This window comes from Bacillus salacetis (assembly GCF_003581585.1).
Lineage (GTDB): Bacteria > Bacillota > Bacilli > Bacillales > Bacillaceae_B > Rossellomorea > Rossellomorea salacetis.
Map to the genome: position 1 here is coordinate 1 of NZ_QXIR01000025.1, position 57,671 is coordinate 57,671.

Annotated in this window: 50 protein-coding genes and 3 pseudogenes; 39 read left to right on the forward strand and 14 right to left on the reverse strand. The window is 41.5% G+C overall.

Annotated features, from left to right (window positions below):
- Positions 1–265 precede the first annotated feature (265 nt).
- From istA (D3H55_RS16285) to D3H55_RS16315, 7 genes and pseudogenes are all read left to right on the forward strand, one after another.
- On the forward strand, positions 266–1,798 hold the full coding sequence (gene istA / locus D3H55_RS16285) for an IS21 family transposase (RefSeq protein WP_119548384.1): 1,533 nt from the start codon (positions 266–268) through the stop codon (positions 1,796–1,798).
- Positions 1,795–2,568, forward strand: a pseudogene (gene istB, locus D3H55_RS16290) (IS21-like element helper ATPase IstB). The gene istA (D3H55_RS16285) and the pseudogene istB (D3H55_RS16290) overlap by 4 nt, the downstream one beginning before the upstream one ends.
- Before the next feature lie 146 nt (positions 2,569–2,714).
- Positions 2,715–3,614 (forward strand): DEAD/DEAH box helicase, encoded by a 900-nt coding sequence (locus tag D3H55_RS16295; RefSeq protein ID WP_240628617.1) that lies wholly within the window; start codon positions 2,715–2,717, stop codon positions 3,612–3,614.
- A 170-nt stretch (positions 3,615–3,784) separates the two neighbouring features.
- A complete protein-coding gene (gene istA, locus D3H55_RS16300) occupies positions 3,785–5,332 on the forward strand; it encodes an IS21 family transposase (protein ID WP_119548386.1) in 1,548 nt (515 codons plus the stop codon).
- The gene (gene istB / locus D3H55_RS16305; protein WP_119548387.1) at positions 5,329–6,084 is read left to right on the forward strand and encodes an IS21-like element helper ATPase IstB; all 756 of its coding nucleotides are present in this window, start codon (positions 5,329–5,331) and stop codon (positions 6,082–6,084) included. Before istA (D3H55_RS16300) ends, istB (D3H55_RS16305) begins: the two co-directional genes overlap by 4 nt.
- Positions 6,081–6,281 (forward strand): hypothetical protein, encoded by a 201-nt coding sequence (locus D3H55_RS16310; protein ID WP_119548388.1) that lies wholly within the window; start codon positions 6,081–6,083, stop codon positions 6,279–6,281. Before istB (D3H55_RS16305) ends, D3H55_RS16310 begins: the two co-directional genes overlap by 4 nt.
- A gap of 162 nt (positions 6,282–6,443) precedes the next feature.
- Positions 6,444–8,252 carry a DUF3427 domain-containing protein gene (locus tag D3H55_RS16315; protein WP_119548389.1) on the forward strand — a complete coding sequence of 603 codons (1,809 nt, stop codon included), beginning with the start codon at positions 6,444–6,446 and terminating at the stop codon, positions 8,250–8,252.
- Positions 8,253–8,270: 18 nt separating this feature from the next.
- On the opposite strand, the gene D3H55_RS16320 is transcribed toward D3H55_RS16315, so the two are convergent.
- Positions 8,271–8,666 (reverse strand): (deoxy)nucleoside triphosphate pyrophosphohydrolase, encoded by a 396-nt coding sequence (locus D3H55_RS16320; RefSeq protein ID WP_119548390.1) that lies wholly within the window; start codon positions 8,664–8,666, stop codon positions 8,271–8,273.
- A gap of 280 nt (positions 8,667–8,946) precedes the next feature.
- Positions 8,947–9,627: a GIY-YIG nuclease family protein gene (locus D3H55_RS16325; protein ID WP_119548391.1), complete on the reverse strand. Its 681-nt coding sequence runs from the start codon at positions 9,625–9,627 to the stop codon at positions 8,947–8,949.
- 137 nt (positions 9,628–9,764) lie between these two features.
- Between D3H55_RS16325 and D3H55_RS16330 the strand changes: the two genes are divergently transcribed.
- The 10 genes and pseudogenes from D3H55_RS16330 (at position 9,765) to D3H55_RS16385 (ending at position 23,588) form a co-directional block, all read left to right on the forward strand.
- The gene (locus D3H55_RS16330; protein WP_136035728.1) at positions 9,765–11,987 is read left to right on the forward strand and encodes an McrB family protein; all 2,223 of its coding nucleotides are present in this window, start codon (positions 9,765–9,767) and stop codon (positions 11,985–11,987) included.
- A 169-nt stretch (positions 11,988–12,156) separates the two neighbouring features.
- The gene (locus tag D3H55_RS16335) at positions 12,157–13,434 is read left to right on the forward strand and encodes a DUF2357 domain-containing protein (protein WP_168413134.1); all 1,278 of its coding nucleotides are present in this window, start codon (positions 12,157–12,159) and stop codon (positions 13,432–13,434) included.
- Between the two features lie 1,229 nt (positions 13,435–14,663).
- Positions 14,664–14,825, forward strand: a complete 162-nt coding sequence (locus tag D3H55_RS25390) for a GNAT family N-acetyltransferase (protein WP_338067957.1) — start codon at positions 14,664–14,666, stop codon at positions 14,823–14,825.
- A gap of 308 nt (positions 14,826–15,133) precedes the next feature.
- A complete protein-coding gene (locus D3H55_RS16355; protein WP_119548396.1) occupies positions 15,134–16,138 on the forward strand; it encodes an alpha/beta hydrolase family protein in 1,005 nt (334 codons plus the stop codon).
- Between the two features lie 217 nt (positions 16,139–16,355).
- Positions 16,356–16,871 carry a phosphoribosylanthranilate isomerase gene (locus tag D3H55_RS16360; RefSeq protein ID WP_119548397.1) on the forward strand — a complete coding sequence of 172 codons (516 nt, stop codon included), beginning with the start codon at positions 16,356–16,358 and terminating at the stop codon, positions 16,869–16,871.
- 424 nt (positions 16,872–17,295) lie between these two features.
- Positions 17,296–17,901, forward strand: coding sequence for a TetR/AcrR family transcriptional regulator (locus D3H55_RS16365; protein WP_119548398.1), 606 nt, complete (start codon positions 17,296–17,298; stop codon positions 17,899–17,901).
- Positions 17,902–17,931: 30 nt separating this feature from the next.
- The gene (locus tag D3H55_RS16370; protein WP_119548399.1) at positions 17,932–20,232 is read left to right on the forward strand and encodes an MMPL family transporter; all 2,301 of its coding nucleotides are present in this window, start codon (positions 17,932–17,934) and stop codon (positions 20,230–20,232) included.
- A 700-nt stretch (positions 20,233–20,932) separates the two neighbouring features.
- Positions 20,933–21,924 (forward strand): annotated as a pseudogene (locus D3H55_RS16375) (NAD(P)H-dependent flavin oxidoreductase).
- Between the two features lie 293 nt (positions 21,925–22,217).
- Positions 22,218–22,661, forward strand: coding sequence for a GNAT family N-acetyltransferase (locus tag D3H55_RS16380; protein WP_119548400.1), 444 nt, complete (start codon positions 22,218–22,220; stop codon positions 22,659–22,661).
- Between the two features lie 120 nt (positions 22,662–22,781).
- On the forward strand, positions 22,782–23,588 hold the full coding sequence (locus D3H55_RS16385; RefSeq protein WP_119548401.1) for an aldo/keto reductase: 807 nt from the start codon (positions 22,782–22,784) through the stop codon (positions 23,586–23,588).
- 418 nt (positions 23,589–24,006) lie between these two features.
- Here D3H55_RS16385 and D3H55_RS16390 read toward each other — a convergent pair whose 3' ends face one another.
- Positions 24,007–25,128 carry a hypothetical protein gene (locus tag D3H55_RS16390; protein WP_119548402.1) on the reverse strand — a complete coding sequence of 374 codons (1,122 nt, stop codon included), beginning with the start codon at positions 25,126–25,128 and terminating at the stop codon, positions 24,007–24,009.
- 484 nt (positions 25,129–25,612) lie between these two features.
- Here D3H55_RS16390 and D3H55_RS23855 point away from each other — a divergent pair, with 484 nt between their 5' ends.
- On the forward strand, positions 25,613–25,999 hold the full coding sequence (locus tag D3H55_RS23855) for a hypothetical protein (protein ID WP_136035731.1): 387 nt from the start codon (positions 25,613–25,615) through the stop codon (positions 25,997–25,999).
- Between the two features lie 235 nt (positions 26,000–26,234).
- Here the strand turns inward: D3H55_RS23855 and D3H55_RS16395 are convergent, their stop codons facing one another.
- The 3 genes from D3H55_RS16395 to D3H55_RS16405 all read right to left on the reverse strand — a co-directional run bounded on the left by D3H55_RS16395 (position 26,235) and on the right by D3H55_RS16405 (position 27,577).
- Positions 26,235–26,504, reverse strand: a complete 270-nt coding sequence (locus D3H55_RS16395; RefSeq protein WP_119548403.1) for a helix-turn-helix domain-containing protein — start codon at positions 26,502–26,504, stop codon at positions 26,235–26,237.
- Between the two features lie 100 nt (positions 26,505–26,604).
- Entirely contained in the window at positions 26,605–27,087 is a 483-nt protein-coding gene (locus tag D3H55_RS16400; RefSeq protein WP_119548440.1) for a competence protein ComK, read from the reverse strand.
- 217 nt (positions 27,088–27,304) lie between these two features.
- Positions 27,305–27,577: a helix-turn-helix domain-containing protein gene (locus D3H55_RS16405; RefSeq protein WP_119548404.1), complete on the reverse strand. Its 273-nt coding sequence runs from the start codon at positions 27,575–27,577 to the stop codon at positions 27,305–27,307.
- Positions 27,578–27,896: 319 nt separating this feature from the next.
- Between D3H55_RS16405 and D3H55_RS16410 the strand changes: the two genes are divergently transcribed.
- From D3H55_RS16410 to D3H55_RS16435, 5 genes are all read left to right on the forward strand, one after another.
- On the forward strand, positions 27,897–28,937 hold the full coding sequence (locus tag D3H55_RS16410; protein ID WP_119548405.1) for a zinc-binding dehydrogenase: 1,041 nt from the start codon (positions 27,897–27,899) through the stop codon (positions 28,935–28,937).
- A gap of 261 nt (positions 28,938–29,198) precedes the next feature.
- A complete protein-coding gene (locus tag D3H55_RS16420) occupies positions 29,199–29,699 on the forward strand; it encodes a small multi-drug export protein (protein WP_119548407.1) in 501 nt (166 codons plus the stop codon).
- Positions 29,700–29,734: 35 nt separating this feature from the next.
- The gene (locus tag D3H55_RS16425) at positions 29,735–30,472 is read left to right on the forward strand and encodes a hypothetical protein (RefSeq protein ID WP_168413135.1); all 738 of its coding nucleotides are present in this window, start codon (positions 29,735–29,737) and stop codon (positions 30,470–30,472) included.
- Positions 30,473–30,489: 17 nt separating this feature from the next.
- On the forward strand, positions 30,490–30,882 hold the full coding sequence (locus D3H55_RS16430; protein WP_119548409.1) for a GntR family transcriptional regulator: 393 nt from the start codon (positions 30,490–30,492) through the stop codon (positions 30,880–30,882).
- Between the two features lie 15 nt (positions 30,883–30,897).
- On the forward strand, positions 30,898–31,770 hold the full coding sequence (locus tag D3H55_RS16435) for an ABC transporter ATP-binding protein (protein ID WP_168413136.1): 873 nt from the start codon (positions 30,898–30,900) through the stop codon (positions 31,768–31,770).
- Between the two features lie 381 nt (positions 31,771–32,151).
- Here D3H55_RS16435 and D3H55_RS16445 read toward each other — a convergent pair whose 3' ends face one another.
- Positions 32,152–32,634: a sigma-70 family RNA polymerase sigma factor gene (locus tag D3H55_RS16445; RefSeq protein ID WP_240628610.1), complete on the reverse strand. Its 483-nt coding sequence runs from the start codon at positions 32,632–32,634 to the stop codon at positions 32,152–32,154.
- A 1,490-nt stretch (positions 32,635–34,124) separates the two neighbouring features.
- On the opposite strand from D3H55_RS16445, the gene D3H55_RS25500 reads away from it, so the two are divergent.
- The 3 genes from D3H55_RS25500 (at position 34,125) to D3H55_RS16460 (ending at position 35,774) form a co-directional block, all read left to right on the forward strand.
- Positions 34,125–34,199, forward strand: a complete 75-nt coding sequence (locus D3H55_RS25500) for an SEC-C metal-binding domain-containing protein (RefSeq protein WP_420808763.1) — start codon at positions 34,125–34,127, stop codon at positions 34,197–34,199.
- Between the two features lie 160 nt (positions 34,200–34,359).
- Entirely contained in the window at positions 34,360–35,223 is an 864-nt protein-coding gene (locus D3H55_RS16455; protein ID WP_119548414.1) for an STAS domain-containing protein, read from the forward strand.
- A gap of 251 nt (positions 35,224–35,474) precedes the next feature.
- Entirely contained in the window at positions 35,475–35,774 is a 300-nt protein-coding gene (locus D3H55_RS16460; protein ID WP_119548415.1) for a hypothetical protein, read from the forward strand.
- A 546-nt stretch (positions 35,775–36,320) separates the two neighbouring features.
- Here D3H55_RS16460 and D3H55_RS16465 read toward each other — a convergent pair.
- The 3 genes from D3H55_RS16465 to D3H55_RS16475 all read right to left on the reverse strand — a co-directional run bounded on the left by D3H55_RS16465 (position 36,321) and on the right by D3H55_RS16475 (position 39,262).
- The gene (locus D3H55_RS16465) at positions 36,321–37,103 is read right to left on the reverse strand and encodes a nucleotidyltransferase domain-containing protein (protein ID WP_119548441.1); all 783 of its coding nucleotides are present in this window, start codon (positions 37,101–37,103) and stop codon (positions 36,321–36,323) included.
- Positions 37,104–37,403: 300 nt separating this feature from the next.
- Positions 37,404–38,285 (reverse strand): DUF6612 family protein, encoded by an 882-nt coding sequence (locus D3H55_RS16470; protein ID WP_119548416.1) that lies wholly within the window; start codon positions 38,283–38,285, stop codon positions 37,404–37,406.
- Between the two features lie 107 nt (positions 38,286–38,392).
- Positions 38,393–39,262: a DMT family transporter gene (locus D3H55_RS16475; RefSeq protein ID WP_119548417.1), complete on the reverse strand. Its 870-nt coding sequence runs from the start codon at positions 39,260–39,262 to the stop codon at positions 38,393–38,395.
- A 622-nt stretch (positions 39,263–39,884) separates the two neighbouring features.
- Between D3H55_RS16475 and D3H55_RS16480 the strand changes: the two genes are divergently transcribed.
- The 9 genes and pseudogenes from D3H55_RS16480 to D3H55_RS16520 all read left to right on the forward strand — a co-directional run bounded on the left by D3H55_RS16480 (position 39,885) and on the right by D3H55_RS16520 (position 51,057).
- Positions 39,885–40,754: a DNA helicase gene (locus tag D3H55_RS16480; RefSeq protein ID WP_119548418.1), complete on the forward strand. Its 870-nt coding sequence runs from the start codon at positions 39,885–39,887 to the stop codon at positions 40,752–40,754.
- Complete coding sequence (locus tag D3H55_RS25280) at positions 40,708–41,385, forward strand: DnaB-like helicase N-terminal domain-containing protein (protein WP_276310247.1); 678 nt, start codon at positions 40,708–40,710, stop codon at positions 41,383–41,385. Before D3H55_RS16480 ends, D3H55_RS25280 begins: the two co-directional genes overlap by 47 nt.
- A gap of 35 nt (positions 41,386–41,420) precedes the next feature.
- Complete coding sequence (locus tag D3H55_RS25285; RefSeq protein WP_276310248.1) at positions 41,421–42,047, forward strand: DnaB-like helicase C-terminal domain-containing protein; 627 nt, start codon at positions 41,421–41,423, stop codon at positions 42,045–42,047.
- Between the two features lie 541 nt (positions 42,048–42,588).
- Positions 42,589–43,665: pseudogene (locus D3H55_RS25290) on the forward strand (collagen-like domain-containing protein); the annotation flags it as partial.
- A gap of 661 nt (positions 43,666–44,326) precedes the next feature.
- Positions 44,327–44,725, forward strand: coding sequence for a hypothetical protein (locus D3H55_RS25540; RefSeq protein ID WP_119548420.1), 399 nt, complete (start codon positions 44,327–44,329; stop codon positions 44,723–44,725).
- Between the two features lie 270 nt (positions 44,726–44,995).
- Complete coding sequence (locus D3H55_RS25295) at positions 44,996–46,495, forward strand: collagen-like domain-containing protein (protein ID WP_276310249.1); 1,500 nt, start codon at positions 44,996–44,998, stop codon at positions 46,493–46,495.
- 1,745 nt (positions 46,496–48,240) lie between these two features.
- Positions 48,241–48,612 carry a VOC family protein gene (locus tag D3H55_RS16510; RefSeq protein ID WP_119548421.1) on the forward strand — a complete coding sequence of 124 codons (372 nt, stop codon included), beginning with the start codon at positions 48,241–48,243 and terminating at the stop codon, positions 48,610–48,612.
- 168 nt (positions 48,613–48,780) lie between these two features.
- Positions 48,781–50,190, forward strand: a complete 1,410-nt coding sequence (locus D3H55_RS16515) for a hypothetical protein (RefSeq protein ID WP_119548422.1) — start codon at positions 48,781–48,783, stop codon at positions 50,188–50,190.
- A 48-nt stretch (positions 50,191–50,238) separates the two neighbouring features.
- Positions 50,239–51,057: a GNAT family N-acetyltransferase gene (locus D3H55_RS16520; protein WP_119548423.1), complete on the forward strand. Its 819-nt coding sequence runs from the start codon at positions 50,239–50,241 to the stop codon at positions 51,055–51,057.
- Positions 51,058–51,153: 96 nt separating this feature from the next.
- On the opposite strand, the gene D3H55_RS16525 is transcribed toward D3H55_RS16520, so the two are convergent.
- A complete protein-coding gene (locus D3H55_RS16525) occupies positions 51,154–51,372 on the reverse strand; it encodes a superinfection immunity protein (protein WP_240628612.1) in 219 nt (72 codons plus the stop codon).
- 513 nt (positions 51,373–51,885) lie between these two features.
- Between D3H55_RS16525 and aspD the strand changes: the two genes are divergently transcribed.
- Entirely contained in the window at positions 51,886–53,499 is a 1,614-nt protein-coding gene (gene aspD, locus D3H55_RS16530; protein WP_119548425.1) for an aspartate 4-decarboxylase, read from the forward strand.
- Positions 53,500–53,601: 102 nt separating this feature from the next.
- On the opposite strand, the gene D3H55_RS16535 is transcribed toward aspD, so the two are convergent.
- Both D3H55_RS16535 and D3H55_RS16540 read right to left on the reverse strand, forming a co-directional pair.
- Positions 53,602–54,078, reverse strand: coding sequence for a hypothetical protein (locus tag D3H55_RS16535; protein ID WP_119548426.1), 477 nt, complete (start codon positions 54,076–54,078; stop codon positions 53,602–53,604).
- 51 nt (positions 54,079–54,129) lie between these two features.
- A complete protein-coding gene (locus D3H55_RS16540; protein ID WP_136035734.1) occupies positions 54,130–54,486 on the reverse strand; it encodes a hypothetical protein in 357 nt (118 codons plus the stop codon).
- A gap of 290 nt (positions 54,487–54,776) precedes the next feature.
- Between D3H55_RS16540 and D3H55_RS16545 the strand changes: the two genes are divergently transcribed.
- Both D3H55_RS16545 and D3H55_RS16550 read left to right on the forward strand, forming a co-directional pair.
- Positions 54,777–55,271: a YehS family protein gene (locus tag D3H55_RS16545; protein WP_205685502.1), complete on the forward strand. Its 495-nt coding sequence runs from the start codon at positions 54,777–54,779 to the stop codon at positions 55,269–55,271.
- 3 nt (positions 55,272–55,274) lie between these two features.
- Positions 55,275–55,982, forward strand: a complete 708-nt coding sequence (locus D3H55_RS16550; protein WP_119548428.1) for a M48 family metallopeptidase — start codon at positions 55,275–55,277, stop codon at positions 55,980–55,982.
- 84 nt (positions 55,983–56,066) lie between these two features.
- Here the strand turns inward: D3H55_RS16550 and D3H55_RS16555 are convergent, their stop codons facing one another.
- On the reverse strand, positions 56,067–56,360 hold the full coding sequence (locus tag D3H55_RS16555) for a hypothetical protein (protein WP_119548429.1): 294 nt from the start codon (positions 56,358–56,360) through the stop codon (positions 56,067–56,069).
- Positions 56,361–56,538: 178 nt separating this feature from the next.
- Here D3H55_RS16555 and D3H55_RS16560 point away from each other — a divergent pair, with 178 nt between their 5' ends.
- Positions 56,539–57,417 carry an SDR family oxidoreductase gene (locus D3H55_RS16560; protein ID WP_240628613.1) on the forward strand — a complete coding sequence of 293 codons (879 nt, stop codon included), beginning with the start codon at positions 56,539–56,541 and terminating at the stop codon, positions 57,415–57,417.
- The last annotated feature ends 254 nt before the right edge of the window (positions 57,418–57,671 follow it).

The following is a 57,671-nucleotide window of genomic DNA, read 5'->3' on the forward strand; positions in this document are numbered from 1 at the left end:
CTTAAACAAAAGAGCACCTTTTATTTTTATCTGTTAAGATAAAGTTAATTATTTAAGAACAAACACTTGTAAGTCAGGAGATCAACATGGAAATTGAAAAGAAATTAATCACTTGTAAACGATAAACTAGAATCAACAGTTTTCCGCAAATAAAGATAAACAGATTCCAACAAATAAGAATCAACAGTTTATCTTAATTGATCCACTTTTTATATACTTTAAGTAGTCTATAGAAAGTGAGGAATAAATAGGAGTGGAAAGATTGATGATTTACAACGATGTTCATAGGCTTCGCAGCGAGGGTTTTACAAATAGTGCGATAGCTAGAAAATTAAAGATTTCCAGGAATAGAGTAATTGAATATGGAAAGATGTCACCAGAAGAGTTTTATTCGTTTGCGATCTCATTACAAAGCAGAAGCAAAAAGCTAGATCCCTTTCGGGAGAAAATCATTGGATGGTTAAAGGAACACCCTGACTTATCAGGAGCTCAAGTATTGGATTGGTTGGGGGAGAAATTAGACGTTAGTTCTGTTTCAGAAGGAACTGTGAGGAATTATGTCAATGAGTTACGTGAAGCATATCATATCCCCAAAATGGTACCTGAGAGAAGCTATAGTACCGTACCCGATCTTCCGATGGGTCAACAGTTACAAGTGGATTTTGGTCAAGTGAAGGTCCCTACAACGAATGGAACATTTAAACGGCTTTACTTTATTGGATTCGTTTTGGCCCACTCAAGATACAAATATGTAGAATGGCTAGACCAACCGTTTCGAGCATCAGATCTCATTAGAATGCATGAAAATGCCTTTCGATTTTATGGGGGCATGTCTATTGAAATCGTCTACGACCAAGATCGATTACTCGCTGTTAGTGAGAACGCTGGCGATCTTATCATGACACTAGAATTCACTAAATATCAACAGACAAGAAAGTTTAAAGTCTACCTATGCAGAAAATCTGATCCAGAATCCAAAGGCAAAATCGAACAGGTCGTGAAATACGTTAAGAATAATTTTGCGAAGAACCGAACTTTTGATAATCTACTAGATTGGCAGGAATCTAGTATGAGTTGGTTAAGGAGAACAGGGAATTACAAAGTACATCATAATACGAAAAAGAGACCCGTCGAGGTGTTCGCCCTGGAAAAGCCACACCTACAACCGGTCTCCGGTACTTACATTTTTGAAAATATCTTAGATACAAGTATAACAAGAACGATTAACAAAGACAACGTTATCCGGTTTGATGGGAACAGGTACAGCGTACCTCGCGGTACCTACCGAAAAGGTGCTCCCAATATAGCATATGTAGAGACAGATACTGAGTACCTATACATACGACTTCATCAAACTGGGCAACCACTAGCAAAGCATAAAATTGCAGAAGGAAGTGGCGCTGTTATTTCAGAGCCTTCCCATCGGGAACGTGAACAACCTAAACGGGATCTATTAATACAGCAAATCAAAGAAATGTTAATCGATAAACAAGCTGCAAGTTGGCTAATTGAAATTCTATCTAATCAATATCCACGCCATCTGGTAGACCAGCTTAAAGTTGTACAATCTGTCATTTTGAAACATCCATCTTTCGTTGATGAGGCACTTAGTGAAATGAGACGCTTGCGGCTGACTAGTGCAAATGATCTCAGGGATATTGCCATCACATTAGAACTCCAGGGACGAAATAAATATAGAGAAACTGGAACCCTGAATGAGAAATATAAGACATTAATTGCCCCCGAACGAAGAGAAGATATTTATTTAAGTGTCCTTCAGGGAGGAGCAAAACAATGAGCCAACCTTACGAATCACTTCAGGAAAAATGTCGAACCTTACGTCTGGCTGAGACAGCCAAAGAATTACCCTCTCTTCTAAGGGAAGCTGAAGCAAAAGGATGGACTTATCATGAATTTATCCATGAGTTTCTTAGCCACGAAATGCGTTGTAGAGAAAGAAAAAACAGTGAAAGATTAATGAAGTAGGCTGAGTTTCCAGAAACTTTAACATTTGAAAACTTTCGACTTGAGGAACAGACAGCGATTGGAGAAAAGCAGCTGAATATTTTAAAACAATTATCATGGGTCGATGAATGTTTCACCTTAATTATGATGGGACCAACGGGTGTCGGAAAGACCCATCTATCAACTGCCTTGGGTATTCACGCTATTGAGCGTGGATACCAGGTTTCTTTTATATCAATGGATCGTTTAATTTATGTATTGAAATCAAGAGAGTACATCAGTAAGTCTAAAACAAGGTACAACCGTATTATCAAATCTGATTTGATTATCATCGATGATGTCATGTATATGGCTTATGAACCACAGGATGCCCATTTATTCTTCCAATTTATATATGAGATGTATGACAAAGCCGCATTTATCCTTACATCTAATAAAGGGCCTGGAGAATGGGGAAAGTTCCTTGGGGATACGACACTTACGACAGCCATACTGGACCGTCTCCTTCATCGGAGCGAAATTTTGACTTTCAGCGAAGAACAAGACAGTATCAGAATGAAATACAGAAAAGCATTATTTAATAACCAGAGTGTTGAATCTTAATTAATGAAAACTGTTTATTCTTATTTACTAAAAACCGTTGATTTCTACTTGACGGTTACATCACTAATTCAAACAATGGAAATCTTTTAAATGAACTCATACAATCAATCAAAGATTGTAAAAGATTTTATTTCAGTGTAGCCTTTATTAATTTCAGTGGTTTACAGTTACTGCTAGAGTCGTTAAAAGCTGCTGAAGAAAATGGCACAAAAGGTCAGATTCTGACCTCTACATATTTAAATTTCACTGATCCTAAAGCAATGGACAAGATTAAGCAATTTGAGAATATTGATCTTAAAGTATTTGTTACGGACAAAGAGATCGGCTTCCATACAAAAGTATATGTGTTTGAATATGAAGAAAGCTTTAAGGTTATCATCGGCTCTTCTAATATCACTCAAAGTGCACTTAAGAGTAATATTGAATGGAATGTGGAAATTGTCACGAAAGAAAATGGTGCATTTATTAGAAATGTACTAAAAGAATATCAGCAATTATGGGATCGAAGTCAAAATGCTGATGAAGAGTTTATTAATCAGTATGAAGAGTTCCTGAGTAAAATAAAGCAAAATCAAAAGTCTCAGCAATTGATTTTTGAGAAAGCAGAATATATTGTTCCGAATAGAATGCAAAGAAGAGCTATGGAAAATCTTGAGAGATTAAGGACCTATGGAGAAAACAAAGCGCTAGTTATATCAGCTACTGGTACTGGAAAAACTTATATGTCCGCCTTTGATGTGAAAAATTTTCAGCCGAAAAAATTACTGTTTCTTGTTCATAGGGAAGAGATCCTAAAAAAAGCAAAGGATACTTTTGAATCACTTATCGCCAATACGGATAAAACCTTTGGTTTGTTTACAGGTAACCACAAAAAAATCAGTGCAGATTATCTTTTTTCAACAATTCAAACCATGTCTAGGTGTTACGAAGAGTTTAAACGAGATGAGTTTGATTACATTATTTATGATGAAGCACACCATGCAACGAGTCCATCCTATCAAAAAGTGATGGATTACTTTACACCTGAATTCACTCTTGGTATGTGATTATTGCAGTTAAAATGAGCCACTTATGCGGAGTTTTGAGCCAGTCATTGCGGAGAAAAGAGCCAGTCATTGCGGGCTATGGTGCCACTATGAATAGAATAAAGAAAAGCCTCCTGTATAATAACCTTGCATGCTAGCAAGCATGACATTATTATACAGGAGGCTTTTTTATGGTTAATTACCGTAAGATTCTGGAGCTTTATTTTGAAGAAGTTAGTCAAAGAACGATTAGTTCTAGCACTGGGCATTCAAGGAATACAGTTTCAGATGTTGTTCAACGTGCCAAAAAACTTGGTGTAGAAAGCTTGAATGACACCATGACCAATCCATGGCTAGAAGCGTTTCTCTTCCCAGAGAAACAGGCTGTTGAGAAAGGGTACTTCCCGATTGATTGGGAAAGAGTGCATAAGGAACTACAAAAGAAGAACGTAACCCTGTCACTATTGCATCACGAGTATTCAACAGAGGCACGTGAAGGTGGAAAGATCCCCTATGCCTATCGTACTTTTTGTGAGAACTATGGAAAATATGCGAAAAAATATAAACTAACGATGCCTATTCGCAGAAAACCAGGTGAAGTGATGGAAGTGGATTGGGCTGGTACTACATTGAAGATTAATGACCGTTCAACAGGAGAAATGATTCCAGCGTATGTTTTTATTGCGACCTTACCCTATAGTCAATTCAGCTATGTTGAAGCCTTTTTAGATATGAAATCAGCTAATTGGCTTATCGCTCATATTCATGCATTGGAGTATTTTAATGGAGTTCCTGAAACAATGGTTCCCGATAATTTAAAAACAGGGGTTACGAAAGCACATCGTGAAGAACCTCTTCTAAATGAAGCCTATCGTGAACTGGCAGATTATTACCGGACTGTCATTGTTCCAAGTCGTGTTAGGAAGCCAAAAGATAAAGCAAGTGTCGAAGGCACTGTTGGATATATTTCCAGGCAAATTATCGCTCCATTAAGAAACTATCATTGTTTTCACCTGGAAGATCTAAATCACAAAATCTTTGAAAAGCTAGAAGAAATCAACACCATTGAATTTCAAAAGCGACCAGGCTCGCGTAAAAAGGTGTTTGAGGAAGAAGAGAAATCCTACCTTCAACAGCTTCCTCAAACAAGGTATAAACTTGCGGAATGGAGAACAGCAAAAGTTCAACTGAACTACCACATCCAAGTTGAACGCATGTATTACTCCGTTCCATATGATTATGTCCGAGAGAATGTCGATATACGACTAACCACGGATTTAATTGAAGTTTACTTCAAAGAAGTACGAATTGCATCCCATAAACGATTGTATGGTGAAATTGGCCAGTTATCTACCAACTCTGACCATATGCCGGATAATCACAGATTATATTTAGAGCATAATCCTGAAAATAACCGGAAGTGGGCAGAAACAATTGGACCATCTATGAATCAATTTGTCTCTTCTATCCTGGAAATGAATGTGGAGAAAAAAGCATTAAATAGCCTTAGCACACTGAGGAATACAGCAAAGAAATACACAAATGATGAAATAGAAAAAGCAGCAGAAACCTTACTTGAGATTTCAACAAACCCGACGGTTTCTGTTTTTAAAAGTGTACTAGAAAGAAATAAGAAGAGAAAACAAAATAAAAAAACGGATACTAATAGGCCTCGCACTACATCCGATGACTATGGATTTGTCCGTGGAGCAAAATATTTTGGGAGGGATACTAAATAATGAGCCAAGAAACTTTACGTAAATTAGTAGAAATGAAGATGGGTGCGATGGCGGAATTATATCAGCAACAAAAGCAGAATAATGATTATAAAGACATGGATTTTGATGATAGATTCAATCTCCTGGTAGATTATGAATATGATAGACGTAAATCGAATCGACTTGAACGACTAATTAAACAGGCGACACTCAGCGAACCAACAGCAGCTATTGAAGATATCGAATATCATCCGGATCGTAATTTAGACAAGAATCAAATACTAGAGTTAGCAACGGGAAATTACCTTCAAAATCACCATAACATCATTTTAATGGGCGCTTCTGGAAACGGCAAAACGTGGATCTCAAATGCCTTTGGGGTACATGCATGTCGGCAATTTTATAAAGTAAAATATATAAGGTTACCAGAATTACTTGATGAATTAGCTGTAGCAAAGTATGAAGCAGATGGCAGCTTCCGTAAGTTAATTCAGAAGTACAAAAAGATTGATTTATTAATCCTAGATGAGTGGCTACTAACAGAGCTGTCAGAGGAAAATGTACTTCATGTGTTGGAGATTATTGAAGCAAGGCTCAAAAGAGCCTCTACTATATTCTGTTCTCAATTTTCACCTGAGGGATGGCATTCCAAACTGGGACAGGCACAAATAGCAGATGCGATTCTTGACAGAATCGTTCATGATTCTTATAAGATTCTAGTTGATGGTGAAGTTTCGATGAGGGAACGCCATGGATTGCGGGTATTTAAATGATTCCGCCAGCAGTTGAAGACCGTATAGCTAGATACTTTCTGCATATGTATTTACCTGATAAGGTACAGCAGGCTGTAGAGGAAAAGCTATTACCCTCCTGCATTTGGAACGAAGAAGAGGATATAGATCAGGATGAATTAGTTCGTTGGGCTATTGAGATTATTGATCAGGAATTCAGAGATAAGAGAATCAAATAATAATATAAACAACCATTGGAGCGAGTGAAGTTCCAGTGGTTGTTTATATTATTAGCTACATTAATAAGAGTGGCTTTCACCCCCGCACTTAATGGCTCAGTTGACCGCAAATAGTGGCTCAAATCTCCGCACTGATGGCTCAATCTGTCCGCAATACTCAGTATGACTGCTACACCAGAGAGAAGTGACCAGGGTAACGTCTTTGATTTATTTAATAACAATGTGGCGTTGGAAGTACGTTTACATGAGGCCCTAGATGATGAACTCATTATTCCTTTTCATTACTTTGGAATTACCGACGTTGAAGGCGTCGACCTAAGTGATGTTTCTATTGATGATATTGCTGAAGTGACAAAAAGACTAAAAGTTAATGAACGTGTCGACTTTATTATTGAGAAGATGAACTTCTACGGCCATGATGGAGTGAAGAGAAAGTGTCTTGGTTTCTGTGCGAGTATTGAGCATGCTGAATACATGGCCAGTGAGTTTAATAAAAGAGGGTACAAGAGTGCTAGTTTAAATGGCGGAGATTCCATAGAGAAGAGAGACAGGTTCACTAGACGGTTAGAAGATGTTCAAGATGAGTTAGAATTTATTTTTACAGTAGACATATTCAATGAAGGTGTTGATATCCCTTCAATTAACTCTGTTCTGATGTTAAGACCAACTAACTCTCCAATCATATTTATCCAACAACTAGGACGAGGACTTCGTAAGCATGGAACTAAATCTTTTCTAACAGTTCTCGATTTTATAGGTAATCATAGTAAGGTTTTCTTAATAGCCATTGCCTTAAATGGTAGCCGTTATTATGACAAAGAAAGTTTAAAAGTTGCGATAGCAACCGGGTTTGCTAATATACCTGGAGCAACTCATATACAAATGGATGAGATTGTCCAGGAGAGGATACTGGAACAAATTGATAGTGAAAACTTTAATTCCATGAAGTACCTGAAGGAAGAATATTTTGAGTTTAAGAAGCTAAATCAAGGAAAAATCCCTTTATATCTCATGGATTATCTGAAATATGATGGGGCTCCTGATCCGACTAAATTTATTGATAAAGAAAAGTCGTATCTACAATTTGTAGCTAAAGTAGAAAAAGATGATGGGTTAAAGAAGTTGCTTGTAAATGATACATTCGAAAGTATCTTGAAAGAGTTGTCAAGCAAGGTACCGTTAATAAGAATCTACGAATTTATTATTTTGCGCTACTTAATGGATAATAAAGAAATAACATTACAAAGTGCAAAGCATGAAATACTAAAGATTGTTGAAGGAGTAGAAGAAGATAGTATTCTTCACGCCTTTGAGTATTTAAATCAAGATTACTATGATAGTGTTCAAAAAAGAACAAAGCAAAAGTTAGTGGAACATCTTGGTGGTAGGTTAGTGAAGACAAGTGCTTTTAAGGCTACATTAGCAAACGATGACTATTACAATTTTATCGATGATGTATTGAATTATGGTATTTTCCGCTACGAAAAGGAATATAAACATAAGAATTATGGTGTTCCACATTTTAAACTTTACGAACAATTTCAAATGGTGGATGCAGCACTTCTTTCCAACTATAGAAAAACCCATAGTTCTTTCCGAGGATCGGGATTACTAGCCAATGAAAATGAATATTTCCTCTATATTGATCTTCATAAGGAAGAAGATATTAAGGAGAGCATCAATTATCAAGATAAGTTTATTGATACAAAATATTTTCAATGGCAAACGCCGAATAGTACAGGTCAATCTTCTGAGCGGGGTAAGAATATAATTTTTAACCAAGAAAGAGGCATCAACCTACATTTGTTCATTAGAAAGTATAAAGAGATTGACGGAAAGACAGAGCCTTATATTTACATCGGAAAAGGGAATTCGGTAGAATTTGAAGGAGAAAAACCAATAACAGTTAAGATGGAATTAGAACATGAAATACCGGCACCGTTATATACTGAGTTTACAAAAAAAGTATAGTCTTCTCATTTGAGAAGACTATTCTTCATTCACTAGTAATTCAACTGCTGGAATATCAGCAGGTGCCCACACTAATGATTCAAGATTTTCACGTTTTAACCAAACTAATTTAGAGTGTTCACTAGGGATTGGCTCACCTGAAACTATTTTTGCTTTAATTGCAATCAAGTTGATGATAAACGTTTCATATTCATGGGTAATGTCATTATACAAATCGCCTGTTTCAATTGTACAACCCAGCTCTTCTTCAATTTCCCTAACCAGAGCAGAGTAAATGTCTTCATCTTTCTCTACTTTACCCCCTGGGAACTCCCACATATTTGGGATTGCCATCTCAGGAGAACGTAAAGCACAAAGGATTTCTTTGTTTTCATTTTCAATAATTGCTGCCACAACTCTTACTGTTTTCTTCATAAAATCCTCCAAGTTTTAGTAATCTTTTTTATCTTATCATTAAAGGTAGTGCTTATAAAATTTGATCCATGAAACAGGGGTTTCTAATTTTTTCTTATCAGGTCTTAACCCCAAAATAGCATTTGTAAAACCCTTACTAAAGTTACAATGGCCCAGAAATATGTATAATAATAATTCATTTATCATTCTGCACTTCAATATATAAGTTGAATAAAGTTGGATTAGCATTATCTCATGAACAAATAATCACGGATGACAAATAGACTTCCGTGATTTTTTATTATTTATGTACCTTCTGTTTAGGTGAAAGAACTCCTTTTTTTACTAAATTCTGCAATGCTTTTTCATTTTTGAATCGGAAATAAACAGAGAGCCTGCTTAAATCTTTGTTGGTTAAATGAGAGTAATCTACATTTAGAGTATAATTGTCTTCCAGTTTCTTGATCAATGTTTTTGCAAACTCGATTTGTTTAGGAGTTAATTGTTTTTCATCATCATCATTGGCAGCTGGCTTAATAGTAGAGTTGATTTCTTCTGTATACCTCTCACTTCTTAACCATTTCACATCTTCAGCATCTAAGGCAAACCATTCACCTTCAAGACGCTGCTGTGCGAAATGTTTATGAAACGCTATTTCAGTTTGGTGATGATTTCCTGATTTTATAAGGTGGACCAGTTGATGTTCAAAAGGCAGCTTTACATTGAAGAGGTTCATCCTCTTATTGATGTGCTTGGTTTTCCCGATTTTAAAAGAACCATTTAAATATTCTTGAACAAAATATACATATCCCGGATGTTCACCTTCGGGAAAAGGGGAATTCATTATTTCTTCCAGCCTGGTTGGGTTAGTTTCAAATAAAAGTACTTTTTGAGTTCTGATAAGAACTTCAGGACTCCCAGGGGCTGCTGAATCTTCTGTTGTCTTTGAAGATAACAAATTTGAGATGAATTTTTTTATCATGTGATCACATCTTTCTATGAAATTATACTTTTTAAAGTGGATATTCTATATTTTAACAAAGTTAGAGGTTTTTTTACATTTTAATTCAGAACCTTCTCCATAATATGCTAATCTAATATTAGGAATAAATTAAGTAGGTGAATATATTGCTAAACCTTACATATTATCAATCTGTTTTTAATGAAGATAACACTGAGGTACGCTGTCGGACGGTCCTTGATGAGTTGTCTCCGCATATAAAGAGGGTTTTTGAAAGATTCCTAAGTCAAAATCAGATATCTTTAAGCGACGAGTTTTCAATGCATAGTTATGACTCTACCTTGACGACTACATACCATGATTCAAGGAATCCGGCACTCGCTGAGAAGAAAAAGAACTCTGATATAGGGAGGAAGTATTATGCAAGCCTTGTAAAAAGGTTGGGTGAGTGGGAATACAACCTCATCACGATAGAACTGAATGGTATGGACAACTCTTTAATGATTCATACCGAATTGGACTTCATCCCATTTTGGGCTTGGTTAAGGAATAGTAAAATCCACAGGGTCCTGAATTCCATCCCCGATCGCTTTTCGATTTTGACAGGATGGAAGGAAAAATCAGTCATTCCAGCAGATGAGTTACCGGACTTTGTTAAAAGCTGCATAAAACCAAGGAAGCGGCCATGGTTTCAGGTTGGCAGCCGAATACCATTAGAAGGGCGAATGGCCGAAGACACGTTAATCAGCAAACTGGAAGAAGTATGGGATGGGTTGAGTGATTTCAGAGGGTTCTTAGAGGAGGAAATGCAAATAGGCGATGCTGCTTATAGAGCCCTAATGCAGCTGGCGTCTGTTAAAGATATTACGGAAACAACCTTGCTGGGAAGGAATTATGCAGTAGAAATTTCTTCTGTTGAAAACTATAAATCACAAGGTAAACGACAATCGTTTCATATCAATGATGGAGACCAGATGCTGACCAAGGGATATATGTATTTTCTAGATTATCATGATAAGAATTCACCATTCCAAACCATCATTGTTCAACTGGAAGGCCATAACCATATTTTTACGAATGCAAGGGAGATTTTAGGGGACGGGCGGAAGGAATGGTGGATCACAAAGGTATTTGCCACCCATTCCCTCGATAACCATGCTGTGATGACAAAGGCCATGAATTTACTTGCGGAACATGATTTTAAAGTGAATGGTTCTGCTTATTGTGTCGGCACTTATGATAATGAAACGGAAATGTTTGCTGAAGGGGCTGATGTCGTTAAAAAGAACTTTATTGATTCTGCATTGCTCTTTGCCCATGCAAGCAACAGACTGGAGCTTCCAAGTGAGGATGAAGAGGAAGATGGAAGTGATAATGAATCAGAAACACTGGAACCGAACTTCCGTTTCAATGAAATCTTTGAAATGATTGAAAATAGTCATTTTACTTTTTCAAAATCGATTGTAAGGGATTTGCATCTTAATCTGACAGCGTTGGATGATAAGCACTTTGTCGTACTAAGCGGTATATCAGGGACTGGGAAGACCCAACTTTGCAGGCTTTATGCAAATGCTGTTTATGGATTGGAGTATGAAAGTGATAATCCATACTTCTCTATCATTCCAGTCCGGCCTGATTGGACGGATGCCAGCTCCATGTTTGGCTACTACAGTTCCTTTGAAAAGCGTTATGTGAAGACAGAATTTCTGAAAGTGATCATGAATGCATTGAAGGAACGTGAGAAACCTCATTTTATCTTGCTTGATGAGATGAATCTTGCTCGTGTCGAGTACTATTTAAGTGATTATCTTAGCGCAGTGGAGTCAAGAAAAGAAATACCGCTTCATCAGGAAGAGCATGTGACAGACGTTCCTCAAAAGCTCATTATTCCTCCAAATGTCTATGTTCTTGGAACCATCAATGTGGATGAGACGACTCACTCCATTTCAGATAAAGTTCTTGATAGGGCTTTTGTGATGACTTTATCAGATGTGGACTTTACTTCTTTTTGGGAAAGATTCGACCAGGATATGAAAGATTCATTACAGCAGGAATTTCTTCTCTTACAAGAATTGCATGGAACACTGGCAGGCTATGAATTGCACTTCGGCTATAGAACGATGGGGGAAATGCTTAAGAAACTATATGCCAACAGGGAGCTCGGAGAAGAACATGCGATGGAGTCGTTAGAATCTCTTGATGGAGTGATCGCTGAAAAGGTACTGACGAAGATACGGGGAGATGAACGGATCGCTGAGATGCTGGAGAGTCTTCACATGTGGTTGTCCACCAAACTGGAGGTATCCACGATTTCCTTAGGGCATGTGAAACGGATGCAAGAGGAGCTGAAGTACTATGGTACCACTCAATTCTGGAGATGATAGCCTGAAGATATTCCTGCCTGGAGAAGGGTGGATACCCTTTTCCCAGGCCTACTTAGTGGAGGCCACAGAATATAAATTGCGTTTCAGTGGTGAAAAAATAGACCTGCGTTTTCAAAGGATACCCATATCCTTTTATCAGGAAGGAGAGTATTTAGTCTCTTCCTTCATGACTCCCTTCCAGAGTGGCATTGTCCATATTTTCCTGAATGGGAAGGAATGGGAGACATACGTTTATCCAGACTCCCGCAAACTGACTGAGCAACAGTTTGAATGCATGATCAGCGATATTCTTGAAGAAAGCAATAGTTGTTTTCAGTTAAGTAGTTTGGAGAAAAAGGTAAACGCCTCGGGAAGAAACCGGGGACCGTCATGGACGCTGTGGATCTATATTGAAAGGTCGTTTCAGCAGCTGCGACAGCTTTTCTCTTTAATTGAGAAACAGCCATTCCGGAAGCTAATAAAACTACCTATTACTCAGAAACGGGAAAAAGTACAACGAGTTGAAAGAACCACTTTGAATTGGCTGGATCAGAAAGGATTCGGAAAAGATGTGCCTTCGAATGTGGAAACGGATAAAACATTCGAGAGCCTTGATTTATATGAAAACCAAGTGTTGAAAAAGCAGATTTTTGACTTGAAAAATATCTTTAAGACCTTTACTAAGGTCGAGAGGGACGATGTATCTGAGAAAGCCAAAAAGTATTACGCAATCACTCTAAGGTGGTTGAACACACCCTTCATGCGGGAGGTGTCCATGCATCAAGGTTCCTATTCCATCACGCAGAAATTCAGAAAACACCCGGTTTACCGACAATGGTATCAATGGTTCGATGAGCTCTTCAAGCATGACCGGGAAAGGATTGGATTGGAGTATCCAATCGCATTGAAGGACACTTTTGAACTTTATGAGATGTGGTGCTTCATGATGATTATCAAGATGCTGAGAGAGCTGGAACTTCTGAATGACTCCGAGGGTTTATTTAAGACAACCAGTAATGGGCTTTTCCTGGACCTTGCTCAAAGCAAGGAAAGCCGAATTAAGCTTCATGGAGGAAAGTCGCTTTATTTCCAGCGTAACTATCAGTATAACTCTAAAAAATTCCATACCTATACCCAAAGGATGATTCCTGACATTGTTCTAGAGGAAGATAAAGAAATCCTAGTGTTTGATCCTAAGTATCGCGTCCCAGGTAATCTGGGAACTGCCTTGGGAGAAATGCATAAGTATCGGGATGGAATTCTTCACAGGGAAACCGGGGGAAGAGCGGTAAAGGAAGTATATATATTGACACCGACACAAGAAGAGACGGCGGAGACGATGAGATTCTTCCAGGACGAATATCAGGAGCGGTATAAGATGGGGGCCATTCAGATGCTGCCTGGAGTAGATGATTTATCGAGTGTAAGGTCCCTTTTGATGAGGGTTTTTGGGATATTACATTAATCAGTGCAATCAAACAGAAGAGTATTTATGAAAGAAGAGAAAGGTTAGTATTCCACTTTTAATTGATTTATGTCTTACTGGGACAAAGTACCAATGCTATAGGTTGATCCGCAGGCGATTATTTTTTTCTATGAGGATAAGAAGGAGTTGATATATCCGATGCCAATTGAACTGCTAATAGTTGTATTTTTAATTATCCTTATAACTTCCTTGATTTTGCCAGTCATTTATAAGAATAAAGAGAAGACAGATAAAGGCCATGTATTTTCTTACTATAAATTGACATATAGAAGGAAAATGATCCGCACTTTGTGGTTAATCCCATTAATTGTTATATTACTAATTGCTATTTCCGTTATTGCAGAATTGAATACTTTTGAGATACTGTTAATATCATTATTCTTCTTTGTCATTACCTTTCTACAATTCTTCTATAACTACACAAAATGGAAAAAATACGAGAAGTAATATAAGAAACATGTAGTACTCTCGTTTTTCTACCGAGAAAATTCAGTGGTGAAAAAGGTATGAAACATAAGATAACTAAGAAATTTCTGGTTTTTTGTATGTTTCAATCCAAGGCTAAAGGTGTGATTCATAGAACCATTCTTATAAACACAATTCACTTCAAACTAGTACCGAAAACTCTACGTAATCCTTTATCAGGGTCTATAAAGAAAAAACTGCCGACTAAACAACCGTTTAAATCCTTATGGAAAGCGGTAAAAGCTTTACCGTCGATACAGGAGAAAGTTCCTTGCCTGTCCGTGAACTATTGATAGAAGGACTTCAATAGTAGGGAAGCTGTTAACCAGGTCCATTGTAGAATAAGCTGCGAGTATAACCTTATTTACAAACCCTCATTTTTTGCCCTGTTTGCAGTAGGCAGTTGTGGGGGTTTTTCTTGTGCTTGGGAATCAACTATTCTGTCGTTAGCGTTTGAATTTTATTTTCTTTTAAAAGAAAGAACCTTAGTTTATGTGGTTGAACAAGTTTGTCCTTACCTTGAAATGCATGGAAAAGATCCGTTTTCATATCATCTTTTTTAAGAGGACAATGGAGAAAACATTGCGTATTTAAGGATTTTACCGGCTGGTGTTTCCTATCAGGAAGTTTCTATGGGATGAGTGTTCGTAATGAAAAATACTGGGTTCAGGGATTTGCAGAGGAACTTTTAGGTATAGGGGCTGGAGTTTATTCAGGAAGAGTTAAATGAAACAACGGTCAAAATTCAAGCACAGGATTATTTAAAAAGCTTCTATGGTTCTTTTGGTTTTCAGCCCATATCTGAAACCTATATAGAAGATAGCATCCTTCAGGTTGATATGCTGCTGAAAATATATCACCACTCGTCATCATTGGTTTGTGTGGGGATTTATTTTAAGAAGTAGAAGGTATTCTGCTGTTGAAAATTGTAAGTCATGTTGCAGCTCAGTACAAGAAAAATAGGTTTTTACCCGCGATCACTTCATAAGTGGTCGTTTTTTTGTTTAACATATTAAGGATAATAGTTTTCGTTTTGGAAGAATAATCCCTGGGAAAATTTGAAACTTTTTATGCTGTAATGCGTATTACTGATATAGGTTTTAAATGAGCTTGTGTAAAAGGAAAAAAGTGCTGCCTATCAAGAAAATCAACAAAGGAGGTCTTTACCATTTTTAAAAAGTTAGGAATTGCTCTCGTTATTGGTTCGTTCCTATTGGCGACGGCCGCATGTACTTCTCAGCCGGTTGAATCTAAAAATGAAGGACAAACGGAAGAACCAACGGCTGCTCCCAATCACTCTATTAAAAATGTGGCCGGGGAAGCGTCTGATCCAATGGAGGGGAAGGATGGGACGGTCATATCTTTTGAGGAAATAGAAGTAAAGGAGCTTAATCCTGCCTTGGATGCATATGAAATGATGTATTGGAGTGAAGGTGTGGAAGCAGCAGCCTATGTGACCGTACCTAAGAAGAAAGGGTATTATTATTTATCCGTTCTGTGTCACGGCGGATATGTATATTCCTTGGATCTTTCAAATGTTCATGCCCTGCCTGGTGTGACGTTAAATGCTGAAACGTTGATTGGCGGTTTGGACACAAGCAGTGAAATGATCACTTTGAGCCCTTTATACCGAGGGTACGGGAATAGTAAGGGAACGGTACCGGGATTCAATGGTGTGACAAAAGATACGAATAATGCCATCGATGCTTTGTATTCTTATTTCCGTTCTGGAAATACGGAAAGCTCCATTAGGTCGGGGTTTATTAGTGCAAGTGGAATTTCATTGGGCGGGGGAGTTGTCCTGAAGCTGGCATCTATGAGGGATGATATTGGAGATGTTGTGGCCGTGAATCCCTATGTAGGTCTTGACCTTGTTTACCCGTGGGCGGAAAGCCATCCTGAAAATGATTGGAATAAGGGATTTTTGGATACATATCAAAAGAAGTTCGGTGAGTTTGATCCATCATCAACATTTGTGAAGGAAGAATCGATTCCAATCGAAAGAAACTTCATTCCAATTTTGATTGTACAAGGGCAAAAGGATCAAACCGTGAATTGGGAGCTTACCCAATCCTACTATGAGAAGCTGAAAGAGCAAAATCAGAATGAACATACTGCCTATAAACTGATACCGGATGGAGATCATCTAATGAAAGAACACCAAGATGAACTTAATCAAATTATTAATGACTGGTATGTAGAAATTTTTGAAAGGTGAAGGATGATTTCAAGGTTTTTCCTTAATACAAAGGTACACCAAAGGCTTGAGAGGTTTTCACGGCCCTCAGGCTTTTTTCATTGATATGAGGGTTCTTTCAACAAAAGGGTCATTTAATGAAATAAACGGATTGTCAGAAGGGATGCAATTTGAAATAATTGGTATTAAGTGAAGGGCAGGTTCGTTGAATTTATAGTAAAACTTATTGGAGGGGCAAATGGATAATTACAAGTTTAATGAGTTTAAGAAAATCGCAAAAAAACTGAACACTATTGAGATTATCCCATTATTAATGGGATCAGTAGGTCTGGAAGTCGTCACAGGAAGAAGTTGGGATGCACAAGACTTAGATATTCATATACCTGGTGATAAAAGAGGGTGGGAGGTGCCACCTGAATTAAATATACATAACTGGAACCAGGTAGTGGAAATTATGAAATCAATGGGATATAAATTGATTGATTTGCACGAGCATGAGTTCTCCAAAGAAGGATTATCCGTAGAATTCGGTATAATTGACACTTTACCAAGTTTCTCTGGAGTGAAATTAGAGGATTTGAAAATGCACAAAATAGGAGAGGTAAAGTATTATTTGCTGAATCCTAAACAATATTTAAGTGTTTATGAAGCTTCTTCCAAGGATAGTTACCGTGCAGATAACAATAACAATAAAGATATTAGTAAAATAAATTTCTTAAAGGGTAGGGAATTTGGAAGTCAAAAATCAAATTAAATCCAAGAGGTTACCGGGGTGTCACAGTGACAAATTCTTTATTTATCCATGCTGGTGATTACGATGATCATCCAGACAGGACACTTGGTCCATTCTCTTAAAGAAGGAAGGAAATCGCCATCTTGGGAAAAGCGGAATACATTGATGTTCGCTGCATTTCGAAGGTCCTTATGAGGTATTTCCGAATGTATTAAAAGGCATCTGGGCTCTGTTTATAGCTATCGCATTCTGGGAATTTGTGAATTTCTTATGAGCAGTCTTGTGATCCTGTTTAATTTACTCTCTATTTATTATTTATTTCTGCTTGTTAGATTACATACCTGGAACATGTTCCTGTCTAAAAGTGCACAATGGGAAAAGTTGCCCATTGTGCACTTTTGTGATATAAATAGATTTATCGCAGTAAAAAGGAAGGGAGAAAACGATGACGGAAGAAAATCTGAGGCTGAAAAAGAAAAAAGCGACGAGGCGTGAGCTTTCTGAAGCGGCTTTCCAATTGGCGGTCGAGCGCGGAATCGATAATTTTGTAGTAGAAGATATCGTGAATAAAGCGGGATATTCAAGAAGAACATTTGCCAATTACTTTTCCTGTAAAGAAGAGGCGATAGCCAGTTCTTTAACAATAGAAGATTATCAGCGCAAAGATGAAGATCGGGAATTAGATGGTCTATCGCCATTGAGTACGATCGAGCTGCTCATTGAGCGCAGTCTCACTATCGAAAAACTTAAACGGCTTAAACAATTATTTTCTTTATCACGCAGTCATCCGCCACTGAAGCTGTATGTGGCAGGAGCTATAAAAGAAATTCAGGATGATGCGCGGAAACGAACCAGTGAAAATTATGGCAGTGAATATCCTGATGCGTATTATCACTTGCTCATCGGTGCTGTATTCGGTGCCATCATGCCGATTCTTGATGGCAGCATTGAGGTTCCTCTGCCTGCAGGGGAAAGTGAAAGCGAGCATAACAGCGAATTCAGTGAGTATATGAAAACCGTATTTTCGAAGCTGAGAGAAGGATTCCAGTAAATACAAACATAGAGGAGCAGGAGAAGAAGTATGTCTAAATTATTTTATAAAATAGGGAAAACAGCATACAGCAAGCCATGGGCATTCATTGTCAGCTGGCTGTTGATTCTGGGAGTCATCATAACGGTCATTGCAACCAACGGTGTTCACATGAGCAGTGAAACCAGGATTGAAGGGACAGAAGCACAAGATGTGTTGGACAAGCTGGCGGAAGAGTTTCCAGCCGTTTCTGGCGGACAAGGCAGTTATATCTTTGAGGTGCCTGATGGAGAACAAGTGGATGGGCCGGAAAATGCAGCCTCACTTGCAGGCGCCATCAACAAGATTTATGAGTTGGATTATGTCGTCAACCCGCTTGAAATGATCGAAGAAAGCGGTGGTATGGCTCAGTTACAGGAGATGCAGAGTCAATTAGCACAGGTACAGGAATCTGATGTTTCATATAGACCTTTCGTTTTGAATGAGATGCCTATACCAGGAGTGAAGATTTCAGAAGAAGGAAATATCGCTCTGTTTCAATTTCAATTAACAGAGCAAGTGGAGAGTTTAACTGAAGATGAAATCCAACAGTTGAACGACTTAGCCATTGAGGCAGAAGAAGATACTTCGATTACGGTCATTCCGACTGGTACACTTCAAGGAACAGATATTCCAATTGGCGGAACGCATGAAATCATCGGGCTTGTCATTGCCGGCATTATCCTGATCGTTACATTAGGATCACTGGTAGCAGCAGGACTTCCGTTAATTGTTGCCCTGATTGGTGTCGGTGTGGGTGTTGGCGGAACATTTGCTTTATCAAGCGTATTTGAAATCAACAGCCTGACTCCTACCCTTGCATTGATGATCGGGCTGGCCGTTGGAATTGATTATGCCTTATTCATTGTGAATAGACAGAGAAAGCTGATCATCGAGGAAGGTCTTTCGGCAAAAGAAGCTGCGTCCCGTGCATTGGGTACAGCGGGAAGTGCCGTATTCTTCGCCGGACTGACAGTCATCATCGCCTTATGCGGAATGCTGGTTATTGGGATTTCGTTCTTAAGCAGCATGGCGCTTGTCGCTTCGATGACCGTGTTTATTGATGTACTCGTAGCACTTACCCTATTGCCTTCACTTTTAGGATTGATAGGTGAAAGAATTGTATCAGCGAAAACAAGAAAGAAAGTGAGTAATAAAGAAAAATCAAAACCGTCATTTGCCAGCCATTGGATCAATGGAATCATCAAATTCAAATGGCTTGTGGCACTTTTGGTTGTTGTGATTCTGGGAACGATGGCTATTCCAGTCGGTGAAATGAACTTAGGGATGCCTTCAGGGGCCAGTGCAAATAAAGATACGGCAGTAAGACAGAGTTATGACCTTATTTCAGACAACTTTGGAGAGGGCTATAATGGAACGCTGCTGCTTGTCGCTGAAGACAAGGACGGCAATCCGATAAATCCACAAGAATACATTCAGGTACTATCCAATATCAGTCAACTCGACAGTACTGTAGAAGTTTCACCAGGCGGATTCAATGGTGAGGGGACCATCGGGATCATGAGCATCACACCGGCAGATGGTCCTACAGATGAGGAAACCAATGATTTGGTTCATTATTTAAGAACAAATGATTCTCTTCTTGAAAATACAAACCTCGAGATCGGGGTTACAGGGTTAACGGCGATCAACATTGACATTTCCGAGAAGCTGGCGGAAGTATTCCCGATTTACATCGGAATCATCGTCGTCTTGTCCCTGGCCATCCTGCTGGTTGTTTTCAGATCAGTGATTGTTCCGATCAAAGCAACACTTGGTTTCTTATTAAGCATCATGGCGACATTTGGTGTTACGACAGCCGTGTTCCAATGGGGATGGTTCGGGTCATTATTCGGGATCGATACCGGAGGTCCGCTGCTGAGTTTCATTCCAATCATGGTCACAGGTATTTTGTACGGATTGGCTATGGATTACCAAGTTTTCCTTGTATCCTCTATGCGTGAATCTTATATTCATGGTAAAAAAGGTGATAAAGCCGTCATCAGTGGATATACGATTGCAAGTAAAGTGGTTGCAGCAGCCGCCTTGATCATGGTTTCTGTATTCTCCGGATTCATCTTCACTGAAGATATCATGATCAAACAAATCGGTTTCGCCCTTGCTTTTGGTATCCTGATTGATGCCTTCTTGATCCGTATGATTTTCGTGCCTGCCGTCATGTCCATGTTTGGTGACAAGGTTTGGTGGCTGCCAAAATGGTTAGATAAGTTACTGCCTAACTTGGATATTGAAGGAGAAAAGTTGATAGAAGAACTTTCGAAAGACACCAAGAAGGAAAAAGGAAAAAGATAAATCAAGAACAGAGGATAGGCAGATTGCCTTAATCGGCTCCGTTCCTGATGAGTGATCAACAACGAACATACTGGAGAGGAGTACGAACGTGCAGCGTTTTGTACTCCTCTTTTTCATAGTCCTGAAAATCCACTGGCTATTGCGGGGAGTGCAGAGAGACTATAGCGTGGTCTAAAATTCATGTTACTTCATATCGTTGTACTCGGTACAGAGAAAGTTCCTTGCCTGTTCGGGAAATGGAAATAGAATGGCTGCAGCAGGAATGAAGCTTTTATCCCGATGCTTCTAGTATAGGAAGCGAAAATCACTGTATTTATTGATCCTCACATTTAGCCTTGTTTCCAGAAGGTGTTTTTCTTTTACCAGGGAATGCACTGTTCTCTCGTTAGCGTAAAACTGATAAATCATTATTAGCGCGTATGCACATTGCCTGTATTTGCTGCGTTAGAAAAATACGAATATCTCCATTGAGATCACTTTTGCTGATTTCATTAATCTCCTAAAATCATTGTACGTGCTTTCAAATAAGGAAAAAGCTAGTATTAGGAGAAGGGAGGGGGATTACCTCCTGTCGTCTTTAATCATCGGTTTTTGCGCTTTCATTAATCTCTCTAGTTAGTATTGCGACAGATGGATTAATGAGTATACGTGATAGCCAGAATTCTTTTTGTACGTTCATTCTTACTCTTGAGGTGGTTATATGTTGAATAATAAAGTAACAGACCTTTTCAAAATCCGTTATCCCATCATTCAAGCACCTATGGCTGGTGGTATAACAACTTCTCAATTGGTATCTGAAGTATCCAATTCCGGCGGCTTGGGAATGATTGGAGCAGGCTATATGACCCCGGAACAAATAAGAGAACAAACTATAGAAATCAAGAAATTAACAACGGGTTCTTTTGGCATTAATCTATTTGTACCGAACGAAGTGAATGTTTCAGATAAATCCATTGAAATCGCAAAAGAAAAAATGGAACCAATAAAAGAAGAATTACATGTTCAGCAAGATGAAAGTGTGGAAACTTTTGACTATGATCAGTCGTTGGTAACTTTCCGGGAACAAATCAAGGTTGTTATTGAAGAAAAAATCCCTATTTGTTCATTTACTTTTGGTATTCCTTCTGAGGAGATCATTGGCGAGTTAAAACAACACAATATTACCTTAATGGGAACGGCAACAACCGTTTTGGAAGCAATTGAAAATGAAAACAAAGGAATGGATCTCGTTGTCGTTCAAGGAAGTGAAGCTGGCGGCCATCGGGGAAACTTTATAAAAGATACTCAAGAGAGTTTAATAGGGTTAATGTCCCTGATTCCTCAAGTTGTTGATCATGTAAGCATCCCCGTAATAGCCGCTGGAGGGATTATGGATGGAAGAGGGTTGATGGCATCGCTATGTTTAGGAGCTCAAGGTGTCCAGATGGGAACCGCATTTTTAACTTGCGTTGAAAGTGGCGCTAATCAAATTCATAAGGATGCTATTATGAATTCCGCAGAAGATGAAGTTATCTTAACCCGTGCATTTTCCGGTAAAGAGGCCAGGGGTATCAAAAACAAATTTATTTCAGAGATGCAGAAATATGAATCATCTCACTTTGGTCTGGACAAAGCCCCAGATTAGCTAGAAATCAAAGTGTCTCCATGTTAATGAAATTATTAGTCAACGAAGCCCAAAACACTTTAAAATGATAACCATTGAAAATGGGCTCTTATATTTTTTGAAAACAAATTTTATATAAGCGGTAACAATATGCTGAACTAACCAGTCCTTGCCGAGAAAAGAGCCATCCTTTGCGTAATGAATGCAAATATATTTGGAATATGGAAAGCCTCATGTTTTCCATGTTGGAAATGATGTTAAAGAGGAGTCTTTACTTAAACCAATGGCCTGTTTGTTCATTTTGGAAAAATAAGCTGATATGATAAAGCTTAACCGCACAACATCATCACGTGCTTTTACAAAAAAATAGAGGTGAAGTTTCATGAGCTGGAATTTAAAGAAATTCGACGAGCTAACAAATACTGAACTATATAACCTTTTAAAAGAAAGAACCTTCGTTTTTGTGGTGGAACAAAATTGTCCTTACCTTGAAGTTGACGGTAAAGATCCGTTTTCTTATCATCTTTTTAAAGAAGACAATGGGGAAATCATTGCGTATTTAAGGATTCTGCCGGCAGGTGTTTCTTATCAGGAAGTTTCTATTGGAAGAGTTTTTGTAAAGAAAGAATACAGGGGTCAGGGACATGCAGAGGAACTTTTAAGTAAAGGGCTGGAGTTTATCCAAAAAGAGTTAAATGAAACAGCCGTCAAAATTCAAGCCCAGGATTATTTAAGAAAATTCTATGGTGCTTTTGGTTTTAAGCCCATATCTGAAACCTATTTAGAAGATGATATCCCTCACGTTGATATGCTGCTGCAAAAATAAGACAACTATTCCTGTTCGGCAGGAATGGACATGCAGATTGTTTTTTGAAAATTCGTTAATTTGGTATGATGTAATTTATAAGCAGAAAAATAAAAGTATACAGAGGGAGTGCTTAATAATATGGAATACATAACACTTAATAATGGGCTGGAAATGCCAATTGTCGGTACAGGTACAAATACGTATGGAAAAGAAAATAATGATTATAACGCGGCGGTGACAAATGAAATTCCTGAACTTCTATCAGCATTGGAATTGGGATACCGTTCAATAGACGCAGCCATCATGTATCGTAACGAAGAACTCGTCGGTAGGGTTTTAGCAGAAAGCACAGTGCCTCGTGAAGAGTTATTTATTACAACAAAAGTTCCTGCCGAAGAAGAATATATTGCTTCTAAGGAAGCTACCCGGGCAGCGATCGATAACAGTCTGAAAAACTTTCAAACAGACTACCTTGACCTGCTTCTAATTCACTTTCCTATCGAAGAAAAAGGGCAACTTCAAAACACTTGGGAAGTCTTTGAAGAGTATTACGAAGCGGGCAAACTGAAAGCAATCGGCGTGTCAAACTTTAGAAAGAATCATCTGGAGGAATTGAAGGAATTCGCTAAAGTGAAGCCAGCCGTAAATCAAATTCAAATTAACCTCAAAGAGCCGAACAAAGATCTTCTTGCTGTATTAAAAGAAGAGGGCATTACACCCGTTGCATGGGGACCTATGAAAGTTGAAGACCATCAAAAAGAAGTCTTGGAGGATATCGGTAAAGCCTACAAGAAATCTGGTGCACAGATCTTACTAAAATACCAAATCCAACGCGGTGTGGTCGTAATCCCTAAATCTCACAACCGTGAAAACCAGGCAGCTAATTTAGATCTCTTCGATTTCCATTTATCTGCAGAAGATATGGAAAGAATTGAAAACTTATAAACGTTAGTTCTTCTTACTTGGGGTATTGATGGTAGAACCAATTTGCATCTGCTCAGCTCATAGTAGTGAGCTCTGGACTCCTGTCATACCAAATGAAAGAAATAAAAAAATGCTGGCATCCAATTTAGGAAGTCAGCCTTTTTATTGAAATTTTAACATATGGTGACCCTTCCTAAATATATATTGGAAATGTAGATAGGGGGGACTATATTTGACCTATTAAATGTGCGTGTCAATGACGAGAAGGTTGAGAAGGGGCAGTATCCCTTTACACGAAGATTCAAAAAGGCTGTAGAAAGTGGAGTAAAATGTTATAAAATAAAAAACCTCATGAGATCAAGTCTGCAACCCTTGATCTCATGAGGTTTATTGTGTTTTCCACCTTTAAGTCAATCAACTAGCAGAAAAAGCTAGCTGTCTACTGATAATTAACAAAAGCCGGAGCAGGATCCAACTCCAACACATCCTTAGGATTCATCAACGGCTCATCCTTTTTATAGAACACTTTGAACCCGCCGTACTGAATAGGCTGCTTCTGGACAAATTCATTGTACCCGGCTCGTTTGATGGCATCCAGGCCATGGCCGTCAAAGTTGATGACGACTTCCACGTTTTCTGTGGGCTTTATGGCATCCCGATTGATCAGGACATCTTCAGCAAATTGATGGACGATGACCATTTTGTCTGGAAGTCCGTTTTCTGCTGTCAGGTTTGATACGTATTCAATCGCTTCTTGAACTTCCTTGCCGTCGACGGTCCCCAAATTTACTCCAGGAATTTCGCCTTCCTGGACGTGGAATTCTGTATCGATGGCTAAGTGGACATAAGGTAGCTTCAAGTATTTTTCTATTGATTTCACCTGGTTCATGACAGTATCCCTGGCGAGCTGGACGTCCAGGATCAGCAGGGCATTGTTTTCCTTGGCCAGCTTTGCATATTCTTCGATATCTTTATCCGCTGTCGGATGGATGTAATCACCATCGTCTCCCGGGCTTCGCTGGGCTATGGTCGAAATCAATTCGATGGCCGGGATGGCCGGTCTTTCAGGGTCCAGTTCAGAATATGCTTTGGTTTGGGCCTTCAATTTGTCCATCAACACCTCTGGACTGTATTCCCCAAGGATCCCCATGTTTTCGGAATTGGGATGGCCGTAATAGGACACAACTCTGTGTTCTTTTAGTGGCCCATCCGATAAATCCTCGACGCCTTTTGGCATGACTTGTCCTAACGGAACACTTCTTGTTGTGTCTCCGCCGTGCGCCTGCGTTCTTGGCATTTCCTCCAGCTGCTGGCTGGTATAGTTTGTCTTAAGCTGCTTAGCACCCTCAGTAGGTTCAATTGCCTGATAGGAGGCTTCAAGTTTAAATCTTGGTGACTTCGCTGCCCCCTCAAGGGTATAATGCTGCTCCTTGAAATCCAGCATTGACTTCTCATGCAGCACGGAAGCCTGGTCTGAAGTACTGGCGGTTTGTGCACAGCCTGTTAACATTAAATACGGAAGGGCAGCCACGCAAGCCCCTGTTCTTAGTTTCTTATTCACGTTATCCCACCTGTTATGAATTTATGAAAATATGTACTTGTTGAAGGCGGTTTTTCACCGATCAATCAAATTTTCATTCTCAAAATCTAGTATAAATGAAAAATCCACCCTTTTTGAAATCAAAAGCTTCAATTTTAATACCCTAAGCAGAAATAGATGAAACGTTCATGGGAAAAGAATGGGAGTTATTTGTGATTCGAACGAATTTTTCAGGCTTTTTTACATTATGGAAAAGAGAAAGTAGAGGGGGCTTATTCAGTATGGTAGTGATTTGTTGAGTACGGAAGGGAAATCCCTCTAATCAAATAGGTAAATCTTCCAAACTTTTTGCTTATAGGAGTCAAAAAAACGTTACTAAATATGCCCTCTTAAAATCATTTATTCTTTTGGTAATATAATGACATTTTTTACAATAAATGTGTTAATCTTTCTATGGAGTACTTCTGGCCGGAAAAACTCTAAAACAATTGTGGAGGGATTACTGGTGAAAAAGATTATTAGAGTTACAATCTTGGTTTTGGTAATGTCACTTTTGGGAGTTTCTTCGTCACTGGCAGCTTCAGGTACTTTTGTTACCGAGGATGGCAGCTATGAGACTAGTGTGGCAACTACAAGTTCAAAAAACGATGTCAGAATTAGCGTAAGCCGCCTCCAAAGACATTATAGTAATGGGGCTTCTGGTTCAGCGGGAGCGAGCATGTTACAAGCGAGATTATGTTCTGCATCTACTGGAAACTGTACAGTGTTTCAATCATTAAGCGGTGGAAGTACAACATTTACTAATATGATACCATCTACATATTATGTAGACATCAGAGACTCATTAAGTGATTCAGTAATCAGTGGATATGTAAACGCATACGCTTACTAAAAGATTTCGACCATTCGTGGAATGTGTGGAATAAAATGATGAAATAGTTGGGGATCCTTTTATAGAGGGTCCCTTTTAAAGTTGATTACTTTTTTAAGTTTTGAGTGGAATAAGGAGGGAGCCCCCTGCTTTAAAACGAAGAAGAATGACAAAAGTCCTAAATTTTAATAGGAGTATTAATTCCCAGTATAAGAGATACCAAGGGAGGAGGGGGAGGAATCCTCCCTTTAACTGTTTATGTTCGTTCTTTCATGTCCTCTTCATACAAAGTGAAAGTATCTTCCTCAATATCTTTCAACAGAGTGCTGGGGCTTAGGTCAAGGCCCGCAGAGATTTTAAATAGAGTCGGCAAGGTCATGGCTGCATTGCCTCTTTCTATGTTGCCAAGGTGCGTGTCATGGATTCCTGAACGGTTTGCCAGTTCTTCCATTGATAGTCCATTAAGCTTTCGGTGCCTTCGTATTATCTTACCGGCATTTGTTATTAAGATTTCTTGCATTCTCATAACCTTTAACCTTCTTTCTCTATTTTGATAAATATTATTTAGCGAATCCGATCTGCTGCTGATAAGTTAATCCGCCTTAGTGTTTAGGATTACACCCCTTTTACCCGCCAATGCCATCTGCAAAATACATCATGGAAAAATGGGCAGTCCGCTGCAGCTGTTTCTTGATTACTGCTGGAGACTCACTCATATACAGTTTTCTGCCGCATTTCAAAGTTACAAGAGATCGTATCGTTTTATCGGCGGTTATCGCATGCGTGATGGATTGAATATGTGAGGGAAACAGCCAGCTGCATTCAAAGGTTTCAGGTGAAAGTGTGGGAAAGGCAAAGATGTTCTGCTGCGGCTTGATGGCAATCGGCACTTTTCGTTGATAGCCGGTATAATATTTGACGGATTCCCGTCTTCCTTCATAACTGGAGTAACCTTGCAGACAGGCTTCTTTGATGATGGAGAAGGGAGGTTGAGTTACATACAGAATGGTATCAGGTTCGATGACTTTTGTGAGGTATTCCGGGTGTTTAGCAGGCAACAGGGCGGAAGTTAAATGGGAAATAGTGTAGCTCGATAAGATTTCTTTCATGAAACACTCTCCTAGAATTGGTCTGCAGTCAGGGATCAGTTTGGTTTCTTCCCATGCAGTCTTTTTATTTTTCCTTGCCTCTTTATTATTATGGGTATATTTGGGAATTAACACAGACTGAAGAGTGTATTTCTGAAAAATCTGATAATATAGGTCGTCATTCGACAAAAGCCTCCCGGTTAATGAGAGGCTTTTTATCAAATACCGTTATATCAGATCAGTTAGATTCTTCTTTATCCACTGAGAAAGGAAAATGCCTGCGTTCCGCTTCTTCTACGATGGAATTCATTTTCCTCAACTTCAGGCCGACTACAATTCTATACATCGTAAAAAGTCCTGGATTCTCAATATCTCCTCTTTCAATGCTCGCCAGATGTTTTGCATCCATATTGGACTGATATGCCAATTCTTCCACTGATAATCCTTTCTGCCTTCTTAATGCACGGATTTCCATTCCTATCGTTTTCGCCATTTCTTTTTCTGAGCCCATCTTATGTACCACCCTTTTTCCACCATTATTTATGTAGAAAAAAGATGCGAAAACCGTTTAAATGACCTATAATGTAAAAATATGTAAAACAACTTCAATTTATTTTTGAAACTCTTGGTTTATCAATAAATAAGAACCATTTCAGTTAAACCGATTGGTGAAGTGTATTTTTGATATCCCACAAACAATCACGGGAGGATTGATATCAAAACGGAAGAATTCAGCCATAGCCTTTTGCTTTACTAAAGGCATAAAAATCTCACTATCCAACAATAATAAATAGAGTATATTCACTCCAAAGAAGACAGGAGAATAGAGAATGATAGCTGTGCAAGTAACGGGATACGGCGGAGTCGAGAAGCTGGAAATAGTTGATATCCCCATCCCTGAACCAAAGGAACATGAAGTGCTTGTGAAAGTGAAGGCATGTGCGATCAATAATACGGAAATCTGGATGAGGGAAGGGGCTTACGGCAAGGACACCAAGTCTGGGTGGCGACCGGAAGGAGTCCAATTCCCCCGAACGCCCGGCTCTGATATAACGGGTACTGTCGTAAAGGCAGGGAGTGCTGTTAATGAAGGGATGCTGGGGAGGGATGTCGTCCTTTTTCCGTTCACCTCAAGCGGCGGGACGGGGACCGAACATATTGCAGAAGATATGTCTTTCATCGGTTCGGAGTATGATGGAGGATATGCGGAATATGTCGCGTGGCCCGCAGATCTTTGCTTTGATATGCCTCTTTCAGGTTATATGGAAAGTGCTGTCTTCTCGGTGAGCGGTTTAACAGCCTGGCATATGCTGGAGCAGTTACAGGTCAAGCCCGGCGAGACGATCATGGTTACGGGTGCCAACGGAGGTGTCGGTTCATTAAATGTCCAGATTGCTTCAAAGGTTCTTGGTGCGAAGGTCATTGCCATTGTCGGGGACTTGGAGCTGGAAGGCGAGATGAAAGAGCTTGGGGCAGCCCATGTGTTGTCTTATAGATCGGCTGACCTTGCCAAAGAGATTGTGGGAGTGAATGGAGGTCCGATTGACTCGGTCGCCGATGTCGTCGGTGATGCCCTTTTCCCGGCATCCCTTGAAGTATTGAAAAAGGGAGGGAAATTCTGTACTTCCGGTTCCGCCGGCGGCCAGAAGACCGAATTGGATTTCAGGACGCTGTATTTGAAGCATATTACCTTTTATGGATCGGTATTGGGAACAAGGGAAGAGTTTCGGAGGATGCTGTCCGCCATTTCAGCAGGCAGGATCAAGCCGGTGATTGACCGGACCTTTCCATTGCAGGAAGCAAGGGAAGCGCAGGAGTATTTTAAACAGTCCGGGAAGCTGGGGAAAGTCGTGCTGCTTCCAGAAGGATGAGGGATGGTGCCGGCCATCCTTTTATATAAACGGCATTTGCAGTCACACAAAGTCTCTCTGCCTCAGGGAGGCTTATTTTCATTGTCATCAGGGTGTGGAATGGTATATTTTCATCCAAAATCAGTTATTTTGGACAGGGAAGCTTCAGTATACAGCCGGTATAATGACTATTTTTTAAAAAAGTGATTGCCAGAGATTCCGCTTATTGTTATAGTGTGTATATAGACATACACACTATAACACTTAAAGAGGAGAATTCAGATGGAGTTTCTTGATTATTTATGGGCTTATTTCATTGTTTTTGTTTTTGCTGCCATTCCGTTTTTCGAAGCGTTTGGCGTTATCACTTTGGGGATTTTGGCTGGTCTGCCTGCAGTTCCGGTCATCTTGGTCAGTCTGGTCGGCAATATATTGACGGTTTTGCTATTGATTGTGTTCATCAATAAATTCAAAGAGTGGAGAAGGAAGCGAAAAGGGGAGGAAGCAGAGAAACAGCAAAGCAAAAGGGCTGTTCGCGCACAGAATCTTTGGAACAAATTTGGTATGCCCGGTTTGGCGTTTATCGGGCCATTATTTGTCGGCAGTCATTTGACAGCCTTCATGTGTGTTACGCTAGGGGGACAGAAGAAAAGGACATCTATCTGGATGGTCTCAAGCATCACGGTTTGGGGCATTGTCTTCGCACTGCTGACTCATTTCGGTGTTGACTTCCTTGGCTATGAGGATAGAGGGGTACTCAAGGATCTGATACAAGTAGACTGAGAAACCACGGATAAAGGAGTAGTGAACGAACATTGATGAAAGATGCATGGTGGTTAGCTCGAAAAGAATTTCGTTTTTATAAAATCTCTATAGGGTTTTCAGTGGTCGTGACCATATTGCTGGCAGCACTGATATCCTTCAGTTTGGAACAATCCGACAGCAATGTGTTTCATCCTGAGGGGTCAAAGGATAAATTCATCTTTATGGATATCATTTTTGTGCTGGTGACCCCGTCCTTATCAGCGATCTTCATGTCCGGTCCGTATTTGAGCTTGAAAGCGGTGAAGGAGGATCCGTTCAGTAAAAGGATGGCTTATCTAAGATCACTTCCCATCCCGGTTAATGTCCTTTCACTTAGCCGTACGATCATGATGCTCATGACCTTTACCTTATTGAGCCTGGTATTCTATGCAACCTTTACTTTCGTGCTGTATGACCAAATATTTGAGCATTTAACCGTGGCCGAGTATTTCACTTTCCTGGTCATCTGGCTGGGTTACGCGGCTGCAATGGGCGGGTTCAATCCGTTCATAGAGTATGGAACGAACGGGAAGGTCCTTCACACAGTCCCATATCTGTTGATGATCCTGCTTGCTTTCGTCATCTTCGTATTCTACCAGCTTGCGGGAAATGGAATTGTTGAATCCACCATCTCCCTTTCTACCACTATAGGGTGGCCGATTGCCTTACTCTTTCTTTTCGTTGGAGCAGCCGGATGCGTAGGATGGAACAAGCTGTTAACGGTCCGCCTGGCCAGACGGGATTATGTATAGAGAAGGGGGGAGCAGGAATGAAGCTGCCGATCCGTGTTTCAGATGACAGCAGGGAACCGATTTACCACCAGATCGAAACGCAATTGAAGGCTTTGATCATTGGCGGACAGCTGCCGCCCGGCACTCCTCTCCCATCGATCAGGGCAATGGCCGGTGAACTGAAATGCAGTCTGATCACAACGAGAAGAGCTTATCAGAACCTTGAAACAGGGGGCTACATCAAGACTGTTCAAGGAAAAGGGACGTTTGTTAAGGAGATTGAAGAGGTGCTGAAGCAAGAAACCAAGGATAAAGTGGTTTATGATGTCCTTCAGAAAGCGGTTGAACAAGCAAAGCAATTAGGGACTTCGAAGGAAGAAATCCGGATGATATTCGAAGAAGTGTTAACGGGACACTATGAAGATTCTTAGGGAGGGGGAATGGCATTGAATCATTCAGTATTGGAAGTAAAAGGGCTGGAGAAGAAGTATAAGAAATTCAAGTTTGGGCCCGTCCACTTACGTCTTGAAAAAGGAACAGCTGTGGCGCTCCTGGGCGGGAATGGTTCAGGGAAAAGCACCTTGTTCAGGTTGTTGATGAATATCCTTCAGCCTGAAGCCGGCACCGTCACTCTATTTGGAGCTGACATGGGGGATCATGGGACGGAGGCCAAAAGAAGGATCGGTTTCGTAGGGGATATGCTGGAGCCGTTTTCCTCCCAAAGAATCAAGGATATTGCAAGCCTCGTTTCTCACTGGTATCCCACGTGGGACCAGGCACGGTATTCTCATTTCATCAAAAGATATGGAATTGATGAAAATGAAAAGTATGGCAAGTGTTCGAAAGGGACAAAGAAGAAGGTCGAGTTCGTTCTGTCTCTTTGCCATTCCCCGGACATCCTTCTACTGGATGAACCATCGGCTAACCTTGATATCGTTTCCCAGAGGAAGGTCAAAGAAGACTTAGTGAATTTCCTGGAGGATGGGGAAAAAAGTATCTTGTTGGCAACCCACATCATGGATGACGTCAGACAAATTTGTGATTATATTTATATATTAGAAGATGGGCAAGTCAACCAGTTCTTCGAAAAAGATGAAATTCACGAAAAGTGGGCGGCAATCTGGGTGAATGAACTTCCGGAACACTTGAAGGATCATCCGAATGTTTTCCGCGTCAATCATTTGAGCGGCTCCACCGTTCAGGTTGTAACCAATGATCTTTCCAAGCTGGAAGAAGATTTGCTGGGGAATCATGTTTCCGTTGAACAAGTAAGCCGGTTGACACTGGAAGAAATCATTGAGTATATGATCGAAGGATAGATTTAAACAGAAAATAGTATCAGGGCATATGATAGATAAAGAGGGCGAATTCTGATGGATTTCGCCCTCTTTTTATTTAAGGCTCTTTTCGTAAACTTTGTTGCTATTCAATGTGAACTTCAACTAATATCCTGGTATATCGTCGTAAAAACCCCGGTGAGAAGAAAAGAAAAGAGCTGCTCGTTTTTTTCGAGAGTAAAACCTTTGTATACAGGGGAAAAATCCGGCACCTGGGATTTTTCCGAAAGCAGCAATATATGCGAAAACAGTCTTATTTAAAAATTCTATGGTATGGAGAACTATCATTCATTGAGTCTGTGCTCACATAGGAAGATGTAACTGCCCATCAGGTCTGAAAGTCTCTCCATGCATCTGAGGATTCTACTGCTTTCCAATCACCAGTCTTGCTTGGGCTCCGCTCCGCCATTTTTTCACCGCAGAGACCGAAACCTGTTCCCGCTCGGCGATTTCCCTGACATTCATCATTCCGATGTAGGTGTAGAGGACCCATTTCTTCTGTGGATCTGTCAACGGCAGGAAGTAGGTCATGAGGGTTTCCGCTTCCAGGCGGCCGGTTACCGAATCGTCAGGAAGCATCTCCCAGAAGTCTGTGCCATCTGGATACGCACAACCCTCTTTCCATTTCACCTGCCGCCGCAGTTCATCCATACACCTGCCTTTGATGGTCGTGTAGGCATAACCAGTGAAGCTGCCTTTTCCTTCCTCAAACTTTTCCCAGGCTTCCCACAGCGCGGTCATTCCGATTTGATAAAATTCACCCTTTTCCTTGTAAATATGAAGTGTACTTATGATTTTGTGAATCATCGGCTCATACTGCTCCAGTACCTCGTTAAAATCTTTCAATCTGCAATCCTTCCAAAAGGCGCGCACTTTTATCTTATTCCCGGGTGAGTTCAGCATACTTGAGGGGAGCGATGCCGACAAAGAGGTGAAAAGCGTCTATGAAAGAGGTAAGAGGGAGTTTCCCCTGGGAAAACTGACCGGTAATCCCGAGGTAGAAATGGTTGAAGTGTTTTTGCACGTACAGAGTTATTCGTCTTGTATTGATGCTGCAGTGAAGGGGGCATGGGTTGCAATGTGAATTCAGTTCTATAGAATGAGATAAAAGGCAAGACTCGGCATTTTAAATGTAATGCTTGATGGAGTGGCCAAAAGGGAGAGTCGTTCTTCGCGGTAATCAAATAAGAGGAAGCAGGTGAAATATAGTGAGTGACAAAAATCAAGAGCAAGCAGTGGGAAGCGCTCTGTCAGAATTACATGAATACATGGATGAAGAAGCTGAGAAGCAATACAAGAAGTTTTGGCATGAAATCAATCTTCCATTGACTCTCAAGGAAGGATTAAGTACCTATACAAAAGCCGAATTGGATGCCATTAGGCGAAACATGGAGATCGCTAATGCCAGCAGCCTGAAGAAAGCGGACCTGCAGAAGGTGCTGGAAGAAAGGATTCCTGATCTTGGCAGCCAGTACCTCTTATGGGATGATGAACGATTCGGCTTGCTGGCAAAGATAGCCGAAAAGGGCGGCTATCTTTCTCCAGCCGATTTAGAGGCAGATCAAGTCGCTTATATCCGCTGTACCGGACTGATTTTTTCAGGGAGCAGGAAGGGCAAACCGGTCTTGGCTGTGCCTGCTAAATTGATCGAACCTGTCAGGAAATTGGCGGGGAATGACGAGGTAAAGGCAGTAATAAGCAGGAATACCGAATGGATTAATCTGACCAAGGGGCTGCTTTATTACTATGGAACGTTAAGTATTGATTCGCTGATGGACTTGATGGAAAAGTATACAGGGAAAACCCTGGAGCTGAAGAGTTACCTCCAAGTGATACATGAAGCTATCTATTTCCGCAGTGATATTCACATAGATGAGGCTGGCTTCTCCAACAGAAGGGTGTTCGATCCCAAGAAGGTCCTGCAGGAACAGCAATCGAGAAGCGGCCTTTCCTACTATCCATTCACCAAGCAGCAGCTGATGGCAGCCGGTGAACCGGATTTCGTGGACCGGAGCAAGGCTTATATGGAGCTCGTCCGTTATTTAATCAAGAACTATAGCATCGATAAAGAGGGGGCAGATGAAATTGCGGAAGAATGTCTCTATGCAGCCAATATCGGCCACGGTCCCAATGATGTTATGGAGTACTTGAGCTACACCATTGAGTTCGACAATCTTGAAACTGTCCAAGAGGTGATGGGCCGGGTCGTTAATGTGATGAATCATACTCGGCAATGGAATCTTAAGGGGCATACCCCTGGTGAGCTGTTTCAAGAGGAGAAAGATCATCTCCGTCCGCTTCCTTCTGGAGGCCCCATTCTTACAAAGAGGCGGGAAGTGGCCAAAGTGGGACGGAACGAACCCTGTCCATGCGGAAGCGGGAAGAAGTATAAGAAGTGCTGCGGAAGATGAAGAATGAAAGTGGTGAGTGCTGAGCTTGCTTTTTATATGAGCCGCATGTGGTTTTTTTGAAAAAAAAAGGACTAAATGACCAAAAAAATTAACTATCATGTTTTCTTAACTGTTAGTAGGGTACTATACACTGATTACTTGTTTTGAAGGAGAATCGAAGATGGACCACGTTACCGATTTACCAGTCATACATACTAAACGCTTCAGGAATTTTGATGAAGCTGCGCAAAGCATTCTCGCTATGATCAGTAAGATGATGGATATCAACACCCTGTTCATCGCGAAGAATGACAGAAGCACAAATGAAATCGTGAAAGTGGTCAATAAAGATAAGGAATTACTGCAAGAAGGAGAGACGCTTCCCTTTGGAGAAACATACTGCAAGGTGAGTGTGGATCACGGACGGGAAGTATTGGTCATCTCGGATATCACAAGCAACGAACGGACAAAATCACTGAATGTTACCCGGAACCTGGGGAGCGGAAGCTTTGTCGGCATTCCCATTAATTATGAGGACGGGAGCAACTACGGGACGATTTGCGGCCTGGATACCAAGCCGTTTGATCTCTCTGAGGAGCAGATATCAGTATTTGAAACCATGAGTTCCCTGCTTTCCTATGTCCTGGAACTGGATTATGCGAACAGGCAGATTGAAACGCTTTCTGCACCCATTGTGCCGATTGCTGAAGGAATTGCGGTACTGCCGATTATCGGGGTCATCAATAATGACAGGGCGGAGACCATCATCCAGTCCACACTTGCCAAGAGCCAGGAAATGCAGCTGGAATACTTGGTGATCAATCTATCCGGCATTACCCATATCGACGATGAAGTGATCTCATCCTTGCTGCGCATCGTCAATTTGATGAAGCTCGTTGGGGTCGAGCCGATCCTGACGGGAATCCGGCCGGATATCGCCATTCAAGCGGTTAGGTCGCATGTCGATCTGGCATCCATCCGGATGGAATCGAACCTGGCGAATGCATTGAGTTATATTGGGTTTTCTCTGCAGATGACGACATAAGAGCTGGAAAGAGGATTATGGTGAAGTGCTGTGTCCTTAACTAGGAAGTATAAGGCGGGATCTTTATGATTCCGTCTTTTTAGTGCTCTTTCTCCATTACATTTCTATTTTTAAAATTCCCCCTATTATCTGTTACCTATTTCACAGCATCGTGTTTATTTGGTTACATATGGCCAATTGGCCGTCTTTTGAGTTTGTGTGTCTAAATGGAAGGGGTATAGATGGTCAAACGTATACAGGAGGGGTAATACATGACAACAACCTTAACAGTCATAGTGATCTTGATCGCCCTTTTCATCGTTTGGACCATCTACTCGAAAATGACATGGAAGCAAATCATGGTTGGCTCTGATCCAATCTCACAAGAACAAATCAGAAAAAAGTATGACCAGTTCCAGACCAGCGGCATTCGAAGCAAATTGAAAACCGAGGCTCGAATGGAGAGTGCACAGACGGCTGATGGGTTAGTCAGCGGGCAGTCACATGGATCTTCTACTCTGTTAAAACTAGTGGTGCACCGAAAAGACGTCGAGAAAATGAATGCACTATAGAACGTGATATATGGTGATAGATAAATAAAAGCATGTCTTGATAGAGGCAGTAGATACAAGTAAAGGCATCTTGTACTTCAATTTTCGAACCCGTTAGATGAATCAGTTAAAGTATCATCCTATTAACAACACAAAACAACTTAATTAAAACGAGAAAAAGCTCAGTAGTATTATACTGTGTCAGCTTGTAGACATGGTCCATTAATTAGACTTTGTCTATAACTTAGGCCGATTACTTAATCGGTCTTTTTCAATGTTACTCCTTATATAGAATGTCATTAATCTTATATTGCTAATCCAAATAACACTCATTTAAAAGGCTTAATTCGCAATTATTTATCAGACAGGAGATAGTTGTTAAACAACTTGCTATTTCATATGTTCATTTGTGATAAAAAAATAAGATACTAATATAGCAATAACAATAAAAATCAGATGTCTAATCCGTATAGTAATTAGACATCTGATTCGTGTTATCTTTATGACTGATAGGAGGAACACATAAGAAAATCTTCAATTTTTTCCATTCATTATAGACATTTACCTTCATGTCGTCAATTCAGTGTCAGGGGAGGTTCTGGAAGCAGCCAATGCAGTTAAAGTTTTCTCGATATAACAATATACTTCTTCTGCAATCCCCAGAAACTCTTCAACATCTACACGACTATCCAGGTAAGTCGCATACAGATAGTCGACTAAAGCTGAATCAATGGTGCAATACTCGGATATGGCACTCTTCATTTTTATAATGTCATCTTGCCAAACCCCTGTATCTTCTAAAACCAAAGAGTACAATGCACGAATTAATCTCTTTGAGTAACCTTTGGTATATCTTGATTTCAGTGTGTCATCATCGGCATTGGATAGAAAACCGCGAACGCGATCCACTGCCTCTTGAGTGTCTGAATTCAAATCTAATATGAACTCAGGCGATATTAGAATAGGGGGGACTTCTTCGCCAATATCTGTACCATATATACAAACACAGATGATCTTGATCCAAAATCCCCATTCATTAGGGTTACTTCTTATATCATCCAGTGAACAAATAACCGTATCAACCTTCGTTACTAAAGAATATTTTTGTAATAACTGGTCCTTCAGATATGATACTCTATCATAATCTAAATCTTCTGGTTTTTCGCATACTATAGTAAAATCTGCATCAGACTGAAATGGCTTAGCAGTACCTTTAGGAATTGAGCCGCACATATATATACTGTGAATCTTCCCACTGAACTCTGAAAGCAAGCCAGTTGTATATTCCTCTACAAAAGTCTTGTATTCAGTCTGAATATTGATTTTCTTTATTACCTTCTCCAAAACCATATTTGGTCTCTTTTTATCTTCCGGCTTCATTATATCTCCCCCTGTTTAAAAGTATATCCTTTATTGGATTTTCTCTGATTGCTTTTTTCGCTATCCTGCATCGTCAGTTTAAGGATATCATTTTCCACTCTCTAAATTTATTTGAAAATGAAATTTATATTCAGTTTCAAACTGTCTTCAAAAAAAATAGTTCACTTTTTCAAGTGAACTAACTTAAATAGATATTATTTTTTGAGCAGGTTTTATAAGGGAGGGAAGAATAGTTACAGCCATTTGGACTATTCTTGATAACTACAAATCTTACTCGTTCACCTGGCCAAATGGAGAATCCATTTCAACTGCGGATTCTTTGACTTCTGCAGGGACCTCAATTGCATCTATTTCATTGAATTTCGAGAAGTCGCTCTTCATGGTCTGATCCATCTTAACACTTTCGCCATTCTGATTCATTTCCAGCTTCTGCTGCACTTCCATTTTGACGGTGTGGAAGCTTTCTTTGTCGATCCACATTTTCAATTCCATGTTTTCGATGGACATGTTTTCCATTACGCCCTCAACAGTGGATTGAAGTTCTTCATTCATCATTCCCATGCCTTCTTTAAGGATATCGTTGGCTTGATCTCCTTCCAGGGAGAGCTGAAGGATGAAATGGTCATCATCTTGTTTGAAGGTGAATTGGTCCAGGTACGGTTCCAGCTGCTTCAGCTGATTTTCAGGAAGCGCGGACTCTTGAAGGGCACTCTGTTTCATCATGTCTGCCATTTCATTTGGCAGGATCGTCCATTGATTCTGCATATTGTCTTTCATATAAATCTCTTGTTCTGTCAAGTACATTTCCACTTCTGCCAAAGGCAGCTCCGTACCTTCCATTTCTTCCATTGCCATGTTCACGGTGGATGTCTGATGCATGGTCATTGGGTCCATGACAAGGTCAGACGAAGAAGCCGTACTCATATCCATTGATCCTTCTTCATTTCCATCATTGGTGATCATTTGCTTTGATTCCATATCCAAATGGACGCTGGTTAATTCAGAATCCGCCTTTTGCGACTTCTTGAAAACCTGTTCGAGCGTCATGTCACTGCTGTTTTTCACATTCTCTTCCGGCGAGGCGGTCATTGAACAGGCACCTAAAGAGAGGGCAAGTGCAGCTGCGGATAGAACTTTTGCTATTTTTTTCATCATTCCACTCCTTTTATTTGGCTTATAGTATTCCTACGATTGCCAAGGCCAAATAGTTTCAAATTTTAAGGAAAAATAGCATTTTTTGACTCATATAGCGAAACTATTTAGTTGGACTGCTTGTTGCTGAGAACAGTGATTGTCACCAGGATGACCGCCATGCCGCCGGCTTGTATGAGGCTTAATTGGTCTCCGAGGAGCAGAACCCCGAATATAGAGGCTGTTACGGGCTCGACCATGGCAACCATGGAAGCGGTTGAGGGGTTCGTCCGCCTGATGCCGATTACGTAGAGCAAAAAAGAAATTCCTGCTCCCAAGAGCCCTAACAGGATAAACCAGCCGATATCCGCAGAGGTCAGCACTGAGACTGTTTCCTCCTTGTCAGCGATAAGAAATAAGATGATACAGAATGCGAAGAACGCCATGGTCAATGTGGTTTGCGGCTTTCCGAAAGAGGAAGCTTTTTTGAACCCGAATATAAATAGTGCGTAGGAGAGTCCTGCACCCAGTCCGGCTAAAGCCCCTGGAAAACTGACGGAAATGGAATCAGGGTTATACGCGCCGGTAAGAAGGGTGATGCCGATGAGAACCCCCAGGATGCACGCCCATTTGAACCATGTGGATCGTTCAATATGGAATACAAATGAGATGATCAGCACGAAAACCGGCGCCGTATACATTAACGTAGCTGCTACCGCGATGCTTGAAGCTTCTATCCCTAGAAAGTACAATGTGAAGTTTCCGGCAACGCCGATACCTGCCAACACGGCCCACATATGAAAGCGACGGGAAAAGGTCCAGTTTTCTTTAAAGCTCGACAGAAACCACGCGAGAAAACAGAGGAAGCCAACTGCTCCCCGGTAAAATGAAATGAAGATAGGGTCCCAGCCCTTGTCCATCAAAATATCAGCAATCCCTCCACTGATGCCCCAGCATACAGAGGCAAGGATTACCAGGCCTGCACCTTTGAATGTCATAGTGTACCCCCTTAAATCTCTGAATGATCGAATAAAATCTTATTGTAATTCGAGAATCCTACCCTGCTTTTCTTGTGAAAGGTATTACGGTAATTCCCTTGATAACTGTGCTAAAACCTTAATCAGTTCAATCCTGGAAAGTGTTTTGAGATGAAGCGCCCTTTTGATCCTAGCTGGATTCTTTGAGCACTTTTACAGGCGATTCATAGAGAAGGAGTAAATCTAGCAGCATTAAAAGTTCCCGTGCAATTACCCCGATTTGCAGCGGTAACGGTGAATGTTCCCGCCATGTCATTTAATCAAAACCCTCAAACAGGATGTGGAGCTCTGCATCCGGCAAACTTTTTTAAAGGCTCTTTTCGTAAACTTCGTTTGCTATTTAATACAAAATTTCAACTAATATCCTGGTATATAGTTGTAAGAACCCCGGTGAGAAGGAAAGAAAAGAGCTGCACGTTCTTTTTCGAGAGTAAAACCTTTGTATACAGGGGAAAAATCCGGCACCTGGGATTTTTCCGAAAGCAACAATATATGCGAAAACAGTCTTTTTAAAAAAAGGGTGTCCGTTTTTGCAGTTCGCTCCTAATTAAGAGATGAAAACGATTTTGAAGGAGGAACTAGTATGACAGGTTGGGTAAAGTTTTATCGCGGAATGATGGAGAGTGAGATCTGGAGCAATCCCTTCACCTTGAGGCTGTATCTGTATTTGAGCGGCCGGGCTGTCCAGAAGGAATTCATGATCATCAGTGGCATCAAAGTCAAAAGGGGCCAGTATTTACGGGCATATTCCCTGTTGTCGGATGACTTGATGTATGTGGACAATGGCAATGTCCGGATCCCGTCAAAGAGTACGATTAAAAGGCATGTGGACCGCTTGGTGGAACATGGTTACCTCAAAACAGAAGACACCTATTATGGAACTCTGTTTACCGTTATTGAACTTGACGATGATTTTTTTTACCCTTCCAGCGGTGTAACGGAAGAGGAACCGAATGAGAACTCAAGCGAAACGCAGACGGAACAACAAGAAGAATGTAAGAAAGGTAGAGAAGATAGAGAAGAAGAAGGAGAGGAGAAGATTGAGCTGCCTCCCAGGCAAGATGGCCAAAGCAAGATCGAAAAAGTCACGAATCAATTTTTGCAGCTTCGAAATGCCGGCTTCAATATCTCGCCAAAGGAGCAGTCAGCTATAGAAAAAATCTGTGGATTGAAGGTGGAAGGAGAAACGCTGATCTCCTGTATGAAAGAGATCGATCGTGATTACAGAAAACGGAATGATGGTGAGTCGATCAGGACCTTTACATATTACGAAAAGGCTCTGATGCAAAGAATCAGGAAGGGAATAAAAACGTCCGTGACCGAAAGCTACACCGCCAGGAGGGTAAGAGAAACGGATGAGTTGCTGGCCAAGATTGAAGAGTGGAAGAGAGAGGGGGAGGAGCGTCTTGCAAAAGGAATCAAGAGAAGCAGGCCGTCATTCAATCCCGCATGATATGGCGGGGAATCTACTGAATCAGGAATTGTTTGAAGCGGAAAGCATGCTGCTTGGGGCGGTGTTCCTTGAGCCGGCGTCGATCAATGACATGACCCTGAAGCCGGAGCATTTTTACCAGGCCCGCAACCGCTTGATTTTTGAAAAAATGAGGGAGTTGCAGCGGGAAGGAATTGAGATCAATCCTTTCAGCATTGTCCATCGAACGGGCAAGGACATCGAAAATATAGGGGGAGTCACCTATATCACCGAACTCTCTCTCTGCTGTCCCTCTGTCAGCGGGATGGAGCATTATCAGAGTGTCATCATGGAGAATTACAGGCTGAGGGAATTGAAGAAGTCTGCTGTAAGGTTCCTTAATGAACCAACGACGGATCGGGCGGATGCTTTATATCAGACGTATGTTGAGACCCAGGAAATGGGTCTGGCCGGGGGTGAAAGCAAGGGGGATACGCTTGCTGATATCTTTGAATCTTTTTATTCCGATCCGGTCCATGGCGGGATTACATCCGGATATGAAAAACTTGACTCAATGACGGGAGGGTTCAAACCAGGGGAACTGATCATTGTTGCAGGAAGACCGTCGATGGGAAAGACCGCCCTTGTTGTCAACCTTGCCTATATGCAGTAGCAAAGGGTGCCGTGGTCGATTTCTTTTCTCTTGAGATGAGTGAGATGCAGTTATATCAACGGCTGGTCAGCCGGATGGCCTTTATCAATGCAAACAAGTGGCAGAACCCCCATCGTTTCTTTACAGAGGAGGATCTGGCCAAAGCGAATGAAGCCTTGAACGGGTGTTATAAACTTCCCTTTCAAATCCACGATGACGGCAGGCAGACCCTGGATGACATAAGGGCGCGGATCCAAAAGACGAAGAGGGAAAACGAGGGAGCTCCCTGCCTGGTGGTCATCGATTACCTGCAGCTCATTCCTATTGCAGGGAAATTTGAACGTCATGATCTGGCTGTCGGGTCGGTCACGAGAGAGCTGAAACAGATGGCAAAACAATACAAGGTTCCGATCATCCTGCTGTCACAGCTTTCCCGGTCAGTGGAGCAGCGCAGTGATAAACGGCCGATGATGTCCGACCTCAGGGACTCGGGAAGCATCGAACAGGACGCCGATCTCGTCATGCTGCTTTACAGGGATGACTACTATAATGCCCACACCACACATCAGGTGACTGAGGTCAACCTGGTCAAGCACCGCAATGGTCCGGTCGGGACGGTCTATTTGAATTTTGTTAAGGAGTTTAGTTGGTTTACGTCGAAAAAAGAGAATTTGAATAATTAGATTCTTAGGTTTGGAAGATCAAGTAACAAGGGGAACAGGTTTCTATTAATCTCCTACTGTTCCCTGGTATACATAGGCTACAACGTTTATCTTGTTTGACATCGCTCTGAAATGGGTTACCGGAAAAATTGCTTTTATCATGTGACACTGCACTGTTACCAGGATTACCTGATGATGAACGGCCAGCCTGGGAAACGGAAGAATTGGATGGAGTTCCGGATGCGCTGCTCTGCATAGATCAGGCAAAAGGTGTCTGACATGGTGATTTGATGAAAGAAATATTAGATTATCACTCCTGGATAATCAAGGTCCTTTTTAAGCCACTTAATACTTTACCTTCTTCCTGAAAAAGAGTTGAAGAATCGAATCTTTAGTTCTATAAATACGATATTTACTCTATTCGTTGCTGATACCAAGCATCAAGCATCATTTAAAAGACTAGAATAATATAGAACAACTATGGATATGGAAGGGACATATTTTTATTACTTTATTCAACCCTTCCATATGCGTAGATTCTAAAGATAAGGAGGAAGAGAGTATGTCCATACTTTCAACAGGTCCAATAGCAAACAACCCCTCCAATGGGCAAAGGCTGACTACCCAGGTGACTGTCAAGATTGATAACCGCAGTTCCAGTGATTCTGCCAGCGTTCTTATTCAAGGATACTATCTTGATGGTACACGTGTATTATATGTTCTGGAATTGCAGAATCTCTTGCCGAATGCAGTGGTTACCAGAACTTTTTTTGCAAATTTTGATGGATTTGAATATGTTTTTTCAGTCGAGGGAGCTGCTGAAGAAGATGTGCAAATATCTGTGTGGGGAAAAAATCCGGCTGGACAAGTCGTTGCCGCGCATCGTCTAGTGTCTTCTGAGTTATTAGGAGCTGAAAGCGGTGCTCAGGGTCCTCAGGGAGCAACAGGAGCCCAAGGAGCAACTGGTCCACAAGGAGCCACCGGAGTTCAAGGTGCTACGGGTCCACAAGGAGCCACCGGAGTTCAAGGTGCTACGGGTCCACAAGGAGCCACCGGAGTTCAAGGTGCGACCGGTCCACAGGGTGTAATGGGAGCCCAAGGAGCGACGGGTCCACAAGGAGCAACTGGAGTTCAAGGAGCCACGGGACCACAGGGAGCAACAGGAGTTCAAGGTGTAACCGGACCACAAGGATCGACTGGTCCTCAAGGAGCAACGGGAGCCCAGGGAGCCACGGGTCCACAAGGTGCGACGGGACCTCAGGGAGCAACAGGAGCCCAAGGAGCAACAGGTCCACAAGGAGCGACAGGAGCTCAGGGAGCAACAGGTCCACAAGGTGCAACAGGGGTTCAAGGTGCGACTGGTCCACAGGGTGTAACGGGAGCCCAAGGAGCGACGGGTCCACAAGGAGCAACAGGTCCTCAAGGGGTAACGGGTGCTCAAGGAGTGACAGGAGCCCAAGGAGCGACGGGTCCACAAGGAATAACTGGAGCGCAGGGAGCAACGGGTCCACAAGGTGCCACCGGAGTTCAAGGAGCGACCGGCCCACAAGGAGCAACCGGTCCACAGGGTGTAACGGGAGCCCAAGGAGCGACGGGTCCTCAAGGGGCCACGGGTCCGCAGGGTGGTTTATCTTCAACTGTACTGGCTTTTGTAAATAACACTGCCACTGTCCCAGTAGATGTTACCGCTCCTTTTACCGAAACAATAATTGCCACTGTCCCTAGTACTTCTGTTACAGCCGGACAGAACATTAAAGTTGACTACACAACAGCATTACAAACCAATGCAACTGCAAATAATAATATAACTATTAATTTCCTCCTATATAGGGGTAGTACACTTATTTCAACAAGAACACTGAATCGCTCCCTGGCAGCTGCAGGAATTCAAAGATTCATTGTTTCCAGCACTTATGTAGATACACCACCCACCATTGGAAATGTAGTCTATACGTTGAGAACTCTAGTGATAACACAATCAAATATAACCTCAGCAGACTCTATAAATAATTTTGTGAATATAATCAAATTCTAAGAAACCCAAGTTTTTACAAAGTAAAAATAGAGCATTGGATATAAATAATCATTTTGTGATCACTTTTATATAGAAGTGATCTTTTTTCATAAATTTTCAAGACTCTTAATACCCGATTTACTTCATTCGTTGCTTGTACCCAAGCATCTTATAAAAGATTCGAATACTATAGAACAACTATGGATATGGAGGGGGCATTTTGTTTCATTCTTTTATTCTTACCTTTCCATATAAGTAGATTCTAAAATAAGGAGGAAAGAAGAGTATGTCTATACTTTCAACTGGTCCAATAGCCAACAACCCCTCCAACGGGCAAAGGCTTACAACACAGGTAACGGTGAAGATTGATAACCGCAGTTCAAGTGATACTGCCACCATTCTTATTCAAGGCTACTATCTTGATGGCTCCCGTGTCTTATATGTTCTGGAAACGCAGAATGTCTTGCCGAATGCAGTGATTACCAGAACCTTTTATGCGAATTTTGATGGATTTGAATATGTATTTGCCATCGAGGGAGCTGCTGAAGAGGATGTGCAAATTTCGGTTTGGGGAAAAAATTCGGTGGGCCAAATCGTTGCAGCTCATCGACTTGTGTCTTCTGAGATATTGGGTGCTGAAAACGGTGCACAGGGACCTCAGGGAGCAACAGGTCCTCAAGGATAATCAGGTGCTCAGGGAGCAACCGGTCCCCAAGGAGCTACAGGAGTTCAGGGAGCGACGGGACCTCAAGGTGTAACAGGAGCTCAGGGAGCAACGGGACCTCAAGGGGCAACTGGAGCCCAGGGAGTCTCAGGTCCTCAAGGTGCCACAGGAGTTCAAGGGGCTACGGGTCCCCAAGGAGCAACCGGTACTCACGGTGATACTGGCCCCCAGGGAGCAACAGGAGCCCAAGGAGCAACAGGAGCCCAAGGAGCAACGGGACCTCAGGGAGCAATGGGAGCTCAGGGAGCAACAGGTCCACAAGGAGCCACAGGTCCACAAGGAGCCACAGGTCCACAAGGAGCCACGGGTCCACAAGGTGCAACAGGGGTTCAAGGTGCGACCGGTCCACAGGGTGTAACGGGAGCCCAAGGAGCTACTGGCCCACAAGGAACAACTGGAGCCCAAGGAGCAACCGGTACTCAAGGGGCAACAGGAGCTCAAGGAGCCACAGGTCCACAAGGTGCAACAGGGGTTCAAGGTGTAACCGGGCCTCAAGGCGCCACAGGAATTCAAGGTGTAACCGGACCACAAGGAGCAACCGGACCACAGGGAGCCACAGGAGTTCAGGGACCCGCAGGAACACCGGTACTGACAGGAGTGGGTGCTCCATCTTGTGCATTAGGCAATTTAGGTGATATTTATATTGATACTTCCACTGGTAATACCTTTTATAAGGAACAGCAGCCGGTTCCACCAGATAACAGAATTGTCCCTGCTCCAACAGGCAATACCATATTGGTAGGCCCTGCCAGACCCATTACAACGATTCAAGCCGCTCTAACTGCCGCCGTGAATGGAGATAGGATATTACTCGACGCTGGAACGTTTACTATTACTGCCAGTTTACTTGTTAACAAATCGGTAACGATTGAAGGGCAAGGAAAAGGTGTGACCACAGTAATCACCACGACACCAGCGGTTGAATTTATGTTTAATGTAACAGTTTCAAATGTGGTTATACGCAACATGACCATCATTCAAAATTTCATGGGATCAACGAGCAATGAGACCGTTATAAGAGTGAATAATTTGTCAGCCACCGGTATTTACGTCGATAATGGTGCTATCTCAGTTTGTGAGTTCGGTGTTACGCTGATTGCCACCGAATTTCAGATCAAAGATTGTGATTTCACCTATGCACCAGGTGCGGTTGCAGGGAACGGGTATCGGTATATCAGTATTTCTTCAACTGCAGGGCAGAGTATTATTGATTCCAATACTTTTGTCTCTGATTCGGGTGTTACACAATGCAGATTCATCAATATTTCGAATGTTAGTGTAAGTGGAGGCAGCCTTAGGGGGGATTTAATCATTAGAAATAATACACAATTGCCATCTCCTTTTGAGCTGAGGCACCTTCTTGTTATGGAAGAGTTCACTGGTGAGAATTTTGGATTGTATATAATCGGAAATACAACCATATTCGAAGGAAATGTTCCTGTGTTGCTGAATGGGGCATACCTCAACCTCTTTAAATTCATCGCTATTTACGGAAATTCCGTGCAGAATACCGCTGGTAAGGGACTTGCCGGTATCGATGCTTTTTACCTGGGCACAACTGATATTTTCAGTACAGGTAATACAATTGCGATAGAATCTTTTGCAGCTGGCTGGGCTTCTGCAACTGTTCCAATAAGTTTCATTGTCGGATATCGTGCATCCTTAATACCCGTTCCGCCAAACCTTCCGCTGAATCCATGTTACTGGTTATTGTTTTGTGAGTTTGTATAAGGATCATTATATGGCTAGAAAAAGGACAGGCGATCTGTCCTTTTTTCACCCCTGCTTTTCATAACAGTAATTCTCCGTAAAAAAAATCACCATACTGATGCTGCACCCTATAGTACATATACGAAAAAGAATGAGTATCCAAGGCGGCTCTATTTGATTTAATAAGAGTGTAATGGACTGTATAGCTGCTCCCCAGAGACCGCTCACCCAATTGAATTTGCTATTATTTCTATTTACTAGAAGGTTTAGCAGAAGAATAGTAGAAGTGATAGATATTGGTGAATTTTTATAAGAAATAAACTTGTAGAAGGGGTTATTGCTAAGGATTAATATTAATTTAGAAACATTCCTTTAGAAGTGGAGTCACGCGTTTGAAGGGGTACGAATATGAGTGAATCGTGCCCTTAGAAGAGTAGACTCAGATGTGAAGGGTACGATTAGCTGTGAAACGTGTCACTTTGAAGGGAAACCTGAACTGAAGGGGTACGATTAGTAGAGGAACGTACCCTTAAAGGAGGAGACCTTGTTATGAAAGGGTAAGATTAGGGAAGAAACGTGCCTATAGAAGAGGAGACCATGGTTCGAATAGGTACGAATATGAGTGAATCGTGCCCTTAGAAGAGTAGACTCAGATGTGAAGGGTACGATTAGCTGTGAAACGTGTCACTTTGAAGGGAAACCTGAACTGAAGGGGTACGATTAGTAGAGGAACGTACCCTTAAAGGAGGAGACCTTGTTATGAAAGGGTAAGATTAGGGAAGAAACGTGCCTATAGAAGAGGAGACCATGGTTCGAATAGGTACGAATATGAGTGAATCGTGCCCTTAGAAGAGTAGACTCAGATGTGAAGGGTACGACTAGCTGTGAAACGTGCGCTTCGAAGGGAAACCTGAACTGAAGGGGTACGATTAGTAGATGAACGTACCCTTAAAGGAGGAGACCTTGTTATGAAGGGGTAAGATTAGGGAAGAAACGTGCACATAAAAGAGGAGACCATGGTTCGAATAGGTACGAATATGAGTGAATCGTGCCCTTAGAAGAGTAGACTCAGATGTGAAGGGGTACGATTAGCTGTGAAACGTGTCACTTTGAAGGGAAACCTGAACTGAAGGGGTACGATTAGTAGAGGAACGTACCCTTAAAGAAGGAGACCTTGTTATGAAGGGGTAAGATTAGGGAAGAAACGTGCCTATAGAAGGGGAGTCCCGCGTTTAAAGGGGTACGAATATGAGTGAATCGTGCCCTTAGAAGAGTAGACTCAGATGTGAAGGGTACGATTAGCTGTGAAACGTGCCACTTTGAAGGGAAACCTGAACTGAAGGGGTACGATTAGTAGAGGAACGTACCCTTAAAGGAGGAGACCTTGTTATGAGGGGGTAAGATTAGGGAAGAAACGTGCCTATAGAAGGGGAGTCCCGCGTTTGAAGGGGTACGAATATGAGTGAATCGTGCCCTTAGAAGAGTGGACTCAGATGTGAAGGGTACGATTAGCTGTGAAACGTGCCACTTCGAAGGGAAACCTGAACTGAAGAGGTACGATTAGTAGAGGAACGTACCCTTAAAGAAGGAGACCTTGTTATGAAAGGGTAAGATTAGGGAAGAAACGTGCCCATAAAAGAGGAGACCATGGTTCGAATAGGTACGATTAGTAGAGGAAAGAACCTTAGAAGAGTGGACTTAGGTGGGAAAGGATACGATTAGTTAGGAAACCCTTGAAAGATAACCAAACAAATGGAGGAATCAATATGGAACTTGGAGCATTTTCTGTCAGTTTAAGTGTCAAGGATATTCAACGGTCGAAAGAATTTTACGAGAAGCCGGGCTTTAAGGCATTAGGCGGAGACATTGAGCAAAAATGGCTGATCATGAAGAATGAGGGAACGGTAATTGGCCTGTTTCAAGGGATGTTTGAGAAAAACATGTTGACGTTCAATCCGGGATGGAATGGCAATGCTGAGAATCTGAAGAATTTTACGGATGTCCGTGACCTGCAAAAGAAGCTGAAGGAAGAAGGGGTAGACCTCATCAAGGAAGCGGATGATTCGACAGAGGGGCCAGCCTTTATCACGTTGGAAGATCCAGACGGTAACCCGATTTTGATCGATCAGCATCGATAGGGCAAAGATCAGTTTGGATAGATTGCAGGCAATATCCGAGGGTGATGCATCCTGGTTACTGCCTGTTTTTCATTTTGGTAAGCATTTTTCTCACTCTTCAGTTAACTATTGAGATAGGAATATGGTATTATTTTACTATATAAATCAAGTTTGTTTGGAGGGGGAGAGATGGATTTTCGGTCACAGAAGAAAAGCTTGACGGAAAAACTGGAGTTAAAGAAGCAGGAAAGAAGCAAAAGGACGGCAACGCTTTTGAGACAGGTGAAGAAAGCGGAAGGTGAGAAAGCCAGGCTTCCTTTGGATTCAAGCTGCAATCGAAATGACGAAAAAGAAAGAAAGCTGAGGAAGCAGCTTCAATCGCAATTAAGGAAACTCCAGAAAAGGCAGGAGGAGCAGAAAAGGTTCACGAAGCAGCTGCAGAAGGATCTGATGGCTGTCCGGGACAGGGAATCTGTCCTCAAGCAAGAGAACTGGGAACTGCGGCGGGAACTTCATGAAACCGGAAAGCATCAGATGGAGAAACAGCAAGCCCTTAAAGCGCAGCTGGATGTGGAAACGGACAAAAGGATTCAGGCAGAACGGGTAGCAGAACAACTTCAGACTGAGAAACTCAAAAAGAATAAGAGCGGAAATAAATTGGCGGATCTGGCAAACCAGGTCAAGCATTTGAGAGCCAGCAACCAGGAATACCGTCAAAAACTTGAGAATTATGATTTATTAAAGGACCAGGAATATGGCGGGATGAAACAGGATATCGACAAGCTTTCGAAAGAGCTGGACCAGTATAAACTGGAGGAGAAAAAGCTGAAGGATCCAAGTTATCTTGTGAAGGCCATGAAAGAAAATTTGACCCCCGCACAAATCCCCGAGTTGCTTAATGTCCTGGAGACATTCATCAACCTTGAAAATCTTCGCTACTTTTACAGAGGAAAGCATAATGTATTCCATATTTTGATGAGGCGTTCGGGATTGCTGAAGCATCGGAGCCGAAAGATGACTGAAAGAGGGGATGCCTCCTCATCGACTGAAGAAGAAAGGCTTGGCTATCTTGTAGAGCAAAGAGGGGAGTGGCTCTTTGTCGACCTTGCTGAAAATGAATTTCCTTTTAAGTATCCTCTTTCCTGGGACATGCAGGCCAGGAATGAAAGTCCCGCAAGAGCAGTGATTGTTGAAGGGAAGGCAGTTCTCACAAAGCTTTTCACTTTGGAACTGCCTGATAGGGAAGAGAAAGGATCCGTCCTCCCCATCAAAACCAAAACGAGAAAAAGAACGTTTGCCGCGTTCGGGAACTATCATGTACTCTTGATCGGCGCAAGATTCCTCAGTGACTATAAGGTAAGATTGGAGAATCACGGCTGCACTGTTACTATACATAATCCTTATGAGGAAAACTATGACTTGCTGAGCGGAAAGCTGAATCAGGCGGATGTCATACTCGTGTGTGAAAAACATGTGCCCCATACTCTCTGGGGACATATCGACCGGACTGAAGAGAAGGTGAGTATACTGAAGAATGACAGCAGGGACCTGGTTGCTGCGCATGCTTATTGGACATTGGAGCGGTGCGGACTGGTGTAAATACAGTAAAACGAATTTGCTTGATTAATAGTGAGAGGATGATGACAGATGATTTTAGAATTGAAACATGCTGAATTTGGCAAGTGCAAAAACATACTATCTGACAACAGCCTCTTAGAAACAAAAGCAGTCATTGAAGGGACGCACCCGGGACGTATTTTTACAGATGACGCTGCGTCTCCTGCTTCGGGATTTATTTGGCTGGGAAGCAATAATGGTTTTATTTTTATCGGGGACGAGAACAATGAGAAATTTAATACAGGATTATACGATTATTTCAAAAGGGCAATTGAACCTGAAGCGAGGAAACAAGGAATGAGCTCCTTTGAAGCAATCGGTGATCATCCGGCTTGGGATGCGACCTTCAAAATCGTATTTGGCGAAAATATCACTGGCTACAACCAGAGAGTCTATCAGCTGCAGAAGAACCATTACAGAAAGCAGGATGAACCTGTTTTGGAGCAAGGGTATGACGTGGTCAAAATAACAAGGGAAACCTTGAATGCCCCCTATGACAACCAAAATTTTCTGCATTCAAAAATCTTGGAGTTCTGGCCGTCACTGGAGGCTTTTTTGAATGAGGGCATCGGATATATCGTAATTGGTGGGAATGAAATTGCAAGCATCTGTTTTTCAGGAGTAGTCGCGGGATCTGTTCATGGAATAGACATTGAAACGTTGGAACACCATCGGGGAAGAAAACTTGGACAGGCAGCGGCTCATGCTTTTGTCAAGGATTGCCTTGAGCAAGGCCTGACTCCCTACTGGGATTGCATGGAGGTCAACAAACCCTCTGTTTCCATTGCAGAAAATTTAGGTTTTACAAAGAAACTGGAGTATCGCTGGTATAGTGTATCTTTTGGATGATGATTGTCAATTTATATGAATTGCCAAGAAAAAAGGAGCATTCCCGTTCTAGAAAATGCCCCTTATCCTTTTAAATCCAAAGTGTAGATTTAGCTTTTAAACCTTTAACTTTTTTACTGCCAACGGATGATCACGGTCATCCTTTTTCAGCGATAAATATAATGCTGCAAACCATCCAAACAAGAGCCAGCCCAAGAAGAAGTTAATAAAATAAATCTTGATTTTATTATGTTTGTTTTTAGTTTTGGCGATGATGCTTGGAATCAAATACACAAATGCAGCTAGAAGAATAGGTATGATATTAAAAGTATCCAACGTTTCGCTCTCCTTTATAATTATTCGCATTTTTTAGTTAGGAAATTTGCCTTATTCAAACTCTCTGGGGTAACTTTTTGTTGGCCAAACAAACACTCTGACTTATTCACCTGGTTTTTGCCGGGTTTACATTTTAAAAAAATGTGATTTTGGTGTGAACACCAGGTTACAAACAAAGCCACGGTCTATAACCATGTGTTTCCGGCCCAAACACCAGGTTATAAACAGGTTTACATTTTATAACCAAGTAATTGTCGCCAAAACAGATGGTTATAAACGAAGCCACGGTCTGTAACCTTGTGTTTCCAGCCTAACCACCAAGTTAAAAATGAATTTCCATTCCATAACCAGGTCTATGCAGATACCCGTCAGTTAAAGGACTGTTTTTTAACTTATTTTACCATAATGATACTAAATTCCTGATATTTCCTCAATTAATTATACTTTCATATTCTCTGTCCCATTGAGGAATATTCTTCTTATGATAACGCCATATTTTAGGAGGAGATTAGGATGAAGGATCCGCAGCAAGAAAGCCGAAAGCTGGAGAAAATCAGTCCGTTTGAATTGAAGGATGAACTGATCGATCTTGCGACTGGGAAAAAGAGGATGACAAGGTCGATGCTTGACGCTGGCAGGGGGAATCCCAATTGGATTGCTGCCGCTCCCCGGGAAGCTTTTTTTGCTCTTGGGCAGTTTGCCATTACAGAATCGAGAAGGGTGTGGGATGAGGGGGATTTGGCCGGAATGCCTTCCCGGACAGGTATGGCTGAACGGTTCAGCCATTATGTGAAGGAGCATCAGCAAACTCCGGGCATCCATCTTCTGAAAGACATCGTTGATTACGGGATTCACACAAAACAATTCGAGCCTGATGCCTGGCTTTATGAATTGGTGGACGGGATTATCGGCGATAACTATCCCAATCCTGATCGGATGCTCGTCAGGACTGAACAGGTTGTCCATGACTTTCTATTGAAGGCAATGTGTTCCGGAGTTACGGGCTGCGGGAATTTTGATTTATTTGCAGTCGAAGGGGCCACCGCTGCGATGTGCTATATCTTTGAAACCTTTTATAAAAATCACCTGCTGCCAAGAGGGTCGAAGATTGCTTTGATGGTCCCGATCTTTCCCCCATACATAGAAATTCCCGAACTCCCGAATAATGCATATGATTTGGTCAAGATCAGGGCGACGGAGTTTGACGAGGAAGGCCATCATACCTGGCAGTATCCTGCAGATGAGTTGGATAAATTAAAGGACAAGGATATCAAGGCGCTCTTTGTGGTGAATCCGAGCAATCCTCCTTCTGTTGCGTTAAACAAGGAATCGGTTGAGAAGATCATCGATATTGTAAAAGAACATAACCCTGACCTGATGATCATTTCAGATGACGTTTACGGAACATTTGTGGAAGGGTTCCGTTCGCTCATGGTGGACCTTCCGTATAATACTATTGGCGTATATTCCTTTTCAAAATACTTCGGGGTGACGGGCTGGCGCTTGGGAACCATCGCGATCAATGAAAACAATGTGTTTGATAAGCTGATTAAAGAACTGCCGGAAGAAAAAAGAAATGAATTGAATATAAGGTACTCTTCACTGACACCGGATCCTGCTGAGCTGAAATTCATCGACCGGATTGTGGCGGACAGCCGTGACGTAGCGCTTAACCATACGGCTGGATTATCGACTCCGCAGCAAATCCAGATGGCGCTCTTTTCGATTTTTGCCATGCTCGATAAGGAGAACAAATACAAGAAGAAAACGAATGATATTTTAACGCGAAGAATGGTGTTATTATACGAGGGACTGGGACTGCCGAAGAAGCATTTGCCGAATGATGCAGACTATTATACAGAAATTGATTTGGAAATCTGGTGCAAGCTGCATTTCGAAGAGGGGTTCCTTGAGTACTTGCAGACTCACTATAAACCCGTGGACATCTTGTACCGTCTGGCTGAAAGGTCATCAATCGTGTTGATGAGCGGTGAGGGATTTATGGCACCGGAGTGGTCGATCCGTGTGTCGCTTGCGAATTTGGAGGATAAGGCATACTCTCAGATCGGGCAGGAACTGAAGAAGGTCCTGGATGATTATTTAGTGGAATGGAAGAAAAGCAATTAAGATTAACATAATATTATTATGTAAACAAGTATATACGTTGCATTGTACCTGAAACCGATACAACTATAAAACGGCTCAACGGACCTTGAGCCGTTTTGAAATTCACAGGTGTTTCTTAAGAGACTCCACAAATTTTAATAAATCTTCACTGCTTCCAACCTTCAACCAAGGGCTATCCAGGCAATTATCCTCATCCAAAACCTCCTCAACACAAAAGCGGAAATACTTGCTTACACTCAAATTTCCTGTACAGACTGCTTCGGAATCTCCTTCACATCTGATTGAAATACCTTGAACATCTTCTTCCAGAAAACCGATGCTGGCATTTGGAAGGACTGTACGTTCGGTGGTTTGTCCGTTAAATGATTCAACGATCACGATCAAGCTGCATGAAACGGTATTATTCGAAACAGTGATCAGGTATGAACCAGGGGTGTACGTGAGATCTTCAAAATAGAGCTGTTCTGCACTGTTACAAGGCTGGGACAGCGGGATATTCACCGAACGGTTAATAGGGTCAACGCAATTATTATTGAAAGTATAGTTTTGATTGGATTCTTTTGCATGCTTACCCGTCATTATATTTCTCCTTTCCGATTTTTTTCGTTGTAGCATTCTACGCTCTTTCCCTCAGCAGAAACCGAACGTTTTATCGATATTGATCGTTCCAGCACAAATGCCATCTGAATTCTCTGCACTACCGACATAGATTCGTTTCAAATTTTCTATATAAATAGCTTGGCGGTAGGGAACCGTACGCTCAATAGTAGCGCCATTTGCTGCTTCTATTATCAGAACCATGGGACAAGCGCTGTTGCCATTCGCTGCTAGGATTCTGTAAAATCCGGGTTCTGTTAAATCTTCAAAGTATAGACGTGCTTCACCATCACATGGTTGATTGATTGTTAAGATAAGTGACCTGTTATTTGGATCACTGCAGTTCACATTAAAATTCTCCTGAATGGTTACATTCTTCTTTTTTGACAATTTATATCCATTCCTTTCTTTTTACCAAATGAAAAAGTGTATCTTTTATATACAGGTCAAAACTAGTAAACAACACCCCATAAATTGAGAGAGTTGTTACTTATAATATGTTCGGCCACTGAATAGAGTGTGGACGAAAATCTGGATGGATAGTCTGCACAAAAGGCAGAATAGTTGAAGGCAGCCTCAATGGCTTGCAATTCATGCTATGTACCACGGCGGCTAAAGTGGTAAGCTAGTATTTCAGTGTTTGTTTAAAAAACTGGTTCAACTAACAGGAGGTCTATCAAATGAATATAGATAATAACGATATATTGATCCGCTTACGATATGCATTGGATATAAAGAATACGGAAATGGTGGAAATCTTCAAGCTTGGCGGCATAGAGTTGACTAAAGAAGAAGTGATGAAGGTGCTGACAAAATCAGAAGACGATCTTGCTGTAACGGAAAATCATATAGCATGTGATGATAAAATGTTTGAGTCTTTCTTAAATGGTTTTATTACATATAAAAGAGGACCGCAGGAACCGAAGCCGGGGCAGCCTGAACGTCCGGCGATCTCTTATGAACACGTGAATAATCTTCTGCTGAAGAAAGTGAAAATCGCACTTTCGTTGACAAGCGAAGATTTGATTGAGATATTGCAGGATGCCGGGGTTACAGTGACCAAAGGGGAAATCGGCGCCATTTTACGAAGAGAAGGCCACAAGAATTACCAGGTGTGCGGTGACCGGTATGCGAGGAATTTCTTAAAAGGATTAACGATCAGATACAGGGGATAAATCATGAATCATACTTTTTCAGGAGATACGATACATTTTGAGGTTAAATACAAGAACCGGCAATCCATCGGTATTTATATTGACAGTTATGGGGATGTCGAGGTACATGCCCCTAGAGGAACTGCTGATGGCAAAATCCTTCGATTAGTAGAGGATCATTGGGATGCTATTCTGCAGAATTCCAAAGAAAGGAAGGACCGCCTGAATGGTCCCCAGGAAAAGGCTTATGTCCCCGGAGAACAGTTTCTGTACTTAGGGAAGGTCTATCCTATCCAGTTCCATCAGGATTCGTCTATTCCGAAAGATAATATCAGATTTGATGATAAGGTGCTGCATGTCTATGTCAAGGAGTTGGAGGATGATCGGATCAAGCAGGCTTTGAAACGATTCTATTACCAACAGTGTAAAGCGTTAGTAGAGAAAAGGATCGCCGTGCACCAGCATCACTTCAAATCAAAACCGCACTCCATCCGGATCACAGACAGCTCCACAACATGGGGGACCTGTGATGCAAAAAGGAAGCTGACCTTCAATTGGAAGCTGGCCATGGCTCCGCTAGAAGTCATTGACTATGTGGTCATCCACGAGATGTGTCATATGAGCCATCTCAATCATGACAGATCCTTCTGGCGGCTAGTCGGTAAAATCATGCCGGACTATAAAGAGAAAGAAAATTGGCTTGCCGCATCCAGTTGGAGGATGACGGTGTAGTAGTGTCGGGTGTGTTGTCGTTATTGGTTTATGGAAGGGTAGCTAAAGCAGCGGGGGGAAGTGTTCGAAGTCAGTAGTTATGATTTATCTTCCATCCCGCTTTTCTAATTGATAAAGCCGTTTATCCATATGAGTAAGCCTGCTGTGCAGGTAGTCAAATTCAGTGTCAGTATATTTTCTGCGGGTTTTCAGCAATCCAATAACATCTTCAGTTTGAGCAGCCTCGATTCTGTTTACCGTCGTATCAATATTTAAAAGCTTTCCATTCAACTCAGGCATCAACTTTTGCTCTACATTCATAAGCCTTTCATTCATATCACTCATCATCTTTTGCCCTTGCTTGATTTCCCTCAGGATCACATGCAATGCTTCTCCCATTTTCAACACCTCCTTTTGACATTATTTTACCATGTGTAAATGCCTTTACACCAAGTTTTATGGGATAGGTAATGTTATATTACATGTTGGTTCCTAAAATGATGTTTAACCTCCAAGTAAAAAAGGAATTTTAAATATAGTACTATAGTAAATTCAAAACTTTTAGGAGGCGTCATGATTGAGTGAATTAGACAAACAGACATTGTTATCAGACGGGGTTACTCCTCAAACACAATCCGAGCAGCCTGGAGTAGAGAAGGAAATGGATCCAGTTCCGGTTTATGAATTGGAGACCCATGTCGGATCAGGAAAATTAAAAGGAAAAGTGGCTTTGATTACAGGCGGAGACAGCGGGATCGGAAAAGCCGTTGCGATTGGGTACGCGAAAGAAGGCGCGGATGTAGCCATTGCGTATCTGGATGAACATGAGGATGCTGAAAATACGAAGAAGCGCATCGAGCAGGAAGGCGTCAAGTGTACCCTGCATGCTGGTGATATCGCTGACGAAGATTTTTGTTTCAAATTGATAGAGGAAGTCATCGGACACCACGGTAAACTGAATATCCTTGTCAATAATGCGGCGCGTCAGGAAGTGAAGAAAAGTGTATTGGATATCAGTGCCGAACAATTGAAGCGGACGTTCGATGTCAACTTCTTCTCAATGGTTCATCTTACGAAAGCCGCAATCCCTCATCTAACAGAGGGCGACAGCTTGATTTACACAGCATCCATCAATGCGTATGTTGGGAATCAAGCGCTGATTGATTACACATCCACAAAAGGAGCGATCGTTTCATTTACTCGTTCGATTGCCCAGGAGCTCGCTCCGAAAGCAATCCGAGTGAATGGCGTGGCACCAGGCCCGATTTGGACACCGCTTATCCCGGCGACGATGCCGAAGGAAAAACAGGAAGAGTTCGGGGTTTCTACCCCTCTTGGCCGTCCGGGCCAGCCTGCTGACTTAGTGGAACCTTATATCCTGCTTGCCTCTGAAGGTTCAGCCTACATGACCGGGCAGTTCATTCATGTGAATGGCGGAGGATTTATGTCTTCTTGATTTATGGTGAATAAAGAGCTGGGTAAGCATAAATTGCTTATCCGGCTCTTTTTGATATAAAAAGGGAAAATCAGTAAAGGCGAGTGATGACAAGGGAAGGCAGCCCATATGAGGTACCACCTGGTGGAACAGAGACCGCACGGTGATCCTTTCCAACAAAAAAAAGAGCACAGCCCGTATGTCAGCTGTCCTCCGTTTCTATTAGGCTCTTTTCGTAAACTTTGTTGCTATTCACTATAAATTTCAACTAATAT

Excerpts from the sequence above, each read along its gene's own strand:
- istA (WP_119548384.1), top strand. The coding sequence starts at position 266 with ATGATTTACAACGATGTTCATAGGCTTCGCAGCGAGGGTTTTACAAAT.
- istA (WP_119548386.1), top strand. The coding sequence starts at position 3,785 with ATGGTTAATTACCGTAAGATTCTGGAGCTTTATTTTGAAGAAGTTAGT.
- D3H55_RS16310 (WP_119548388.1), top strand. The coding sequence starts at position 6,081 with ATGATTCCGCCAGCAGTTGAAGACCGTATAGCTAGATACTTTCTGCAT.
- D3H55_RS16315 (WP_119548389.1), top strand. The coding sequence starts at position 6,444 with ATGACTGCTACACCAGAGAGAAGTGACCAGGGTAACGTCTTTGATTTA.
- D3H55_RS16320 (WP_119548390.1), bottom strand. The coding sequence starts at position 8,666 with ATGAAGAAAACAGTAAGAGTTGTGGCAGCAATTATTGAAAATGAAAAC.
- D3H55_RS16325 (WP_119548391.1), bottom strand. The coding sequence starts at position 9,627 with ATGATAAAAAAATTCATCTCAAATTTGTTATCTTCAAAGACAACAGAA.
- D3H55_RS16335 (WP_168413134.1), top strand. The coding sequence starts at position 12,157 with ATGACTCCCTTCCAGAGTGGCATTGTCCATATTTTCCTGAATGGGAAG.
- D3H55_RS16360 (WP_119548397.1), top strand. The coding sequence starts at position 16,356 with ATGGATAATTACAAGTTTAATGAGTTTAAGAAAATCGCAAAAAAACTG.
- D3H55_RS16365 (WP_119548398.1), top strand. The coding sequence starts at position 17,296 with ATGACGGAAGAAAATCTGAGGCTGAAAAAGAAAAAAGCGACGAGGCGT.
- D3H55_RS16370 (WP_119548399.1), top strand. The coding sequence starts at position 17,932 with ATGTCTAAATTATTTTATAAAATAGGGAAAACAGCATACAGCAAGCCA.
- D3H55_RS16380 (WP_119548400.1), top strand. The coding sequence starts at position 22,218 with ATGAGCTGGAATTTAAAGAAATTCGACGAGCTAACAAATACTGAACTA.
- D3H55_RS16385 (WP_119548401.1), top strand. The coding sequence starts at position 22,782 with ATGGAATACATAACACTTAATAATGGGCTGGAAATGCCAATTGTCGGT.
- D3H55_RS16395 (WP_119548403.1), bottom strand. The coding sequence starts at position 26,504 with ATGAGAATGCAAGAAATCTTAATAACAAATGCCGGTAAGATAATACGA.
- D3H55_RS16400 (WP_119548440.1), bottom strand. The coding sequence starts at position 27,087 with ATGAAAGAAATCTTATCGAGCTACACTATTTCCCATTTAACTTCCGCC.
- D3H55_RS16405 (WP_119548404.1), bottom strand. The coding sequence starts at position 27,577 with ATGGGCTCAGAAAAAGAAATGGCGAAAACGATAGGAATGGAAATCCGT.
- D3H55_RS16410 (WP_119548405.1), top strand. The coding sequence starts at position 27,897 with ATGATAGCTGTGCAAGTAACGGGATACGGCGGAGTCGAGAAGCTGGAA.
- D3H55_RS16420 (WP_119548407.1), top strand. The coding sequence starts at position 29,199 with ATGGAGTTTCTTGATTATTTATGGGCTTATTTCATTGTTTTTGTTTTT.
- D3H55_RS16425 (WP_168413135.1), top strand. The coding sequence starts at position 29,735 with ATGAAAGATGCATGGTGGTTAGCTCGAAAAGAATTTCGTTTTTATAAA.
- D3H55_RS16430 (WP_119548409.1), top strand. The coding sequence starts at position 30,490 with ATGAAGCTGCCGATCCGTGTTTCAGATGACAGCAGGGAACCGATTTAC.
- D3H55_RS16455 (WP_119548414.1), top strand. The coding sequence starts at position 34,360 with ATGGACCACGTTACCGATTTACCAGTCATACATACTAAACGCTTCAGG.
- D3H55_RS16460 (WP_119548415.1), top strand. The coding sequence starts at position 35,475 with ATGACAACAACCTTAACAGTCATAGTGATCTTGATCGCCCTTTTCATC.
- D3H55_RS16465 (WP_119548441.1), bottom strand. The coding sequence starts at position 37,103 with ATGGTTTTGGAGAAGGTAATAAAGAAAATCAATATTCAGACTGAATAC.
- D3H55_RS16470 (WP_119548416.1), bottom strand. The coding sequence starts at position 38,285 with ATGAAAAAAATAGCAAAAGTTCTATCCGCAGCTGCACTTGCCCTCTCT.
- D3H55_RS16475 (WP_119548417.1), bottom strand. The coding sequence starts at position 39,262 with ATGACATTCAAAGGTGCAGGCCTGGTAATCCTTGCCTCTGTATGCTGG.
- D3H55_RS16480 (WP_119548418.1), top strand. The coding sequence starts at position 39,885 with ATGACAGGTTGGGTAAAGTTTTATCGCGGAATGATGGAGAGTGAGATC.
- D3H55_RS25285 (WP_276310248.1), top strand. The coding sequence starts at position 41,421 with ATGAGTGAGATGCAGTTATATCAACGGCTGGTCAGCCGGATGGCCTTT.
- D3H55_RS25540 (WP_119548420.1), top strand. The coding sequence starts at position 44,327 with ATGTCTATACTTTCAACTGGTCCAATAGCCAACAACCCCTCCAACGGG.
- D3H55_RS25295 (WP_276310249.1), top strand. The coding sequence starts at position 44,996 with ATGGGAGCTCAGGGAGCAACAGGTCCACAAGGAGCCACAGGTCCACAA.
- D3H55_RS16510 (WP_119548421.1), top strand. The coding sequence starts at position 48,241 with ATGGAACTTGGAGCATTTTCTGTCAGTTTAAGTGTCAAGGATATTCAA.
- D3H55_RS16515 (WP_119548422.1), top strand. The coding sequence starts at position 48,781 with ATGGATTTTCGGTCACAGAAGAAAAGCTTGACGGAAAAACTGGAGTTA.
- D3H55_RS16520 (WP_119548423.1), top strand. The coding sequence starts at position 50,239 with ATGATTTTAGAATTGAAACATGCTGAATTTGGCAAGTGCAAAAACATA.
- aspD (WP_119548425.1), top strand. The coding sequence starts at position 51,886 with ATGAAGGATCCGCAGCAAGAAAGCCGAAAGCTGGAGAAAATCAGTCCG.
- D3H55_RS16535 (WP_119548426.1), bottom strand. The coding sequence starts at position 54,078 with ATGACGGGTAAGCATGCAAAAGAATCCAATCAAAACTATACTTTCAAT.
- D3H55_RS16545 (WP_205685502.1), top strand. The coding sequence starts at position 54,777 with ATGAATATAGATAATAACGATATATTGATCCGCTTACGATATGCATTG.
- D3H55_RS16550 (WP_119548428.1), top strand. The coding sequence starts at position 55,275 with ATGAATCATACTTTTTCAGGAGATACGATACATTTTGAGGTTAAATAC.
- D3H55_RS16555 (WP_119548429.1), bottom strand. The coding sequence starts at position 56,360 with ATGGGAGAAGCATTGCATGTGATCCTGAGGGAAATCAAGCAAGGGCAA.